This window comes from Pseudomonas sp. FeS53a, from assembly GCF_000931385.1.
Classification (GTDB): domain Bacteria; phylum Pseudomonadota; class Gammaproteobacteria; order Pseudomonadales; family Pseudomonadaceae; genus Metapseudomonas; species Metapseudomonas otitidis.
This window is the reverse complement of record NZ_JYFT01000050.1, coordinates 1-56981: the sequence shown is the minus strand read 5'-3', so window position 1 is coordinate 56981 and position 56981 is coordinate 1. Positions and strand designations below refer to the sequence as shown.

Annotated in this window: 50 protein-coding genes (1 of these 50 running past the window's edge); 22 read left to right on the top strand and 28 right to left on the bottom strand. The window is 66.2% G+C overall.

The window, feature by feature from the left end; genetic code table 11:
- From SZ55_RS14605 to SZ55_RS14560, 10 genes are all read right to left on the bottom strand, one after another.
- Window positions 1–9: the start of a 2OG-Fe(II) oxygenase gene (locus SZ55_RS14605; protein WP_044407302.1), read on the bottom strand. The gene continues 558 nt to the left of window position 1, outside the view; only the first 9 of its 567 coding nucleotides appear in the window; the start codon lies at window positions 7–9; the stop codon falls past the left edge of the window.
- Window positions 10–136: 127 nt separating this feature from the next.
- Window positions 137–2188: a TonB-dependent receptor gene (locus SZ55_RS14600; protein ID WP_044407299.1), complete on the bottom strand. Its 2052-nt coding sequence runs from the start codon at window positions 2186–2188 to the stop codon at window positions 137–139.
- Window positions 2189–2394: 206 nt separating this feature from the next.
- Complete coding sequence (locus SZ55_RS14595; RefSeq protein WP_052807601.1) at window positions 2395–3750, bottom strand: methyl-accepting chemotaxis protein; 1356 nt, start codon at window positions 3748–3750, stop codon at window positions 2395–2397.
- A gap of 25 nt (window positions 3751–3775) precedes the next feature.
- Window positions 3776–4681 carry a LysR family transcriptional regulator gene (locus SZ55_RS27440; protein WP_082078238.1) on the bottom strand — a complete coding sequence of 302 codons (906 nt, stop codon included), beginning with the start codon at window positions 4679–4681 and terminating at the stop codon, window positions 3776–3778.
- Window positions 4682–5938: 1257 nt separating this feature from the next.
- On the bottom strand, window positions 5939–7639 hold the full coding sequence (locus SZ55_RS14580) for a sulfate adenylyltransferase (RefSeq protein WP_044407290.1): 1701 nt from the start codon (window positions 7637–7639) through the stop codon (window positions 5939–5941).
- Between the two features lie 325 nt (window positions 7640–7964).
- The gene (locus SZ55_RS14575; RefSeq protein WP_236692425.1) at window positions 7965–8456 is read right to left on the bottom strand and encodes a BRO-N domain-containing protein; all 492 of its coding nucleotides are present in this window, start codon (window positions 8454–8456) and stop codon (window positions 7965–7967) included.
- 719 nt (window positions 8457–9175) lie between these two features.
- Window positions 9176–9709, bottom strand: coding sequence for an REP-associated tyrosine transposase (locus tag SZ55_RS14570; RefSeq protein ID WP_044407284.1), 534 nt, complete (start codon window positions 9707–9709; stop codon window positions 9176–9178).
- A 178-nt stretch (window positions 9710–9887) separates the two neighbouring features.
- Window positions 9888–10676: a hypothetical protein gene (locus SZ55_RS28040; RefSeq protein ID WP_152644488.1), complete on the bottom strand. Its 789-nt coding sequence runs from the start codon at window positions 10674–10676 to the stop codon at window positions 9888–9890.
- 117 nt (window positions 10677–10793) lie between these two features.
- A complete protein-coding gene (locus SZ55_RS14565) occupies window positions 10794–12038 on the bottom strand; it encodes a ribonucleotide-diphosphate reductase subunit beta (RefSeq protein ID WP_044407281.1) in 1245 nt (414 codons plus the stop codon).
- A 315-nt stretch (window positions 12039–12353) separates the two neighbouring features.
- Window positions 12354–15248, bottom strand: a complete 2895-nt coding sequence (locus SZ55_RS14560) for a ribonucleoside-diphosphate reductase subunit alpha (RefSeq protein WP_044407279.1) — start codon at window positions 15246–15248, stop codon at window positions 12354–12356.
- Window positions 15249–15957: 709 nt separating this feature from the next.
- Here SZ55_RS14560 and SZ55_RS14555 point away from each other — a divergent pair.
- Window positions 15958–16680, top strand: a complete 723-nt coding sequence (locus SZ55_RS14555) for a response regulator (RefSeq protein WP_044407386.1) — start codon at window positions 15958–15960, stop codon at window positions 16678–16680.
- A gap of 37 nt (window positions 16681–16717) precedes the next feature.
- Window positions 16718–18334 carry an ATP-binding protein gene (locus SZ55_RS14550; protein ID WP_044407277.1) on the top strand — a complete coding sequence of 539 codons (1617 nt, stop codon included), beginning with the start codon at window positions 16718–16720 and terminating at the stop codon, window positions 18332–18334.
- A gap of 1 nt (window position 18335) precedes the next feature.
- Here the strand turns inward: SZ55_RS14550 and SZ55_RS14545 are convergent, their stop codons facing one another.
- From SZ55_RS14545 to SZ55_RS14515, 7 genes are all read right to left on the bottom strand, one after another.
- Window positions 18336–19058, bottom strand: coding sequence for a 4'-phosphopantetheinyl transferase family protein (locus SZ55_RS14545; protein ID WP_044407274.1), 723 nt, complete (start codon window positions 19056–19058; stop codon window positions 18336–18338).
- A 245-nt stretch (window positions 19059–19303) separates the two neighbouring features.
- Window positions 19304–19627 carry a DUF6176 family protein gene (locus tag SZ55_RS14540; protein ID WP_044407271.1) on the bottom strand — a complete coding sequence of 108 codons (324 nt, stop codon included), beginning with the start codon at window positions 19625–19627 and terminating at the stop codon, window positions 19304–19306.
- A gap of 212 nt (window positions 19628–19839) precedes the next feature.
- Entirely contained in the window at window positions 19840–20892 is a 1053-nt protein-coding gene (locus SZ55_RS14535; protein WP_044407268.1) for an AbrB family transcriptional regulator, read from the bottom strand.
- A complete protein-coding gene (locus SZ55_RS14530; protein ID WP_044407265.1) occupies window positions 20885–22396 on the bottom strand; it encodes a tripartite tricarboxylate transporter permease in 1512 nt (503 codons plus the stop codon). Before SZ55_RS14530 ends, SZ55_RS14535 begins: the two co-directional genes overlap by 8 nt.
- 4 nt (window positions 22397–22400) lie before the next feature.
- Window positions 22401–22856: a tripartite tricarboxylate transporter TctB family protein gene (locus SZ55_RS14525; protein ID WP_044407262.1), complete on the bottom strand. Its 456-nt coding sequence runs from the start codon at window positions 22854–22856 to the stop codon at window positions 22401–22403.
- A gap of 99 nt (window positions 22857–22955) precedes the next feature.
- Window positions 22956–23933, bottom strand: a complete 978-nt coding sequence (locus SZ55_RS14520) for a Bug family tripartite tricarboxylate transporter substrate binding protein (protein WP_044407258.1) — start codon at window positions 23931–23933, stop codon at window positions 22956–22958.
- Window positions 23934–23963: 30 nt separating this feature from the next.
- Window positions 23964–25229, bottom strand: coding sequence for an OprD family porin (locus SZ55_RS14515; protein ID WP_044407255.1), 1266 nt, complete (start codon window positions 25227–25229; stop codon window positions 23964–23966).
- Between the two features lie 200 nt (window positions 25230–25429).
- Between SZ55_RS14515 and SZ55_RS14510 the strand changes: the two genes are divergently transcribed.
- Both SZ55_RS14510 and SZ55_RS14505 read left to right on the top strand, forming a co-directional pair.
- The gene (locus tag SZ55_RS14510) at window positions 25430–26101 is read left to right on the top strand and encodes a response regulator (RefSeq protein ID WP_044407382.1); all 672 of its coding nucleotides are present in this window, start codon (window positions 25430–25432) and stop codon (window positions 26099–26101) included.
- Window positions 26094–27479: a sensor histidine kinase gene (locus SZ55_RS14505; protein ID WP_044407252.1), complete on the top strand. Its 1386-nt coding sequence runs from the start codon at window positions 26094–26096 to the stop codon at window positions 27477–27479. Before SZ55_RS14510 ends, SZ55_RS14505 begins: the two co-directional genes overlap by 8 nt.
- Window positions 27480–27490: 11 nt before the next feature.
- Here the strand turns inward: SZ55_RS14505 and SZ55_RS14500 are convergent, their stop codons facing one another.
- The 3 genes from SZ55_RS14500 to ygfZ form a co-directional block, all read right to left on the bottom strand.
- Window positions 27491–28246 (bottom strand): substrate-binding periplasmic protein, encoded by a 756-nt coding sequence (locus SZ55_RS14500; RefSeq protein ID WP_044407249.1) that lies wholly within the window; start codon window positions 28244–28246, stop codon window positions 27491–27493.
- Between the two features lie 61 nt (window positions 28247–28307).
- Window positions 28308–29144, bottom strand: a complete 837-nt coding sequence (locus SZ55_RS14495; RefSeq protein WP_044407245.1) for an HDOD domain-containing protein — start codon at window positions 29142–29144, stop codon at window positions 28308–28310.
- Window positions 29145–29182: 38 nt separating this feature from the next.
- Window positions 29183–30124: a CAF17-like 4Fe-4S cluster assembly/insertion protein YgfZ gene (gene ygfZ / locus SZ55_RS14490; protein ID WP_044407242.1), complete on the bottom strand. Its 942-nt coding sequence runs from the start codon at window positions 30122–30124 to the stop codon at window positions 29183–29185.
- Between the two features lie 120 nt (window positions 30125–30244).
- On the opposite strand from ygfZ, the gene SZ55_RS14485 reads away from it, so the two are divergent.
- Window positions 30245–30499 (top strand): FAD assembly factor SdhE, encoded by a 255-nt coding sequence (locus SZ55_RS14485; protein WP_044407239.1) that lies wholly within the window; start codon window positions 30245–30247, stop codon window positions 30497–30499.
- Window positions 30483–30935, top strand: coding sequence for a protein YgfX (locus SZ55_RS14480; protein WP_044407237.1), 453 nt, complete (start codon window positions 30483–30485; stop codon window positions 30933–30935). Before SZ55_RS14485 ends, SZ55_RS14480 begins: the two co-directional genes overlap by 17 nt.
- On the opposite strand, the gene nadB is transcribed toward SZ55_RS14480, so the two are convergent.
- Window positions 30904–32520: an L-aspartate oxidase gene (gene nadB, locus SZ55_RS14475; protein WP_044407236.1), complete on the bottom strand. Its 1617-nt coding sequence runs from the start codon at window positions 32518–32520 to the stop codon at window positions 30904–30906. The genes SZ55_RS14480 and nadB overlap by 32 nt on opposite strands.
- A 374-nt stretch (window positions 32521–32894) precedes the next feature.
- On the opposite strand from nadB, the gene rpoE reads away from it, so the two are divergent.
- From rpoE to pdxJ, 11 genes are all read left to right on the top strand, one after another.
- Complete coding sequence (gene rpoE, locus SZ55_RS14470; protein WP_044407234.1) at window positions 32895–33476, top strand: RNA polymerase sigma factor RpoE; 582 nt, start codon at window positions 32895–32897, stop codon at window positions 33474–33476.
- Between the two features lie 32 nt (window positions 33477–33508).
- Window positions 33509–34090 (top strand): RseA family anti-sigma factor, encoded by a 582-nt coding sequence (locus SZ55_RS14465; protein ID WP_044407232.1) that lies wholly within the window; start codon window positions 33509–33511, stop codon window positions 34088–34090.
- Between the two features lie 9 nt (window positions 34091–34099).
- Window positions 34100–35056 carry a MucB/RseB C-terminal domain-containing protein gene (locus SZ55_RS14460; protein WP_044407229.1) on the top strand — a complete coding sequence of 319 codons (957 nt, stop codon included), beginning with the start codon at window positions 34100–34102 and terminating at the stop codon, window positions 35054–35056.
- 208 nt (window positions 35057–35264) lie between these two features.
- Window positions 35265–36683 (top strand): DegQ family serine endoprotease, encoded by a 1419-nt coding sequence (locus tag SZ55_RS14455; RefSeq protein ID WP_044407227.1) that lies wholly within the window; start codon window positions 35265–35267, stop codon window positions 36681–36683.
- Window positions 36684–36834: 151 nt separating this feature from the next.
- Complete coding sequence (lepA, locus tag SZ55_RS14450) at window positions 36835–38634, top strand: translation elongation factor 4 (RefSeq protein WP_044407226.1); 1800 nt, start codon at window positions 36835–36837, stop codon at window positions 38632–38634.
- A 5-nt stretch (window positions 38635–38639) separates the two neighbouring features.
- Window positions 38640–39494: a signal peptidase I gene (lepB, locus tag SZ55_RS14445; RefSeq protein ID WP_044407223.1), complete on the top strand. Its 855-nt coding sequence runs from the start codon at window positions 38640–38642 to the stop codon at window positions 39492–39494.
- A gap of 108 nt (window positions 39495–39602) precedes the next feature.
- Window positions 39603–39980: a DUF4845 domain-containing protein gene (locus SZ55_RS14440; protein WP_044407221.1), complete on the top strand. Its 378-nt coding sequence runs from the start codon at window positions 39603–39605 to the stop codon at window positions 39978–39980.
- Window positions 39977–40666, top strand: a complete 690-nt coding sequence (gene rnc, locus SZ55_RS14435; protein WP_044407219.1) for a ribonuclease III — start codon at window positions 39977–39979, stop codon at window positions 40664–40666. Before SZ55_RS14440 ends, rnc begins: the two co-directional genes overlap by 4 nt.
- Window positions 40659–41561 carry a GTPase Era gene (gene era, locus SZ55_RS14430; protein ID WP_044407217.1) on the top strand — a complete coding sequence of 301 codons (903 nt, stop codon included), beginning with the start codon at window positions 40659–40661 and terminating at the stop codon, window positions 41559–41561. Before rnc ends, era begins: the two co-directional genes overlap by 8 nt.
- 6 nt (window positions 41562–41567) lie before the next feature.
- The gene (gene recO, locus SZ55_RS14425; RefSeq protein ID WP_044407215.1) at window positions 41568–42272 is read left to right on the top strand and encodes a DNA repair protein RecO; all 705 of its coding nucleotides are present in this window, start codon (window positions 41568–41570) and stop codon (window positions 42270–42272) included.
- On the top strand, window positions 42265–43014 hold the full coding sequence (gene pdxJ, locus SZ55_RS14420) for a pyridoxine 5'-phosphate synthase (RefSeq protein ID WP_044407213.1): 750 nt from the start codon (window positions 42265–42267) through the stop codon (window positions 43012–43014). Before recO ends, pdxJ begins: the two co-directional genes overlap by 8 nt.
- A 115-nt stretch (window positions 43015–43129) precedes the next feature.
- Here the strand turns inward: pdxJ and cmoB are convergent, their stop codons facing one another.
- From cmoB to lon, 5 genes are all read right to left on the bottom strand, one after another.
- Window positions 43130–44098 carry a tRNA 5-methoxyuridine(34)/uridine 5-oxyacetic acid(34) synthase CmoB gene (gene cmoB / locus SZ55_RS14415; protein WP_044407211.1) on the bottom strand — a complete coding sequence of 323 codons (969 nt, stop codon included), beginning with the start codon at window positions 44096–44098 and terminating at the stop codon, window positions 43130–43132.
- Window positions 44095–44838 carry a carboxy-S-adenosyl-L-methionine synthase CmoA gene (gene cmoA / locus SZ55_RS14410; RefSeq protein WP_044407209.1) on the bottom strand — a complete coding sequence of 248 codons (744 nt, stop codon included), beginning with the start codon at window positions 44836–44838 and terminating at the stop codon, window positions 44095–44097. The genes cmoB and cmoA overlap by 4 nt, the downstream gene beginning before the upstream one ends.
- A 65-nt stretch (window positions 44839–44903) precedes the next feature.
- Window positions 44904–45557 (bottom strand): lysoplasmalogenase, encoded by a 654-nt coding sequence (locus SZ55_RS14405; RefSeq protein WP_044407208.1) that lies wholly within the window; start codon window positions 45555–45557, stop codon window positions 44904–44906.
- A gap of 94 nt (window positions 45558–45651) precedes the next feature.
- Complete coding sequence (locus SZ55_RS14400; protein WP_442963699.1) at window positions 45652–46044, bottom strand: protease inhibitor I42 family protein; 393 nt, start codon at window positions 46042–46044, stop codon at window positions 45652–45654.
- Window positions 46045–46120: 76 nt separating this feature from the next.
- On the bottom strand, window positions 46121–48517 hold the full coding sequence (gene lon, locus SZ55_RS14395) for an endopeptidase La (RefSeq protein WP_044407206.1): 2397 nt from the start codon (window positions 48515–48517) through the stop codon (window positions 46121–46123).
- A 163-nt stretch (window positions 48518–48680) separates the two neighbouring features.
- Here lon and SZ55_RS14390 point away from each other — a divergent pair, with 163 nt between their 5' ends.
- From SZ55_RS14390 to putP, 3 genes are all read left to right on the top strand, one after another.
- Window positions 48681–49433 carry an AraC family transcriptional regulator gene (locus tag SZ55_RS14390; protein ID WP_044407205.1) on the top strand — a complete coding sequence of 251 codons (753 nt, stop codon included), beginning with the start codon at window positions 48681–48683 and terminating at the stop codon, window positions 49431–49433.
- Window positions 49434–49614: 181 nt separating this feature from the next.
- Window positions 49615–51654 carry a TonB-dependent receptor gene (locus SZ55_RS14385; RefSeq protein ID WP_044407204.1) on the top strand — a complete coding sequence of 680 codons (2040 nt, stop codon included), beginning with the start codon at window positions 49615–49617 and terminating at the stop codon, window positions 51652–51654.
- Window positions 51655–52231: 577 nt separating this feature from the next.
- Complete coding sequence (gene putP / locus SZ55_RS14380; RefSeq protein WP_044407203.1) at window positions 52232–53725, top strand: sodium/proline symporter PutP; 1494 nt, start codon at window positions 52232–52234, stop codon at window positions 53723–53725.
- Between the two features lie 115 nt (window positions 53726–53840).
- Here putP and SZ55_RS14375 read toward each other — a convergent pair whose 3' ends face one another.
- The gene (locus tag SZ55_RS14375; protein WP_044407202.1) at window positions 53841–54740 is read right to left on the bottom strand and encodes a LysR substrate-binding domain-containing protein; all 900 of its coding nucleotides are present in this window, start codon (window positions 54738–54740) and stop codon (window positions 53841–53843) included.
- Window positions 54741–54877: 137 nt separating this feature from the next.
- On the opposite strand from SZ55_RS14375, the gene SZ55_RS14370 reads away from it, so the two are divergent.
- Window positions 54878–55516 carry an FMN-dependent NADH-azoreductase gene (locus SZ55_RS14370; protein WP_044407201.1) on the top strand — a complete coding sequence of 213 codons (639 nt, stop codon included), beginning with the start codon at window positions 54878–54880 and terminating at the stop codon, window positions 55514–55516.
- Between the two features lie 10 nt (window positions 55517–55526).
- Entirely contained in the window at window positions 55527–55844 is a 318-nt protein-coding gene (locus SZ55_RS14365; protein ID WP_044407199.1) for a DMT family transporter, read from the top strand.
- Between the two features lie 11 nt (window positions 55845–55855).
- On the opposite strand, the gene SZ55_RS14360 is transcribed toward SZ55_RS14365, so the two are convergent.
- Entirely contained in the window at window positions 55856–56767 is a 912-nt protein-coding gene (locus SZ55_RS14360; protein WP_044407196.1) for an alpha/beta fold hydrolase, read from the bottom strand.
- Window positions 56768–56981 lie beyond the last annotated feature (214 nt).

Genomic DNA, 56981 nt, shown 5'->3' with positions numbered 1-56981 from the left:
CTTTTCCATGATCCGGTCCGTGGTTTCGTGGGAAAAGCCGGATGCTACGGCCGCGCCGGGCGGGCTGTCGAGGACGGCTTGCGCCCGGTGGGACGGGGTTCGCGGGCGTGGCAGGGGCTGCCACGCCCGCCTGGGGCTACAGCTTCAGGTTCAGCGACAGGTAGGCGGTGCGCCCCGGTGCGGGGGAGAACATCGGCTGGTCAGCACCGCCCCAGAAGAAGTTGTCGTACCAGACGTATTCGTACTGACGGTCGGTGAGGTTCTTCACCTGCAGGTCCAGGCTGGTGGTGGGGCTCAGCCGGTAGTTCACGCTGGCGTCCAGCAGCGCGTAGCCGCCGTACTTGCCCTGCTGGTTCAGTTCTTCGATGTAATAGTCGCCCTGGGCGCGGGCCTGCAGGCCGAAGCGCCAGTCGTCGTTGAGCCGGTAGTCCGCCCCCAGGTTGGAGATGTGGCGCGGGGTGGAGAACACCTCCTTGCCGGCCAGGGACTGGCCGCTGGCAGTGAAGGCGCTGACCACCTTGGCCTCCTGGATCGAATGGGAGGCCCAGAGGCTCCAGTGCTCGTCAAGTTCGGCGGTCAGCTGCAGGTCGACGCCGCGCCGGCGGGTCTTGCCGAGGCCGACGGTGGTGCCGGTGCTGGGCATGTTGGCCACTTCGTCGGTGGCGTCCTGCTGCCACAGGGCGATGCGTGTTTCGGTGCCGTTGACCGGGTTGAATCGCACACCCACTTCCTTGCCGGTGTTGATGGAGGGCTTGAAGGCCTTCTGCCCGGCGGTGAGGTAGGCCGGCTCGCGGGAGCCGGTGAGGATCTGGAAGGTGCGGCCCCAGTTGGCGTAGACGTTCAGGTCCGGGGTGAGGCTGTAGACCACGCTCAGCTTGGGCTGGCGGATCCAGCCGTAGTCCTGCAGGTCGGCCTTGATGCCGCCGGGCAGCTCGGTCTCGCCGGAGAAGCGGTCCAGGCGGTAAGCCGGGATGATCTTCAACTGCTCGGTGGGCTGGATCACCGCCTGCACGTAGGTGCCGAAGTTGTCCAGGGTGTAGGCGTCGTCGTTCTGGATGCGCGCCGGCGGGGCGTCGAAGTTCGTCGGCACGCTGTAGCTGTAGCGGTAACGACGGTACTCGTTGTCCTGGTGTTCGAGGTTGATGCCGCCGTCCAGGGTCAGCCAGTCGGTGCTGGCCCAGGTGAGGTTGCTCAGCAGGCCGGTCTGGCGTTCGTCCCACTGGCGGCGCTGGCGCGGTGCGTTGCCCACGGCGTAGGAGGTGAAGGTGACCTTGCGGTCGTCCTCGTAGCGGTTGTGGTAGAGGGTGTTGCTCAGGCTCAGGTCGTCGCGCAGTTGCCAGTCCAGGTGCAGCGCCAGCTGCTTCATGTCGCGGTCGTCGCCGTCGTTGGCGTTCTTCGCGGCGGAGTCGGTGCGGCTGGCCTTGAGTTCCTGGCGGGTGAGGAAGCCCGGCTCGTCGGCCTCGTGGTGGTAGAGGCGGGTCACCAGGCCGACCTTGAGCAGGCCCTCGTCGTCGGTGAAGAACCACTTGGCGCCGAGGGAGTACTTGTCCGATCTGTCGTGGTCGCGGAAGCCGTCCGAGTCCTGCTTGGCGAAGAAGTAGTTCTGCGCGAAGTTGCCCGACTCGCGGCCCACGGCCACCTGCAGTTCGCGGGTGTTGAAGCTGCCGTAGGTCAGCCGGCCGTCGCTGTAGTTGCCGCCCTGGCGGGTGACGAAGTTGATGTTGCCGCCGATGTTGTGCAGGCCGTAGCGCGGGTCGTTGGTGCCGCGCACCACCTCGATGTAGTCGATGTCGAGGGGGAAAACCATGTCGATGAAGCGCTGGTTGCCGCTGTTGACGTTGCTCGGCACGCCGTCGATCAGGGTCTTGATGCCGTTGATGTAGCCCTCGCCGTTGAAGGCGCGGAAGGTGGCCTTGCCCGACTCGGCGCCCTGGCGGGTCTCGGTCAGCTGGATGCCGGGCATCTGCCCCAGCAGCTCCCAGCTGTTCATCACGTTCTTTTCCTCCACCTTGTCGGCGCCCAGCACGTCCACCGAGGTCAGCACGCTGCTGCCGGTCTGCAGGGGGCGCCCGGAGGAGGAGTCCACCCGGACTTCGCCGAGGGTCAGGGTGGATTCGCCAGCGGGCGCCGCTTCGGCGCCACCTGCCAGGGCGGCCAGCATGGCCAGGGGGGCAAGCTCGTTCTTCATCGTGTGTCCTTGCAACCGGGTCGGGAGGGCGCCCCGGCAGGTGAGCGGGACGGCAGCCAGCCCGACGCGGCCGCAAGGCCGGTCGACAGGGCGGGGAGGGGCTGCACGGAACCGCTCATGTCTCCGTGCCGGGGTCAGGGGTTGCAAATGTTATACCGTAACGTTTTGTCGCGTCATCCCCGGCGCGGATTCGAGCTTGCAGAGGTTCAGCGACCGGTGTGCCAGGTGCCGGTCTTCACCTCCGATTCATCCATCAAGCTGGCGAACATGCTGACGGCCCGTACCGCATCGTTGGTGCCTTGGCGGATCTGTTCGATCACGGTTCCCGCCTGGTCGGCCAGTGCCATGCCGGCTTCTGCCCGCAGGTGCGTGTTCTTCATGCTTTCCACCGCCTGCCGGGTCTCGGAGAGGATCATCCCGATCATCTCGGCGATCTCCGTCGTGGCACTGCTGGTGCGCCCGGCCAACTGCCGCACCTCATCGGCTACCACGGCAAAGCCCCGGCCCTGGTCGCCAGCCCTGGCGGCTTCGATGGCAGCGTTCAGCGCCAGCAGGTTGGTCTGGTCGGCAATGCTGCGGATGGTGTTGACGATGGCCGTGATGCGCTCCGAGCGGGAGCCCAGTTGCTCGACGATGGTGGTGGAGGCGTTCACATCCTCGGCGATGCCTCGCATCTCCCGCGCCGCGCTGTGGATGATCTCCGAGCCGTTCTCGGCCACCCGCTCGGTCTCCACCGAGATGTGATAAGCGGAGCTGGCGCTGCGCGAGTCCTGCTCGTACTTCTCCACCCGCTCGGTGATGTCGGCGGCGAACTTCACCACCTTCACCAACTCTCCCTGAGCGTTGAACACAGGGTTGTAGGTGGCCTCCAGCCACACGCTCGAACCGTTCTTGCGCAGGCGCTTGTACTGCCCTGACAGAAACTGCCCCTGGTTGAGTTGCGACCACAGGTCGCTGTACTCGGGACTGTGCACGTAGTTCGACTCGCAGAACATGCTGTGGCTTTTGCCGCGCACTTCCTGCAGCGAATAACCCATGGTGAGCAGGAACTTCTGATTGGCGTCGATCACCTGGCCCTGGGGCGTGAACTCCACAATGGCGGTGGAGCGGTTGAGCGCCTTCAGCCGTGAGTGCACATCAGCATCGTGTTCGATTCGCGTCGTGATGTCGTAGGCGAGCTTGAGGATGCGGGTCAATTTGCCGTTACTGAAAACCGGGCTGTAGCAAGCCTCCAGCCAGACACTTCGGCCTTGGCTGTCTTGGCGTTGGAAGACACCTTTGACCAACTGTCCGCTGCGCAGAGTCGTCCACAGTTGTTCGTACTCTGGAGAGCGGACCAGCGTGGGCGAACAGAACATGCGGTGGTGTTTGCCTACGACTTCATCGAGTGAATAGTGGAAAAGCTCGAGGAAGTTGGAGTTTGCCGTTATCACGGTGCCATCAGGTCGGAACTCGATCATCCCGGTTGCGCGATCAATCGCAGAGAGACTGTCCTCCGACTGCTCAAGCGTCTTGAGCAGTTCTGCGTAGATTTTCTTTGCTGATGTATTGAATCTGAACATGGCAAGACTCCCTGGGCTCCTAGCCTCAGTTATTGCAGGAGGACGATATATCCCGGTGGAGGGGCAGCGTGAGAGCGAGCATCTGGTCGAGTACGGCCCGCGCGCAGACTGACAATGAGCGGGAGCTTAGGTAGGAGATGTAGACCGACCGACCCGCCATCGACAGCTCAGGCAGTACTTGCACTAAGGCTCCGCTGTTCACATAGGGTCTGGCAAGTTTCACGGGGAGCAAACCAACGCCCATACCATTGCGTGTTGCTCGCATCAGCATCCCGCCAGAACGTGTCAACAATCGTTCCTGACGGGGCACATACACGGGAGTGCCATCCTGATCTTGCAGTACGCACTCCTTCAGGCTGCTATCGTGCAGAACTTCATGGTCAAGCAGGCTATCCGCATTAGCGGGGCGACCTTTCAGTTCTATGTAATCCGGTGTCGCAAACAGCTTGAGCTGTGTGTCGAAGAGTTTCCTGGTGACACAGTCGGTGGATTTGAGTTCACCTGCATGGATCAAAAGATCAATGCCTTCACCAAAAAGATCCGGCTCCTGGTCATTGACCAAGTACTCGATTCTGATACCTGGGTTGGTCTTGTGCATGTTGAGTAGCGGGTGACTTTCTTCGCACTCGACAAAACTGCTGGGTAGTTGAACGCGAACTTTTCCCTTGAGTTCGAATTTTTCCCTCTGCACGGAAGAAAGCGCGATATTCAATTGATCGACACTGTCTTTGCAGGCGGCGTACAGGGACTCCCCATCGCATGTGCACCGCAGTGCTTTTGTTGATCGGAAGAACAACGTGGTACCCAGCCGCCTTTCAAAAGCCTGAATACGCCTGCTCAGTGTACTTGCCGGCATGTTTAGAGCCTTTCCCGCTTTCGCGAGACTTCCTGCACGAACCAGTGTTACAAAAAGACCAACTTCACTTAGCATGACTATCTACACAAGGCTGTTTGCATTCCTTATTTCCGCGATGGCGGAAAATATGTTTTTGCTCCTCTTTGTTATTATGATTCTCCAGGGGTTTCGAATTATCGTGGGGCATTCTCCCTTTTTGACTTTTAAGTTTTTTTGGTTTTTGACTGTCTTCTCAGGTAGGCCTTCTCAGGCTACGGCTGCAATCTAGCAAAAGAGAAATATGTGCGGAACCGTAAAAAACGGTGGGCTCTCTTTCATTTTTGCAATAGCTGTTATGTGCGGGGGGCTGATAAAACGACGCCAATCTTCTGGCGTAAGTTTTGTAAAGGGCGGCCCATGAAGGGGCCTCCAAAGAATGCGTGCGAGGTCCTCCAGCGCAGGCCCATGTCATAGGCAAGAGTCCACTTCGCAGGGAGGGCTGGACGGCCGCTTTCGGATGAAGTGGATTGTCGTTTTGCTGCTCTGCCAAGTTGAGGCGAAACGGTGTGGTGTTGCAGTTTTCTTGTGGTGCTCCACAGCGTGGAAACCTATTGAATGAGGCCTTATTCCTAAACCGTAAACGCCGTATCTTCGATGCCGCTCTCAAACTGCAAGTTGTCCAAGTGATCAGGTAATAACCCTTGGAGTTGCCAAGCCCTGCCGAGATCTCGAACAGTGAGCAGTGGCTGTTTATCGTTTGCTTCGGCAGTACAAAGCACAACCGGGTATAAGCAATACCACTGACGCCGGAGCAGTAAATAGGCAGCACATTGGCAACTGCAACGAGGCAACGAGCGGCTGAAAGGCGACGGCCTTCTTTGCCTGAGAGCCGAAGTGATTGACCGGGCGCTTCACCGATCCACCGTTGCCATATTCGACGCCGGCCGGTGGATGGAAAGAGCGTCACCCACCCAACACCACGGGCGGGTCCGTAGGATGCGGTGAGCTGTGCGAACCGCATCGGCTCCGGTGCTCGGGGCAATGATGGGCTTCGCACAGCTCAGCCCATCCTACGTTTGCTGCCATGCCCCGATTCGAGGGTGGAGCGGGCTTCGCCGGTGACACCACGGGCAAGTCCGTAGGATGCGGTGAGCTGTGCGAACCGCATCGACTCCGGCGCTCGGGCAGTGATGGGCTTCGCACAGCTCAGCCCATCCTACGTTTGCCGCCATGTCCCGATTCGTAGGGGGGGATCGCGCTTCATCGATCCACCGCGTTGCCGCGTTCGATGTCGGTTGGTGGAGGGAAAGAAACACCCACGGCAGCCCGTGCAAGCGCTGCCGTGGGGTGGGGTCAGGCGTCGTCGGCGCCTCGGTAGCGGGGGTAGGGCAGGCTGTTCCAGGCGCGGTTGGCGAGGCGGGTGGCGTCCATTGCCGTGGGGATGTCGTCAAGCAGCGTGCGGGCGGCGCTCAGTTCCCGCTGCACTTCCGCCTGGTCCTGGTACATGAACTCGTCGGAGGCCTGCTCCGGGGCCTGCCTGAATTTCTCGTCCAGGTCATCCAGCAGGCGCCGCTGCTGCCGGTGCAGGGCGTCGCGCGCGTCGTCCACCCAGGCCGGTTGAAGGCTGCGGTTGTGGTCCAGCAAGACGGTGTATTCGCGGTAGACGCCGTCGTAGACATCGCCGGTGTGGGTGCGCGCCTCGTGGCAGGCCAGTTCCAGGTCGCGCACGGTGAGGGCCTCCGCGTCCAGGGGCTGCTGGCGCGGTGCGCCGCCCAGGCGGGTGAAGCGGGTGTAGAAGGGGAACAGGCTCTGGATCACCTTGGCCACCGGCAGGGTGCCTTCGCCGTCGTCCCCCAGCCCCTTGGGCTGGATGCCCTGCATGGCCGCCAGGGCCGACTCCGGGCGCACCACCTCCTTGGGTGGCACCAGGCCGTGGCGCAGCATCTCGCGGATGCCGGTGCCGGAGATGTTCAGCCGGTAGCGCTCGTCGTGGGGGCAGGTTTCGGTCGTGGCGTGGCTGGCGCAGCGCACGCAGTAGAACACCTCGTGGAACAGGCGCACCTCGATGCCCAGCTCGTCCGGGGTGAACTGGTCGAAGATGCTGTGGCTGGCGTACTTGTCGTAATAGCTGCCGATCCCCGCGTGGTCGCGGCCGATCAGGGCATGGGTGCAGCCGTAGTTCTTCATGATCAGGGCGTGCAGCACCGTCTCCCGGGGGCCGGCGAAGATGTAGGTGACCCGCAGCGGCGAGAGCATGGCGCGGTCCTTCGGGTAGTAGGTCTCCAGCACGTTGCGGTAGGCCTGCATGCGGTACTCGTGGCGCACGTACTCACGCTTGGCCATTTCCACCAGCGGCTGCAGCAGCAGGCCGTCGATGCCTTCCAGGGCGTTGCGGTGGATGTATTCGTGGCCCCGGTGCAGCGGGTTGGCGCCGGTGATGAAGCCGGCCACGGAGCGGAAGCCGCGTTCCTCGTAGAAGCGCTTCCAGGTGTCCCGGGGCTCCAGGCGCAACGATTCGAAGGGACCCCAGTCGACCCGTTGCAACAGCTGCAGCGTGCCGCCCAGGGCCACGTCGCCCATGCGCCGGTGGATGGCGTCCACCCCCGGGTGGTTGCGGTCGGTGGTGCCGAACAGCTGGCGGGCGCGCTCTTCCTTGTCGTAATCGAAGATGTCCTCGATGGCGAGGATGGCCACCGGCTCGTTGCGGTTGTCGATCAGGGCCACCTCATCGCCCACCGCCAGGGCGGCGATCACCTCGCGGTTGCGCTCGCCCACCGGTGCGAAGCTCAGCGGCACTGGCCACACCACGCCGTTGGCCAGCCGGCCGCTGCCCAGCACGGACAGATAGTCAGCCTGGTTCATGAAGCCCTTGTTGGGCGAGAGCACGCCGGTGGTGATCATCTCGATGGTGATCACCGCCTCCAGGTCGATGCGGATCGACGGCATGGCGCGTGCCCGCGCGATTTCTGCCTGGACCCGGTCGGCGGGCACCACCTGGTTGACCAGGGTTCCACCGTGGGGCTGCTGGGGGTAGCGATCGAAGGCGAGTTCCATGTTTCCTCCTGCTCGGCTCTGGCCCCGCTCGCTGGTCGCCTGACCGTCGAACGGGTCGCACTGTGCCGTTTTGTTATGGGTAGGACATGGCCGGTCACTGCGGCCGTCCGGCCTGCCTGTGGGCGCACCGGACTGGCTGAACGGTAGGGGGCGGGGGCCGGGGCGGACAAGGACGTTGCCCTGTGGGGAAAGTCTGGAAGTTACCGGCGGAGCGTCTGCCGGGCGGGCTGGGCGTGGTACGGGGGCGTGCAAGCGGGCGTTGGCCGTTTGCCGGGCGCACCCTGCGACGGCTCGGCTGCAGGGGCTTTGCGTGGGGCGCGGCGGCTTAGCCGATCACCCGTGCCGGTCGCTGCAGCAGGCGGTGGCATTCGCTGGCATCCAGCCAGGTGCGGCCCTGCCAGTGCAGCACCTCCAGTTGGCGTTCCTGCCAGTGGAGCACGTCGCGGTAGGGGCGCAGGGCGTTCGGGTAGCGCTCTTCGCGCAGGCGGGGGATCACCTCGCGGCTGATCCAGCGGCGGATGCCGCCGTTCTCCGGGTGGTAGTAGAAGATCAGCAGCGCGTAGACGCCGCAGTCGCTGACCAGCAGCTCGCGCTGGTACTCGCCCCTGCTGTCGCGCACCCAGGCGGGCTGCAGTTGGTCCGGGTCCAGGTTGCGGGGCGCGCGTTCGTCGAGCGGTACGCGGTTGATCAGCCGCGCCAGGTCGTTGAGGACGAACCAGGGCTCGTCGTCCAGCAGCAACGCGCGGAGCTGGCGGCGGTGGCGGGTGAAGAGGGTGGGGATGAGGATCTCGTCGTGGAGCTGGGGTGAATCGGGCATGTCCATTACCTCTGCTAGGTCTTACAGCTTTCTCAGGGCTGTTGGCGTCGGGAGTTAAGAAACCCCACCTAGAGGGCCGGACGTATTCCCCTTTCGGGTCTTGTATTAGCCCACTCCCGACATACAGAGGTTTTGAGCGTGCGCGAGTGTGCCGCATGCACAAAAAAGCCGCTGAACTTTCGGGAGCGGTCAGGCCGCTAGGTGAGTAAGCGTTTCTTAGGCGCCGGGGACGGAGGCTATGGGCGCACCCGGAAGGTGGCAATGCAGTTGCTGCGTGGGAAATGGCTGATCGGGCAGGCGGAAGCAGGAGGGCGGGGGCGGGTGGATCGCGCTTCATCGATCCACCGGTGTGCCGTGCTTGACGCCGGTTGGTGGATGGGAAGAGCGCCATCCACCCTACGCCCCGAATGGCTTCTGGCGCTTGGCCGGTTGGCCGGGCTTCACCGGTCCCTCATCACGCCTCGCCCGACTCCTGGCGCATGGCCCGTAGGGTGGATCGCGCTTCATCGATCCACCGTTGTGCCGCGCGCGACGGCGGTTGGTGGATGGGAAGAGCGCCATCCACCCTACGCCCCGAATGGCTTTTGGCGCTTGGCCGGTGGGCCGGGCTTCCGCGATCCCTCATCACGCCTCGCCCGACTTCTGGCGCTTGGCCCGTAGGGTGGATCGCGCTTTATCGATCCACCGCTGTGCCGCGCTCGGCTCGCCCGGCGCAGGTCTCACTCGCCCCACTGCGCTCCGTCGGTATCAACCCCGTTCCCGGCCCAATCTGGCGGGTAGATGCCGTCCCGCACCGCTCGGTGAAAGCTGGAATACGGCCAATCCCGAACCTGTTGGACGTGCCCGTGTTTCATCGGGTTGATGTGGATGTAATCGAAATGCCGCTGGTAATCGAGGTCGTCGCGAATCAGGTGTTCCCAATAGCGACGTTGCCAGATGCCGCGCTCCTTTCGCGTCCGTTGCCGTTCGGTACGGGGTTCGGTGTCGGGCAGGCGCTTGGAGAAGGCGAATTTGATGGCCTTCCAGCGTTCGGCAAAGGCGTGGTCGCCGGGTGGCAGCGTCCAGAGGCAATGCATGTGTTCGGGGAGCACCACCCAGGCATCGATGTGGAAGGGCAGGCGCGCCTTCACCAATCCCACCGTCTGGCGCAGCAGGTGAATCTCGCGCACCAGCAGGTCGCTGCTCCGGTCACGCAGGTTGACGGTAAAGAAGTAGGTGCCGCCCGGCATTCGTGCGCGGCGGTAATTGGACATGACCCCTCCTTGAGTCAGTGGCGGTGCAGGTGAACGGGAAGATCGTTTCCACCTTCCCCGGCACCCGACGTTCAGGCCCCGGTAGGGTGGATCGCGTTTCACCGATCCACCGTTGTGCCGCACGCAACGCCGACTGGTGGATGGAAAGAGCGCCATCCACCCTACGCACTAAATCGGATTAGTTCTTTTGAGTACCAAGTTTTTGCTGTTCAAGGCGCTTGGTCAGATTGCGCTTGATATTAATTAAATGCTGGCTTTTGCAACCGGATTCCTCTGCTTGGCTTAGATGCTTAAGTGCATCTTTGGTTTCTAGATTTTTTTCATAACGGGCAACAATGAAGTGCGCCTCCGCAGTGAACTGGGCGAGGCTTAGCTTTGGAGCGGCGAGTGCTGCCGTCATTTCTTCCAATGTGGGGTTTTCGCCGAGCGAAGGTAGATCTTCACATTCAGGTCGCTGGAAGGCCTGGATTGGGTAAAACCTGGAATAAGGGTCGCCGCTTGATAGGCTGGTGGCTATATCGTGTGTCGCTTTCTGTTGTGCCTCAATAATTTTCATAATGTTCCTTGATTCGGAACATGAAGCTCTTTTGGCTAGGCTGGAGGCGAGTAGGCCCTGATTAGATGCGAGTTCAAGTAGTTCGCAAATTCTTTTTTCGTTTTTTGGTTTTTCAAATATGAGGGTATAGGCAAGAAGGTGTTGCGCTGGTGCGAAGCCAAGTTTTGCAGAGGTCTCCAAGTTATCTTTATATGTTGCAGTGCTCTTGAGGACAGCTTCTCTCAGTTGTTCTTTCCTGGCTGGCTCTTCTTTTCCTATTGGTTGGCTTTTTTCCTCTAGCAAAATTGCCTGTAGTTGGGACGAGGCTAAAATTGCTTTGTCGTACTCTTCTTCGCCTTTCAGCAAGTCAGCATGACTGTAGTTATTGGCCAGGAAGGAAAGCAGTAACAGAAAAGTATGTGATTTGCGCATAACTGACCTTGGGAAAATAAAAACCCCGCACAAGGCGGGGTTTCGTCTTTCTTCGCTACCCCGAAAATCCATATCAGGTTGAAGCGTTTCAAGTAGTCCTAATGGTTTGACCCGGAATCAATCCCAGCTCAGTGCACCACCAGTCTGATACTCGATCACACGGGTCTCGAAGAAGTTCTTCTCTTTCTTCAGGTCCATGATTTCGCTCATCCAGGGGAACGGGTTGGTGGTGCCCGGGTATTCCTCTTTCAGGCCGATCTGGGTCAGGCGGCGGTTGGCGATGAACTTGAGGTAGTCCTCCATCATCGCGGCGTTCATGCCCAGTACGCCGCGCGGCATGGTGTCGCGTGCGTATTCGATCTCGAGCTGGGTGCCCTGGAGGATCATCTGGGTGGCTTCGTCCTTCATCTGGGCATCCCACAGGTGCGGGTTTTCGATCTTGATCTGGTTGATCACGTCGATGCCGAAGTTCAGGTGCATGGATTCGTCGCGCAGGATGTACTGGAACTGCTCGGCGGTGCCGGTCATCTTGTTGCGGCGGCCCATGGAGAGGATCTGGGTGAAGCCGCAGTAGAAGAAGATGCCTTCCAGTACGCAGTAGTAGGCGATCAGGTTGCGCAGGAACTGGCGGTCGGTTTCCGGGGTGCCGGTGTTGAACTGCGGGTCGGAGATGGAGCGGGTGTACTTGAGGCCCCAGGAGGCCTTTTTCGCGACGCTCGGAATCTCGTGGTACATGTTGAAGATCTCGCCTTCATCCATGCCCAGGGACTCGATGCAGTACTGGTAGGCGTGGGTGTGGATCGCCTCTTCGAAGGCCTGGCGCAGGATGTACTGGCGGCATTCGGGGTTGGTGATCAGGCGGTACACGGCCAGTACCAGGTTGTTGGCAACCAGGGAGTCGGCGGTGGAGAAGAAGCCGAGGTTGCGCATGACGATGCGGCGCTCGTCTTCGCTGAGGCCGTCCTTGCTCTTCCACAGGGCAATGTCGGCGTTCATGTTCACTTCCTGGGGCATCCAGTGGTTGGCGCAGCCATCCAGGTACTTCTGCCAGGCCCAGTCGTACTTGAAGGGTACGAGCTGGTTGAGGTCGGCACGGGCGTTGATCATCTGCTTGTCGCCGACCTGTACGCGCGCGGAAGCGCCTTCGAGGTCGTCCAGGCCTTCCTGGATGTCGAGGGCGTCGAGGGCCTTCTTGGCGCGGGCGACGGCGTCGGAGTCGTCAGCCGATACGGCGCGGGCGTCCTGTACGGAGCCGGCGGCTTCGTCGTCGAGCTTGTCGGCGTTCTGCGCGGCCTGGGCAACGGCGGGCGCGGCCTTGGCTTCGGTGGGGTCTTCTTTGTCGAATTCGTCCCAGCTGAGCATGTTTCCTCTCCTGGTGTCTGGATGCGTGAAAGTGGGTTGCACGCTAAAGCGATCATCTGGCCGGCGGTGCTTTGCCTGGCCTGCACGCCCGGTTTGTGGACGTGCTGTTCGGATTCGGTACTGCTTGAGGTTTCCCTCTTTACCCGTCCCCTTCTCCCGCTGGCGGGAGAGGGGAGGGCTGGCTGCGGGCGCGCCGCAGTTTCCGGCGTGAGTCAGCGCTAGGCGGACACTTGGCCGGAGCCCCTGAGCGTACGTCCGTACGTGATGGGGTCCGGCCGAGTGGCCAACAACGCGATGGCCGCGCCGGGGACTGCGTTACTGGCAGGCTTCGCAGTCGGGGTTGTCGATGGAGCAAGCCTTCGGCACCGGCGCCGGCTGCGGCGCGGCGGCCGGGGCAGCCTGCAGGCCTTCGTCGATCACCGAGCTGACGGCGTTGAGCTTGCCGGTGTTGATGGTGGACTTCTCGGTGCTGGTGGCGGCTAGGGCACGGAGGTAGTAGGTGGTCTTCAGGCCACGGTACCAAGCCATGCGGTAGGTCACGTCCAGCTTCTTGCCGGAGGCGCCGGCGATGTAGAGGTTCAGGGACTGGGCCTGATCGATCCACTTCTGGCGGCGGCTGGCGGCGTCGACGATCCACTTGGTCTCGACTTCGAAGGCGGTGGCGTACAGGTCTTTCAGGTCTTGCGGGATGCGCTCGATCTGCTGCACGGAGCCGTCGTAGTACTTCAGGTCGTTGACCATGACCGGGTCCCACAGGCCGCGGGCCTTGAGGTCGCGTACCAGGTAGGGGTTGATCACGGTGAACTCGCCGGAGAGGTTCGATTTCACGTACAGGTTCTGGTAGGTCGGCTCGATGGACTGCGATACGCCGGTGATGTTGGCGATGGTCGCGGTCGGGGCGATGGCCATGATGTTCGAGTTGCGGATGCCTTTCTTGACGCGCTCGCGCACCGGGGCCCAGTTGAGGGACTCGGTCAGGTCGACGTCGATGTACTTCTGGCCACGGGCTTCGATGAGGATCTGCTGGGAGTCCAGCGGCAGGATGCCCTTGGACCACAGGGAGCCGTCGAAGGTCTCGTAGGCGCCGCGCTCGTCGGCCAGGTCACAGGAGGCCTGGATGGCGAAGTAGCTCACCGCTTCCATGGACTTGTCGGCGAACTCGATGGCCGCGTCGGAGCCGTAGGCGATGTGCTGCAGGTACAGGGCGTCCTGGAAGCCCATGATGCCGAGGCCTACCGGGCGGTGCTTGAGGTTCGAGTTGCGAGCCTGCGGGACCGAGTAGTAGTTGATGTCGATGACGTTATCGAGCATGCGCACGGCGGTCTTCACGGTCTTCTGCAGCTTGGCGGTGTCCAGCTTGCCGTCGACGATGTGGTTGACCAGGTTGATCGAGCCCAGGTTGCAGACGGCGATTTCGTCGGCATTGGTGTTCAGGGTGATCTCGGTGCACAGGTTCGAGCTGTGGACGACGCCCACGTGCTGCTGCGGGCTGCGCAGGTTGCACGGGTCCTTGAAGGTCAGCCACGGGTGGCCGGTCTCGAACAGCATGGAGAGCATCTTGCGCCACAGGTCCTTGGCCTGGACGACCTTGAACACCTTGATCTTGTTGTACTCGGTCAGGGCTTCGTAATACTCGTAGCGCTCTTCGAAGGCCTTGCCGGTCAGGTCGTGCAGGTCCGGCACTTCGGACGGGGAGAACAGGGTCCACTTGCCGTCGTCGAAGACGCGCTTCATGAACAGGTCCGGAATCCAGTTCGCGGTGTTCATGTCGTGGGTGCGGCGACGGTCGTCACCGGTGTTCTTGCGCAGTTCGAGGAATTCCTCGATGTCCAGGTGCCAGGTTTCCAGGTAGGCGCAGACGGCGCCCTTGCGCTTGCCGCCCTGGTTCACGGCCACGGCGGTGTCGTTGACCACTTTCAGGAAGGGGACGACGCCCTGGGATTTGCCGTTGGTGCCCTTGATGTAGGAGCCCAGCGCGCGCACCGGGGTCCAGTCGTTGCCCAGGCCACCGGCGAATTTCGACAGCATGGCGTTGTCGTGGATCGCGTTGTAGATGCCCGACAGGTCGTCCGGCACGGTGGTCAGGTAGCAGGACGACAGCTGCGGACGCAGGGTGCCGGCGTTGAACAGGGTCGGGGTCGACGACATGTAGTCGAACGAGGAGAGCAGGTTGTAGAACTCGATGGCGCGGGCTTCACGGTCCTTCTCTTCGATGGCCAGGCCCATGGCCACGCGCATGAAGAAGACCTGCGGCAGTTCGAAGCGGATGCCGTCCTTGTGGATGAAGTAGCGGTCGTACAGGGTCTGCAGGCCGAGGTAGGTGAACTGCTGGTCACGCTCGTGGTTCAGCGCGGCGCCCAGCTTGGCCAGGTCGAATTCCTTGAGCTTGGGGTCGATCAGCTCGAACTCGGAGCCTTTCTCGACGTAGGCGGCCAGGGCCTTGGTGTAGAGGTTGGCCATTTCGTGGTGGGTGGCGCTTTCGGCAACGCCGAGGAAGCCCAGGGCTTCGGCGCGCAGGGTGTCCATCAGCAGGCGGGCGGTGACGTAGGAGTAGTTCGGCTCACGTTCCACCAGGGTCCGGGCGGTCATCACCAGGGCGGTGTTGACGTCCTTCTCGGCCACGCCGTCGTACAGGTTCTTCAGGGTTTCGCGCTCGATCAGGGCGCCGTCCACCTCGGCCAGGCCTTCGCAGGCTTCGCGGATGATGGTCTGCAGGCGGCCCATGTCCAGCGGCTGGACGCTGCCGTCGGCCTTGGTGATGCGGATGCTCGGGTGCGGCACGGCAACGTCGCTGGCGGCGGCGCCACGCTTGGCGCGCTCCTGGGCGCGGGCTTCGCGGTAGAGCACGTAGTCGCGGGCGACCTTCTGCTCGCCGGCGCGCATCAGGCTCAGCTCGACCTGGTCCTGGATTTCTTCGATGTGGATGGTGCCGCCGGAGGGCATGCGACGCTTGAAGGTCGCGGTGACCTGCTCGGTCAGGCGGGCAACGGTTTCATGGATGCGGGAAGAAGCAGCGGCAGTACCGCCTTCCACGGCGAGGAACGCCTTGGTGATGGCAACGGTGATCTTGTCATCGGTGTAGGGGACGACGGTGCCGTTGCGTTTGATCACGCGCAGCTGGCCGGGAGCGGTGGCGGCCAGGTCCTGGGCGGAGTCGGCTGCCAGCGGCGCGTTGGCCTGCGGGTTCTCGCGAGTGGTGTCGGTCTGCATGGGGGTCTCCATGTTCGTATAGGTCTGGTTGGGCGCCGGGGCACCCGTTATTCCGTTACAAAGCTCACCGCGCCGGCCAGGGCCAGGCGGTGGGTACTACAAGGCAGAGAGGTCGGACTCAGGTGCCTCCCTGGCCCTACAAAGTCTAGGGTCGCCGTGTTAAGGCACGACGACTGAAACACAATACCTAGTGGTGCGGCCTGCTCCGGCTGCGCACCGCTTCCGGTGGCGGTCACGTCTTGCGCGTCTCGCCCCGGCACCGTCTGCCGGGGCAGCGCGGTGGGTTGGACTCTCGATGGATCACCGGGTTCGAATGCACGGAAAAGGCTCTTCGGGACTTGATTCTGGTTGTGCCTGGTGATCTAGCAAAACCCCAATATGTAGGGGTGCTGCGCGATGGGGGTACAAGATAATGCGCTGTCTGGGCTATTGCAAGGCGAGGGGTACTGAACAAGCTGTGGATAAGTTGTGGGTGCGCTGTGCGCGGCGGCCGGCGGGCGCCGGGTAGGCCTTGGGCGGCGTGGGGTACGCCGTTCGTCGTCACTTCGCAGGCCTTTTCAGGCGCTATCAGAGGATGCCGACGGGTGCGCAAGCTAACACAATATGTAGTGTTTTTCCGCTGTTCTGGCATGCGCTGTGCAGAATGGCCGGCATTGCTACAATCCGCGCGTTTTTCCTGGCCCTCGCGGCGCTGGAGTGGGAGTAGGTGGTGGAACAAGAAGCCTGGCGCATCCTCATTGTCGAAGACGACCAGCGACTGGCCGAGCTGACCCGTGAATACCTGGAAGGCAACGGCCTGCGGGTGTCCATCGAGTCGGACGGCGGCCAGGCGGTGGCGCGCATCCTGGCGGAACGCCCGGACCTGGTGATCCTGGACCTGATGCTGCCGGGTGAGGATGGCCTGTCCATCTGCCGCAAGGTACGGGGGCGCTACGACGGCCCGATCCTGATGCTCACCGCGCGCACCGACGACATGGACCAGGTGCTGGGCCTGGAGATGGGCGCCGACGACTACGTGTGCAAGCCGGTGCGCCCGCGCGTGCTGCTGGCGCGCATCCGTGCCCTGCTGCGGCGCAGCGAGGGCGTGACCGACAGCGTGGAAGACACCCCGCGGCGCCTGGAATTCGGCAGCCTGGTGATCGACAACGCCATGCGCGAGGCCTGGCTCAGCGAGCGCAGCATCGAGCTGACCAGCGCCGAGTTCGACCTGCTCTGGCTGCTGGCGGTGAACGCCGGGCGCATCCTCTCCCGCGAGGAGATCTTCAATGCCCTGCGCGGCATCGAGTACGACGGCCAGGACCGCTCCATCGACGTGCGCATCTCGCGCATCCGCCCCAAGATCGGCGACGACCCGATGCACCCGCGCCTGATCAAGACGGTGCGCAGCAAGGGCTACCTGTTCGTCGGCGAGGCGGCCGACGGCCAGCCATGACCCGCGCCGCCCGCTCGGCCGTGGCCTGGGGGCGGCCATGAACTCCATTTTCCTGCGCATCTACGGCGGCCTGCTGGCCACCCTGGTGCTGGTGGCCCTGCTGGGGGTATTCACCCTGCACCAGGTCAACGAGGTGCGCGCCGACCGCTACCGGGAAAGCCTGGCGCGCGGCACCTTCCGCCTGATGTCCGACAACCTCGAACCCATGACCCAGGTGGAGCGCCGCCGCGCCCTGGTGCTGTGGAGCCGCCTGCTGGGCATTCCCCTGGCGCTGCAGGACCTGGATGAGGACCGCCTCGACAGCGGCGTGCGTTCCCGCGTGTTGCGCCGCCAGGTGATGGTGGAGCAGACCGGCCCCCACGCCGCCAAGGTCTACAGCCTGGTGAGCGAGAAGGACCACCTGGTGCTCACCGGCGAGGTGCAGCAGATCAGCGAGCAGTTGGCCCGGGCCACCGTCTACCTGCTGATCGACGAACTGGTGCGCTACCCGGTCAACGAGCAGCCGCAGCGCCTGGCCGCCCTGAAGGAGAGCAAGCAGTTCGGCTTCGACCTGCACCTGGTGACCCTGGAGAACGCCGACCTCGACGAAGACCAGCGGCGCCGGGTGGACGAGGGCGACACGGTGATGGCCCTGGGCAAGGGCGGCGACTCCATCCGCATCTTCGCCGGCATCGTCGACACGCCCTGGGTGCTGGAGATCGGCCCGCTGGTGTTGATGAACCCCTACCCGCCGGAGCTGCTGATCCTCATCGGCGTGCTCGGGCTGAGCCTGATCGGCCTCACCATCTACCTGTTGGTGCGCCAGCTGGAGCGGCGCCTGCTGGGGCTGGAAGCGGCGGCCACGCGCATCGCCCACGGCAAGCTGGACGCCCGCGTACCGGCCCGTGGCGCGGACTCGGTGGGGCGCCTGGCGGCCGCCTTCAACGGCATGGCCGAGCAGTTGCAGCAGTTGCTCTCGGTGCAGCGCGAGCTGGTGCGGGCGGTGTCCCACGAGCTGCGCACGCCGGTGGCGCGGCTGCGCTTCGGCCTGGAGATGATCGCCGACGCCGAGACCGACACCGCGCGGCGCAAGTACATGGAGGGCATGGACGGCGACATCCAGGAACTCGACAAGCTGGTGGACGAGATGCTGACCTACGCCCGCCTGGAGCAGGGCACGCCGGCGCTGAACTTCCAGCGGGTCGACCTGGATGCGCTGATGGAGCAGGTGATCGCCGAGCTGGCGCCGCTGCGCCCGGCCATCCGCGTCGAGCGCGGCCATGCCTTCGGCCGTGTCGAGGAGGGCGCCTGGGTGGAGGCCGAGCCGCGCTACCTGCACCGGGCCCTGCAGAACCTGGTGAGCAACGCCATGCGCCACGCCGAGTCGCGGGTGCGCCTGAGTTTCCAGATTGGCGAAGCGCTGTGCCGCATCGACGTGGAGGACGACGGCCCCGGCGTGCCGGAAAGCGCCTGGGAACGCATCTTCACCCCCTTCCTGCGGCTGGACGACAGCCGCACCCGCGCCTCCGGCGGGCATGGCCTGGGCCTGTCCATCGTCCGGCGCATCATCTATTGGCACAGCGGGCGGGCGCAGATCGGCCGCAGCGAGGCCCTGGGCGGCGCGCAGTTCAGCCTGGTCTGGCCGTGCCGGCAGGGCGAACGCCTGCCTTCCTGAGTCAGCGCACCGCCACCAGGGTCAGCAGGCGGTCCGGGTAGTGGCGCACCTGCCCCTGCAACTCGCGGCCCTGGTGCCATTCGGCGGACAGGTCGATCAACAGGCGCAGCTGCACGCGGTGGCCGTCCACCGCCAGCACTTCCGCGTCGTGGAAATAGAAGCGCACCCCCACCAGCGGGTAGAGCGCCTTGAACAGGCTCTCCTTGATGGAGAAGGTCAGGGTCACCCGCTCGGCCCTGGCCTCCAGCTGGAGGGCGTCGAGCCGTTGCAGCTCGGCCTCGGTGAGGATCTCCCCGGCCAGGCGCAGGGCGCGCTCGGGTTCCAGGCGCTGCTCCAGGTCCAGCCCCAGGCCGCGCCATGCCTTGGCACGGGCCACCACGCTGGCCGCCTGGCCGGTGCCGTGGGTGATGGAGCCGACGACGGCGGCCGGCCACACCGGCGCCCGGTCCTCGCCGGTGGCGGGCACCTCGGCCTGCCCGGTGAGCGCCTGCAAGGCCGCCCGCGCGCAGAGCCGCCCGGCCAGGTACTCCGCACGGCGCTTGGCCACCGAGCGCTGGATGCTCGGCGTGGTGGGGATGTTGCAGCGGGCGAAGTCGCCATCGTCGAGGGCCGCCGGGTCGAAGCGGCAGCTGTGGAAACCCACGCCCTCCAGCGCCTCGGCGAAGGGCCAGGCGGCATCGGGCTGGGTGCAGAAGAGGGGCAGGGTCAGGTTCATGGCGCGCATTCTGCCGCGCCGGTGGGGCGGCCGACCAGACGCTGGCTCGGTTACATATGTTTGCAATCGGGTTACCAAAGCTAAACGGATCGTCCAGTCGGCTTTTGCCAGACTAGCCGTGCGTTTCTTCTGGAACGCAGGTGAGGTTGTAGCCTGGGGCCGTTATCGGCCCCGGCGTTTTCTCTGAATCGAGAACGGGAGCCCTGTGGCTCCCGTTTTTTTTGCTTTGGATTCTGCACCTGGCGCAGCGCGCCTTATTCAGGGTTCTCCAGGTCCACCAGCAGCCGGGCGGGGTAGACCTTCTCCCAGTGGGCCTTGAAGCGCTTGTGCACGCGGTCGATATCGAAGGTGCTTTCCCGGCCCACCTTCTGCGCGTGGGCGATGTCATGAGCCCGCATGTAGGCGATCAGGAACGGTTCGCCGTTCAGCTCCAGGTGAAACCAGGATTCGACGGTCACGCCCTCCGCCTTGAGGGTTTCCACGGCTTCGGCCTTGCGGCGTTCTATTTCGCTCCTCCAGGCCTCGACCTGTTCCATCGAGTCGCTCTTCAGCTTGATCAGTACGGAACCGACATCCATTGCGGCACTCCAGCGTGTGGTGAAAGGGGATGCCGAGGTTAAACGCGGGCTGGTCGTGCGGTAGGGCGGCTGCCGATTGCTCAGCCAGCCGTTCACGCCGTTGGAGCTGCCACGGGCGGGCGTTGGCGGCTCAATGCGCCGTGTTCGTCAGCGAGGGGAGGTGGACGCGTTGGGCGGAGTCCGACGGGCTCAGTCGTCAATGCACCCTGGGATCAGCGCCCTGGTTCGCCAGGGCCTGATGCACCCAGGCGCTGCCAGCACCGGAACACCGGTTCGGCCAGGAACAGCACCAGCAGCAGCCGGGCCACCTGCAGGGCGGTGACCAGCGGGACGGAGAGCTGCAGGGTCTCGGCGGTGAGGCTCATCTCGGCGATGCCGCCGGGCATCATCCCCAGGGTCAGGGAGCGCAGGTCCAGGGCGCTGGCCCAGGCGATGCCGAGGGCGCAGAGGCTGGCGAAGCCGATCATCAGTGCGGTGCCCAGCAGGGTGCGGGCGAGGAAGGCCGGGGCGCGGCGGAAGAAGGGGCGGTCGAAGTGGCAGCCCAGGCCGCTGCCGATCAGCAACTGGCCCACCTGGCTGGCCCCTGGGGGCAGGCCGATGTGCAGGTCCCAGGCGACGCTGGCGCAGGCACTGACCAGCAGCGGGCCGAACAGCCAGGGGTTGGGTTGGCGCAGGCGTTGCCAGAGCAGCGCCACCAGTCCGCCGGCCGGTACCAGCACGGCCAGCCAGGCCCAGTCCACCGGGGCGCTGGTGTGCAGGGCGGGGCCGTCGCCCAGCAGCAGCTTGAACAGCGCCGGTATGCACAGCACCACGGCCACCACCCGCAGGCTCTGGGCCGCGGCCACGCGGCTGGTGCTGGCGCCGTTGCGCTGGCCGAGGTTGACCATCTCCCCCGAGCCGCCGGGCATGCAGGCGAAGAAGGCGGTGGCGCGGTCCTCGCCGCTGCGGCGCAACAGCCCGATGGCGAGGACGCTGGAAAGGCTGGTGAACAGGGCACCGAAGAGCACCAGCGCCCAGTGGGCGGTGACCTGCTCCAGCACCTGGGGGGTGAAGTGCAGGCCGATGCCGATGCCGATGATCCATTGCCCGGTCTTGCGCCCGCCCGGCAGGTCACGGATCTGCCAGGGCGTGGCGCAGCGGAACAGGATGACCGCCACCAGGGCGCCGATCATCCACGGCAGCGGCCAGTGGGCGAGGCTGGCGAGCAGGCCGCCCGCCGCGCCCACCAGGGGCGTCGCCCACCAGCTGCGCCAGCCATCACGCATCCGCCAGGGCCTCCCGGCGGGCGCGGCGGCGCCAGATGCGCACCAGCGGCAGGGCCAGCATCACCGCGACCAGCACCCAGGTGCCGATGGCGATGGGGCTGGACCAGAGGATGCCCAGCTCGCCGTTGGAGATGGACAGCGCGCGGCGCAGGTTCTGCTCCATCAGCCCACCGAGGATGAAGCCCAGCAGCAGCGGCGAGAGGGGGAAGTCCAGCTTGCGCAGGATGTAGCCGAAGATGCCGATGGCGACCATCAGGAACAGGTCGAAGGTGGTGGCGTGCACGGCATAGACGCCGATGGAGGTGATGATGGCGATCACCGGCACTAGGGCCCAGTTGGGCACGGCGAGGATGCGGGTGAATATCCGGATCATCGGGATGTTGAGGATCACCAGCATGACGTTGGCGATGAACAGCGAGGCGATCAGGCCCCAGACGATGTCCGGCTGCTGCTGGAACAGCATCGGGCCGGGGGTGATGTTGTACAGCGTGAGTGCGCCGATCATCACCGCCGTGGTGCCGGAGCCGGGAACGCCCAGGGTCAGCATCGGCACCATGGCGCCGCAGGCGGAGGCGCCGATGGCGGTTTCCGGGGCGGCCAGGCCGCGCATGTCGCCTTTGCCGAACCTGCCGGAGTCGCCGGCGAGCTTCTTCTCGGTCATGTAGGCCACAGCGCTGGCCAGGGTGGCGCCGGCGCCCGGCAGCACGCCGAGGATGAAGCCCATCACCCCGCAACGCAGGTTGACCACGGCGACCGAGGCGGCCTCCTTGAGGTTGAACAGCATGCGCCCGGTGGCCTTCACCGCGACGTGGCCGTGGTGGGTCTTCTCCAGCAGCAGGAGGATCTCGCTCACCGAGAACAGGCCCAGCACCAGCACCACGAACTGGATGCCGTCGGCGACATGGATGCTGTCGAAGGTGAAGCGGTAAACGCCGCTGTTGGCGTCGATGCCGATGGTGGAGAGGAACAGGCCGAGCAGGGCGGCGATGAAGGTCTTCAGCGGCCGGTCGCCAGCCATGCCGCCGAGGGCGACGATGGCGAACACCATCAGCACGAAGTACTCCGCCGGGCCGAAGGCGATGGCCCACTTGGCCAGCAGCGGGGCGAACAGCACCATGCCGCAGGTGGCGATGAAGGCGCCGATGAAGGAGCTCCAGGCCGACAGCGACAGGGCGACACCGGCCAGGCCCTGGCGGGCCATGGGGTAGCCGTCGAGGGTGGTCATCACGGTGGAGGCTTCGCCGGGGATGTTCAGCAGGATGGAGCTGATGCGCCCGCCGTATTCGCAGCCCAGGTACACGGCGGCCAGCAGGATCAGCGCCGACTCCGGCGGCAGGCCGAGGGCGAAGGCCACCGGGATCAGCAGGGCCACGCCGTTGATCGGGCCGAGGCCCGGCAGCAGACCCACCACGGTGCCGATCAGGGTGCCCACCAGGGCGGTGACCAGGTTGTAGGGGGAGAGGGCCACGCCGAAGCCCTGGCCGAGGTAGCTCAAGGTATCCATGTCGTCACTCCAGGAAGTCGAGGAGGCCCAGCGGCAGGGGCACGTCCAGGGTCTTGTCGAACAGCAGGTAGAGGCCAACGCTGATGGCCAGCGCGGCGATGGCGCTGGGCAGCCAGCGGCCGCCGTACAGGCGGGCCATCAGCAGGCCGGCGAGGGTGCTGGAGAGGATGAAGCCCAGCGGCTCGAAGAGCCCGGCGTAGACCAGCAGCAGGGCGATGCAGGCGATCACCTTGCGCAGGGTGGGGGCGTCCAGCGGGGTGTCGTCGTGCTTGTGCAGCAGGGCACCGGGGCGCAGCACCTGCCACAGCAGTGCAGCGGCCATCAGCCCGAGGGTGAGCAGGGGGAAGGCGCGGGGGCCGACCGGCTCATAGGAGAAGGCGGCGTGGTAGTTCCAGGCGAGCGCGGCAAAAAACAGGCATGCGACCAGCCAGCCCAGACTGAACAGGCGTTGAAAAAGCATGGGGGATTCCTCGCGGAATGGGGGCGCGGAGGGCCGGCTGGCGGGGGCGCTCAGCCGGCTGTTCGGGGCCTTAGCGTCTGTTCACGCTCTTGTGAGCGCTTACTGAGTGAGGCCGAACTCCTTGGCCATGTCCTTGTACTGGGCGACGCGCTGCTTCACGTAGGCGTCCAGTTCCGGGCCGGTCATGGCAAAGGGGAAGAGCTCGCGCTGGTCGCGCAGCTTGGCGAAGTCCTCGGAGGCCAGCAGCTGGTCGAAGGCGGCCTTCCACCAGGCGTAGTCCTCGTCGCTCACCTTCGGGCCCAGGTAGAAGCCGCGCACCACCGGCCAGGTGATGTCGTAGCCCTGTTCCTTGGCGGTGGGGATGTTGGCCTTGTCTTCACCCGGCAGGCGCTCGTCGGAGAGCACGGCGAGGATGCGCATGTTGCCGGCGAGGATGTGCGGCATGGAGTCGGAGATGTCGGTACTGCCCACCTGGATGTGCCCGCCGAGCAGGGCGGTGGCGATCTCGCCGCCGCCTTCCAGGGCCACGTAGCGCAGGTTGCGCGGGTCGATGCCGGCGGCCTTGGCCAGCAGGGCGGTCTGCATCCAGTCCTGGCTGCCGACGGTGCCGGAGGAACCGATCACCACCTTGCCCGGGTCGGCCTTGAGGGCTTTGACCAGGTCGTCGAGGGTCTTGTAGGGGGAGTCGTTGCGCACGGCGATGGCGCCGTAGCTGGTGCCGATGCCGGCCAGCCAGCGCACGGCGTTCTCGTCGAAGCGGCCGAACTTGCCCTGGGCCAGGTTGAGCAGGGAGCCGCTGGACCAGGCGGTGATGGTGCCGGCGTCACCGGGGCGCTGGGCGACCACGGCGTTGTAGGCCACGGCACCCACGCCACCGGGCATGTAGGTGACGCGCATGGGCTTGCTGAGCAGCTTGGCGTCCATCAGGGCGCTCTGGGCCAGCTTGCAGGTGAGGTCGAAGCCGCCGCCGGGGGCGGCCGGGGCGATGCACTCGGGGCGCTTGGGCTCGGCCATCAGCTGGGTGGAGAGCAGCAGGCCGGTGGCGAGCAGGGCAAGGCGGGAGAGGGCGGTCTTCATCGGTTGTCTCCTGTGGAGTCTTATTGTGGATCACCAGATGGCGAGGGCGTAGCTGACGATCAGGCGCAGTTCGTCGGCATCCCGGGCGAAGTTGGAGCGGAAGCCGGCGTGGCGGGCGCGGAAGGTGAGGTCCTTGAGGGCGCCGCTCTGGACGACGTACTTGAACTCCACGTCGCGTTCCCATTCACGGCCTTCCTGGTCGCTGCCGGTGACCTGGGCGTTGTCGCTGGTGATGTAGCGGGTCATGAAGCTCAGGCCGGGGACGCCGAGGCTGGCGAAGTCCAGGTCGTAGCGGGCCTGCCAGGAGCGCTGGTCGGCGTTGGCGAAGTCGTTGATCTGCACGAAGTTGACCAGGAACGGGTCGCTGCCGTCGATGTAGGCGTAGCCGGTGTCGCCGCTCATGCGCTGGTAGCCGAGGCCGACCTTGTGGGCGCCCTGGCCGTAGCTGACCATGCCGTTCAGCGCGCGGTTGTCCACCTTGCCTGCGGCGGCGCGGCCGGTGTCGGCGCTGATGGCGTAGCGCAGGTCGGCGCTGAGGGTGCCGCTGCCCAGGGGCTGGGTGGCGAGCAGGCCGAAGAAGTGCTGGCGGTAGACGTCGTCCAGCTCGGCGAAGTAGTAGCGCCCGGTGAGCTGCTTGCTGAACACGTAGTCGGCACCGGCCAGGTCGTAGTGGTCGCCGCTGGCGCCACTGGCGAAGCGCCGGTTCTTGTTGTTCAGGGCCAGGTCTTCGGAGTGGGTGGAGGCGCGGTCCTTCACTTCGCGCAGACGGCCGCCGGTGAAGGTGAGGCCTTCGATCTCCTTGGAGGTGAGCAGGCCGCCTTCGAATACCTGGGGCAGGATGCGGCTGTCGCTGGCCTTGACCACCGGCAGCTCGGGAATGTGGCTGCCGATGCGCAGTTCGCTCTTGGAGAAGCGCACCTTGCCGGTCAGGCCCAGCTTGCCGTAGGTGTCCGGGGTGCCGCCGTCGTCCTGCACCGGCAGCAGGTCGGTGCCGCTGCGGCCTTTGCCGGAGTCGAGCTTGACGCCGACCATGCCGAGGGCGTCCACGCCGAAGCCGACGGTGCCTTCGGTGAAGCCGGATTCGATGTTGAGGATGAAACCCTGGGCCCATTCGTCGCGCTTGGACTGGCCGGTGCCTTCGCGGAAGTCGCGGTTCAGGTAGATGTTGCGGGCTTCGAGGGTGGCCGAGCTGTCCTTGATGAAGTCAGCCTGGGCGAACGGGGCGAGGGTGCAGCCGGCGATGGCCAGGCTGACGATGCGAGCAGGCGGCAACGCCTGCCGGGAGGCAGTGTGCATCGGTGGTCTCCGTTGTTGTTCTTGTAAAGCCGGCTCAACCAGGGCCGGCTATTGATGGGTGGTTTTGTCCACCCTGTGGCGATCCTAGGGGGCGAAGCTTTCGCCAGGCTTTCAGCGTGAAAGAATTCGGCAGGCCGGTTTTTTGCCGGTGGTTGGCCGTTACACTGCGGGCCGTTTCCTACAGCCTGGAGGACTCCACCGTGCGAATCCTGCTCGTCGAAGACCATCTGCAATTGGCCGATAGCGTGGCCCAGGCGCTGCGCGCGGCGGGCTGGACGGTGGACGTGCTGCACGATGGCGTGGCGGCGGACCTGGCGCTGTCCAGCGAGGAGTACGCCCTGGCGGTGCTGGATGTGGGGCTGCCGCGCCTGGATGGCTTCGAGGTGCTGTCGCGCCTGCGCGGGCGGGGCAAGACGCTGCCGGTGCTGATGCTCACCGCGCGGGGCGAGGTGAAGGACCGGGTGCTGGGCCTGAACCTGGGGGCCGACGATTACCTGGCCAAGCCCTTCGAGCTGTCGGAGCTGGAGGCGCGGGTGAAGGCGCTGCTGCGGCGCACGGTGCTGGGTGGCGAGCAGCAGCAGCGCTGCGGGCCGCTGCTCTATGACCTGGGCACCCGGCGCTTCAGCCTGGACGGCCAGCCGCTGACCCTGACCTCGCGGGAGCAGGCGGTGCTGGAGGTGCTGATCGCGCGGCCTGGCCGGGTGATGAGCAAGGACCAGTTGGCCGCCCAGGTGTTCGGCCTGGACGAGGAGGCCAGCCCGGACGCCATCGAGATCTACATCCATCGCCTGCGCAAGAAGCTGGAGGGCAGCACGGCGCGCATCGTTACCTTCCGCGGCCTGGGCTACCTGTTGGAGCACCAGGATGCGTGAGTCGGGAAGCCTGCGCGGGCGGCTGCTGCGGCGGCTGGCGCTGCTGCTGGCGGTGCTGCTGGTGCTCGGCAGCCTGAGTGCCTACTTCAATGCCCGTCAGGCGGCGGACACTGCCTACGACCGCACCCTGCTGGCATCGGCCCGGGCTATTTCCGCCGGGCTCTACGAGGCCGACGGCCGGCTCAAGGCCGATGTGCCCTATGTGGCGCTGGACACCTTCGCCTACGACAGCGCGGGGCGGATCTTCTACCAGGTGACCGACATCGAGGGGAAGCTGGTCTCCGGCTACGAGAACCTGCCTGGCCCGCCGCCTGGCACGCCGCGCACCGATGACTACCCGGCCCTGGCGCGCTTCTACGATGCCAACTACGGCGGGGTGGACGTGCGGGTGGTGAGCCTGCTGCGCCCGGTGAGCGAGGCAAGCATCAACGGCATGGCGGAAATCCGCGTGGCGGAGACCGAGGAGGCCCGCGAGCGCCTGGCCCGGGGGCTGCTGGTGGATACGCTGTGGCGCCTGGCGCTGATGTCCCTGGCGGCGCTGGGGCTGGTGTGGCTGGCGGTGAGTGCGGCGATGCGTCCGCTCAACCAGCTGCGCTCGGCGGTGGAGGAGCGCCAGCCGGACGACATGCGCCCGTTGCCGGTGGTGGTGGTGCAGAGCGAGCTCAAGCCGCTGGTGGATGCGCTCAACCGGTTCACCGAGCGCCTGCGCGGGCTGTTCCAGCGCCAGGCGGACTTCATCGCCGACGCCTCCCACGAGTTGCGCACGCCCCTGGCGGCCCTGAAGGCGCGGATCGAGCTGGGCCTGCGCGAGCAGGACCCGGCCGCCTGGCGCCGGACCCTGGAGGAAAGCGCGGCGAACACCGATCGGCTGACCCACCTGGCCAACCAGTTGCTCTCCCTGGCCCGCATCGAGAGCGGGGCGCGGGCGATTGCCGAGGGCGGTGCCGAGCGCATCGAGCTGGGTGCCCTGGCCCGTGAGCTGGGGATGGCCCTGGCGCCCCTGGCCCACGCGCGGGGCATCGCCCTGGCGCTGGAGGCCGAGGACAGCGCCTGGGTGATGGGCGAGCCGACGCTGCTCAACGAGTTGCTCAGCAACCTGGTGGACAACGCCCTGGCCCATACGCCGAAGGGCGCTAGTGTGACCCTGCGGGTGATGGCGCCGGCGGTGCTGGAGGTGGAGGACGAGGGCAGCGGCATTCCGCCGGAAGAGCGCGAGCGGGTGTTCGAGCGTTTCTACCGGCGCACGGCCCAGGCCAGCGGGGCCGGGCTGGGCCTGGCCATCGTCGGCGAGATCTGCCGGGCGCACATGGCCGAGATCAGCCTGCACGACGGCGGCGCGGGTGGGTTGCGGGTGCGGGTGAGCTTTCCGCCGGCCTGAACGGCTTGCCGTCAGTGCAGGGCGCTCAGCGGCTGTTCGGCTTCGAGCAGGTAGCGGGCGACCTTGCCGCTTTCGCGCAGTTGCGCCAGGCCCTGGTTGAAGCGCGCCATGAGCTGTTCGTTGCCGGGCACCGAGCGGGACAGCAGCAGGTGCATGGTGTCGCTGCGCAGGGGCCGGGGGTGGAAGGTGAGGCGGCTGCGTTCCTCGCGGCTGAAGCCTTGCTGCAGGTTGGCGATGCCGACCACTTTGTCCATGGGGAACACGTCGATGCGGCCGGCCAGGAGCATGCGCAGGCCCTGTTCCTCGGCGGCCAGGCGCTGCACGCGCAGGCGGCCGTCCTGCTCGGCACGCTGGAAGGCCTCGCCGTAGTCGTAGCCGATGGTGGCGCCCAGGCGGTACTGCCGGAGGTCCTCCACGCTCTGCCAGTCGAGGGCGGTGTCCTTGCGGTGGAACAGCACGTAGCCGCTTTCGATCACCGGATCACTGACGTAGAAATCCCGCTCGCGGTCGGCCGTGCGCAGCCAGATGGCGGTGCCGTGGCGCTCGCCTTTCTCGGCCAGGCGCAGGGCGCGGGCCCAGGGGTAGAACTCCCAGTGGACGGTGACGCCCTCCAGGGCGAAGGCTTCGGCGACGATGCGCGAGGCGACGCCCTGGTGCGGCAGCGTGGCGCCGAGGTAGGGCGCCCATTCACCGTTGGTGAGGCGCACGTCTTCAGCGGCGGCGAGGCTGCCGAAGGCAAGGGCGAAGAGAAGGAAGAGGGCGCGCATCCGCTGAGTCCGGTACTCCATGTATGCAGGGAGTCTAGACAGGGATGGCGCGCCCGTTAGATCACTGCAGCATGCTCATGGCCGCTTCCATGGCGGCGGAGAGGTCTTCGTCGGCCTGCATGTCGACCTGCGGGTCGAGGCCGAGCTTGGCGAAGGCGGGGACCTGGCTCCAGTCGAGTTGGGTGTAGGGGTGCTCGCTGCCTAGGTAGCTCTGCAGGGTGGCGACCTGGACGATGTCCACGTAGTCGACCTTGGGGGAGTTGCGGGTGAAATCCAGGTACTGGCTGGGGATCTGCGCGATCGGGGCGGGGAATTCCCAGGCCTTGAGGATGCGGTCGCCGATGATCGGGTGGATGCGCTCGATCACGTGGTTGAGGCTGATGGAGTCGGCCAGCAGTTCGTAGTGCTCTTCGGCGTAGGTGAGGATCGGCAGCACGCCGATCTGGTGCACCAGGCCGGCGAGGGTGGCCTGGTCCGGCGCGAGGCGGGTGTAGTGGCGGCAGAGGACGTGGCAGATGCCGGCGATCTCGGTGCTCTTGTTCCAGACTTCGCGCATCTTGCGGTCGACCACGTCGGAGGTGGCCTGGAACATCTGCTCCATGGCCAGGCCCGTGGCGAGGTTGCAGGTGTAGTTGATGCCGAGGCGGCTGATGGCCATCTGCAGGTCGGTGATTTCCTTGTTGGTGCGCAGCAGCGGGCTGTTCACCACCTTGATGATGCGGGCGGTGAGGGCGGCGTCGTTGCCGATCACCTTGGACAGGGCGGGGATGCTCACGTCGGGGTCTTCCGCGGCTTCGCGCACCTTCAGCGCCACTTCGGGCAGGGTGGGCAGCACCAGCTCATCGTTGTCGATGGCGCGGATCAGGTCTTCCTGGACTTTCTCGGCAAGCTTGCTCATGGGGGCTCTCTAGGCGTTGTAGGCGGTTGGACCGGCCCTCAGCGCTGGATCTCGCGGTCGGCGTCCAGCGTGTAGGGGAGGTCGAGCAGGTTCAGCACGGGGCCGTCGATGGCGCCCAGGTGGATCCGTCCGTCGTTGACCGCGTCTTCCTGGAGCACGGCGAGGAGTTCGTAACCCTGTTCCGCCGGGGCGGCCAGCACCACTTCGCCGACGCTGCTCTGGTGAACGGGGGAAAAGAGTTCGAGGCCGGGGGCCGGGCGTTCGCCTTCGGGCAGGGCCAGGCGCTGCAGGCGGCGCTTGAGTTTGCCCAGGTACTGCATGCGGGCGACGATCTCCTGCCCGGTATAGCACCCTTTCTTGAAGCTGACGCCGCCGACCGCCTGGAGGTTGATCATCTGCGGGATGAACAGCTCGCGGGTGGCGGCGAAGACCTGGCCGACCCCGGCGCGTACCTGGGCCAGCAGCCAGGCATCCAGCGGGGCCTCGGGCAGGTGGGCGGCGAGCTGGGCGCGCAGGCTGTCGGCTTCGCCAGCCGCTGCCCAGAGTTCGGCGCGACCGTCGGAGAGGCGCAGGGCGATGCGGCCCTCGGCGCGTACGACGGCGCCGGGTTCGGTGGGCAGGTCAAGGCCCAGTGCGGCCAGCACGGCGTCGCCCTGGGCCAGTCCGAAGCGCACCCAGGTGGCGCTCTCGTCGGTCAGGGTGGCCTTGGAGAACACGGCGTATTTCTTCAGGTCGGCGAGTTGCACGTCCAGCAGCTGGGCGTCGAGGGCGAGCAGGTAGCCGTCGCCTTCGGGCAGGATGCGGAAGCTGGAGACCATGCGTCCCTTGGGGGTGCAGCGGGCGCCGAGGCTGGTGGTGGTGTCGTTGAGGTAGGCGAGGTTGCAGGTGACCTGGCCCTGGAGGAACTTGGCGGCGTCCACGCCACGGACGGCGATGATGCCTTCGTGGGTGAGCGGGCAGAAGAATGCGGTTTCAGCCATGGGATATCGCTGGAAAGGGTGTCCGGGGCGTCATCATAGAGCCCGGTCGGCGGCTTGTCAGCGGGTGCCGGCCGGCGTCCGTGCCGTTATACTGCGCGCCTGTTTACTGGAGGCACCCCGATGGCCGACGCAACTGAACTGAACCGACTCTTCTGGCACAGCCGCCGCGGCATGCTGGAGCTGGATGTGCTGCTGGTCCCCTTCGTGCAGGAGGCGTACCCGCACCTCGACGAGGCCGACCAGGCTCGTTACCGCAAGCTGCTGGAATGTGAGGACCAGGACATGTTCGGCTGGTTCATGCAGCGCGGCGAGCCGGAAGATGCGGACCTGCGGCGCATCGTGAAAATGATCCTGGACCGTGTCCAGCCCAAGTAGTCCCTTCGAATGCCACTGGCGCCCGTCGCGGCGCCTGCTGGCGATCTACCTCTTCCTTCTCATGCTATGCCTGGTGGCGCTGGCGACGGCCGAGTGCCCGGCCTGGGTGCGCCTGCTCGGCGTGCTGCTGTGCGCTGGCCACGCGGCCTGGGTGCTGCCCCGGCGCATCCTGCTGACGGCGCCGTCGGCGATCCTCGGGTTGCGCCTGTCGTCGGAGGGGCTGGCGTTGCTGCGCCGGGACGGCGACTGGCTGCCTGTGCAACTTTCGCCGGACAGCCTGGCGCTACCCCTGGCGGTGCTGCTGGTCTATCGCCAGCCGGGTCGCCCCTGGGCCCAGGGGCTCTGCGTGCCGGCCGATGCGATGGACGCCGATTGGCATCGGCGCCTGCGGGTGCAGTTGCGTTTCAGTCGCCAAAGGTGGGCGGCACCAGAATAGTGTCGTGGGCTTCGGGCAGGGTGTCGGGGTAGTCCAGGGTGTAGTGCAGGCCCCGGGATTCCTTGCGCTGCATGGCCGAGCGGATGATCAGGTCCGCCACCTGGGCCAGGTTGCGCAGCTCGATGAGGTCACGGCTGACCTTGTAGTTGGAGTAGAACTCGTCGATCTCGCTGAGCAGCAGGCGCACCCGGTGCTGGGCGCGCTGCAGGCGCTTGTTGGTGCGCACGATGCCGACGTAATCCCACATGAATCGCCGCAGTTCGTCCCAGTTGTGCGCGATGATCACGTCCTCGTCCGAGTCAGTGACCTGGCTGGCGTCCCAGGTGGGCAGGCTGTCGGGAACGGGGATCTGCTCCATCTGGCCGAGCATGTCCTCGGCGGCGGAGCGGGCGTAGACGAAGCACTCCAGCAGGGAGTTGCTGGCCATGCGGTTGGCGCCGTGCAGGCCGGTGAAGCTGGTCTCGCCGATGGCGTAGAGACCGGGGACGTCGGTGTGGCCGTGGCGGTCCACCACCACGCCGCCGCAGGTGTAGTGGGCGGCGGGCACCACGGGGATGGGCTGGCGGGTGATGTCGATGCCGAAGCCCAGGCAGCGCTCGTAGACCGTGGGGAAGTGGCTCTTCACGAACTCGGCGGGCTTGTGGCTGATGTCCAGGTAGACGCAGTCGATGCCCAGGCGCTTCATCTCGTGGTCGATGGCGCGGGCGACGATGTCGCGCGGGGCCAGTTCGGCACGCTGGTCGAAGCGCTGCATGAAGCGCTCGCCGCTGGGCAGGCGCAACAGGCCGCCTTCGCCGCGCACCGCCTCGGTGATCAGGAAGCTCTTGGCCTGCGGGTGGTAGAGGCAGGTGGGGTGGAACTGGTTGAACTCCAGGTTGCCCACGCGGCAACCGGCCCGCCAGGCCATGGCGATGCCATCACCGCAGGCGCCGTCGGGGTTGCTGGTGTAGAGGTAGACCTTGGCGGCGCCGCCGGAGGCGAGCACGGTGAAGCGCGCGCCGTAGGTGTCGACCTCGCCGCTGCTGCGGTTCAGCACGTAGGCACCAAGGCAGCGCTGGCCGGGCAGGCCGAGCTTGCGTTCGGTGATCAGGTCGACGGCGACGTGCTGCTCCAGCAGTTCGATGTTGGGGCATTGCCGTGCGCGGGCCAGCAGGGTGTTGAAGATGGCGGCACCGGTGGCGTCGGCGGCATGGATGATGCGCCGGTGGCTGTGCCCGCCCTCGCGGGTGAGGTGGAACTGGAAGCCACCGTCTTCACGGGCGCTCTCGTCCTCGCGGGTGAAGGGCACGCCCTGGTCGATCAGCCACTGGATGGCCTGGCGGCTGTGCTCGACGGTGAAGCGGACGGCATCCTCGCGACAGAGCCCGGCCCCGGCGATGAGGGTGTCTTCGACATGGGAATCGACGGTGTCGGTGTCGTCCAGGACGGCAGCGACGCCCCCCTGGGCCCAGAAGGTCGAGCCCTGGGACAGGTCGCCCTTGCTGAGGACGGCGATGCGCAGGTGGGAGGGCAGTGTCAGCGCAAGGGTGAGGCCGGCGGCGCCGCTGCCGATCACCAGTACATCGTGCTGGAAGTGTTGGCTCATGTCGGGGATCCCGCGGGAAGGCGGCCCCTAGTATATAGAGGGGGTGGTCGGCACAATAGCGCGTTCATGGTCGCCGAATAAATCGTGGGAACTTTCCATTGCCCCCCGCTTTCTTAGGTGTGTCGCACATGAAGTGACGTGCTTGGCGAGTTGTGCCGCGAGGGGCTTCCTGCTCCTCTGGCTGCGGCAAATCAGGCGAATAAATTATCCGCGCAGCAGCGGTTGAACCCTGCTGCGTGATTCCGTGCAAGAAGGAAACGGTCTTGCAGGAAGCTTGCTTGGAGGGGAGAACTTTTGCGTAACGCCCGAGTCTATCTTGGCAAGCCGATCCACTGGGCGGCGCGGTGCCCCTCGAGCTCCAACGAGGAGTATCCATGCTAACCCAGGAACAGGATCAGCAACTGGTCGAGCGGGTGCAGCGAGGCGATAAGAGGGCTTTCGATCTCTTGGTGTTGAAGTATCAGCACAAGATCCTCGGGTTGATCGTGCGGTTCGTGCACGACACCCAGGAAGCTCAGGATGTCGCTCAGGAAGCCTTCATCAAGGCGTATCGTGCGCTCGGTAATTTTCGCGGTGACAGTGCTTTCTATACCTGGCTGTACCGCATCGCCATCAACACGGCGAAGAACCATCTGGTGGCGCGTGGTCGACGTCCTCCGGATAGTGATGTGAGTGCGGAGGATGCGGAGTTCTACGATGGCGATCATGCCCTCAAGGACAACGAATCGCCCGAGCGCTCGCTGCTGCGGGACGAGATCGAAGGTACTGTCCATCGAACCATCCAGCAGTTGCCCGAGGATTTGCGTACGGCGCTGACGTTGCGTGAATTCGATGGTCTGAGTTACGAGGACATCGCCAGCGTCATGCAGTGTCCGGTTGGTACGGTTCGCTCGCGTATTTTCAGGGCGCGAGAAGCGATCGATAAAGCCCTGCAGCCCTTGCTGCAGGAATCCTGAGACAGCGGCGACAGCAATAGAGAGGAATCGCCATGAGTCGTGAAGCCCTGCATGAATCGCTGTCCGCGGTGATGGATAACGAAGCGGATGAACTGGAGTTGCGCCGAGTGCTCGCCTCCAGCGGTGATGAGGAGATCCGTGCCACGTGGTCGCGCTACCAGATAGCCCGTGCCGTGATGCACAAGGAGCTGCTCGAGCCCCGTCTCGACATTGCGGCGGCGGTATCCGCAGCGCTGGCGGAAGAGGCTGCGCCGGCTGCCGCTACCAAGGGTCCCTGGCGGACCCTGGGTCGCCTGGCAGTCGCTGCATCGGTGACTGTCGCTGTGCTGGCCGGTGTGCGCCTGTACAACCAGGACGAGGTGGGCGCCCGCCAACTGGCCCAGCAAGGTGGCGTGCAGCCCCTGATCACTGCGCCCCAGGCCAACAAGGATGCGGTACTGGCGGGTTACAGCGTCGAGTCCCCGCGTGTACTGCCGCAAGGTTCGGCTGCGCCGTCGGGCTGGCATGACCAGCGCCTGCCGGCCTACCTGCGCCAGCACGCCCAACAGGCCGCCATGAGCGGCTCCGAGAGCGCGCTGCCCTATGCACGCGCTGCCAGTCTGGAGAGCCGCTGAGCAGTATCCATGCGCGCACTACCACTCTTCTTGCTGCTCGGCGGCGGATGGCTGGCTCAGGCCGCCCACGCCGCCGAACCCCAGGATTGGCTGAAGCGTATTGCCCAGGCCGAGCAGCAGCAGAATTTCCAGGGAACATTCGTCTACGAACGCAGCGGCAGTTTTTCCACCCACCAGGTCTGGCATCGGGTTGATGCCGGCCAGGTACGTGAGCGCCTGCAGCAGCTCGATGGCCCGGCCCAGGAGGTCGTGCGGGTGGACGGCAGGACGCAGTGTGTCAGTGGCGCCCTTGCCGACCAGATGGGTGGCCAGCTGTGGCCCGCGCGCGACCTGGATGCGGCGCAGATCACCAAGTCCTACGAGATCAGCGTGGTGGGGGAATCCCGTGTTGCCGGGCGTCCTGCCGTGGTCTTGAGTCTGGTGCCGCGTGACCAGCACCGCTATGGCTTCGAGCTTCACCTGGATCGCGAGACCGGCCTGCCGCTCAAATCACTGATGCTCAATGACAAGGGGGGGCTGCTGGAGCGCTTCCAGTTCACCCAGCTCGAAACGGTCCGCCCGGACGATGCCGAGCTTCAGCCGGGGGCCGATTGCCAGTCGGTGAGCTTCTCCGAGGCACCGGCGGAGCAGGCCAGTGGCTGGCGCTCCGATTGGTTGCCCCCAGGCTTCAGTCTCTCCAGTTCGACCCAGCGCCGCAGCCCGGCGTCATCCGATACCGTGGCCTGCCTGCTGTATGGCGATGGCCTGGCGCGCTTCTCGGTCTTCCTTGAGCCGCTGCACGGCGCGCGGGTGGAGGACATCGTGCCCTACGAGCTAGGGCCCACGGTGGCGGTATCCCGCCGACTGAGCACGGCAGACGGGGATGTGATGGTCACCGTCGTGGGTGAAATTCCTGTGGGAACTGCGGAGCGCGTCGCGTTGTCTATGCGTTCGGCGGGTTCCGCTGGCGGTCCGGCGCCCCAGTAATTGAGGGGCGCACGGGCGGCAGCGCTGGGCCTCCTGCTCGAACGGAGGTCAGCAATCGGTGGCAATCTGCCATCGATTCGTGTCCCAAGTTGTGCAATGTTCTATCGGGCTGGAGGCCTCGCTTCCGGCCCGATTTGCGTTTGCCTGCCCCGCCCCAGGGCGCTCGGTGGGTTCAAATTCCTCGTGTAATGACGGGAGCTGTATGTCGATGCTAAGCATGAAATCCTGCATGTCCGCCGTGGCGGCGCTGCTGCTGCTCGGACAAACCCTCGTGGCGCGTGCCGAACTGCCTGACTTCACCCCGCTGGTGGAGCAGGCGTCCCCCGCCGTGGTCAACATCAGTACGCGACAGAAGCTGCCCGAGCGCGCTGTCGCCAACCAGATGCCGGACCTGGAGGGCCTGCCGCCGATGCTGCGGGAGTTCTTCGAGCGCAGCATGCCCCAGGCGCCCCGCGGCCAGGGCGGTCGCCAGCGCGAAGCGCAGTCCCTGGGTTCCGGCTTCATCATCTCCAAGGACGGCTACATCCTGACCAACAACCATGTGGTGGCGGACGCCGATGAGATCATCGTGCGCCTGTCCGACCGCAGCGAACTGGAAGCCAAGCTCATTGGCGCCGATGCCCGCACTGACGTGGCCCTGCTGAAGGTGGAAGGCAAGGACCTGCCCATCGTCAAGCTCGGCAAGTCCGACGCGCTGAAGGTGGGTAGCTGGGTGCTGGCCATCGGTTCGCCGTTCGGCTTCGATCACTCGGTGACCGCCGGCATCGTCAGCGCCAAGGGCCGCAGCCTGCCCAACGAGAGCTACGTGCCGTTCATCCAGACCGACGTGGCGATCAACCCGGGTAACTCCGGTGGCCCGCTGTTCAACCTGGATGGTGAAGTGGTCGGCATCAACTCGCAGATCTTCACCCGCTCCGGCGGCTTCATGGGCCTGTCCTTCGCCATCCCGATCGACGTGGCGATGAGCGTGGCCGACCAGCTCAAGGCCAACGGCAAGGTCAACCGCGGCTGGCTGGGCGTGGTGATCCAGGAGGTCAACAAGGACCTCGCCGAATCCTTCGGTCTCGACAAGCCGGCCGGTGCGCTGGTGGCCCAGGTGCTGGAGAACGGCCCCGCTGCCAAGGGCGGCCTGCAAGTGGGTGACGTCATCCTCAGCATGAACGGCCAGCCCATCGTCATGTCCGCTGACCTGCCGCATCTGGTGGGCGGGCTGAAGCCGGGTACCAAGATCGACCTGGGCATCGTCCGCGATGGCAATCGCAAGAGCCTGTCCCTGAGCATCGGTGCGCTGCCGGAGGACGGTGAGGAGCTGGCCGGTGCCGGCGAGTCCTCGGGTGCCGAGCGCAGCAGCAACCGTCTGGGCGTGCTGGTGGCCGGCCTCTCCGAGGAACAGCAGAAGGCGCTGGACATCAAGGGTGGCGTGGTCATCCGCGAGATCCAGGATGGACCGGCTGCGCTGATGGGCTTGCGCCCGGGCGACGTGATCACCCACCTGAACAACCAGGCCATCGATTCGGTGCAGACCTTCGCCAAGATCGCCAAGGAACTGCCGAAGAACCGTTCGGTGTCCATGCGTGTGCTGCGCCAGGGTCGCGCGAGCTTCATCACCTTCAAATTGTCGGAGTGATCCGATGCACTGAAAAAGGGCGGCCCAGGTCGCCCTTTTTCATGGGCGGGGCCCGTCGGTCGTGCGTGACGCCCATGATGGCGATCAGGTAAACTCCCCGGCTATTTTTCGGCAAGCAACCGGCTTGCGGCTTTTTTCGAGTGTCGATCCCGTGAGTGACCTGAGTCATATCCGCAACTTTTCCATCATCGCCCACATCGACCATGGCAAGTCGACCCTGGCGGATCGCTTCATCCAGCTCTGTGGTGGCCTTTCCGATCGCGAAATGGAGGCCCAGGTGCTCGACTCCATGGACCTGGAGCGTGAGCGCGGCATCACCATCAAGGCCCACAGCGTCACCCTGCACTACAAGGCGCAGGACGGCCGGACCTACCAGCTGAACTTCATCGACACCCCCGGCCACGTGGACTTCACCTACGAGGTGAGCCGCTCACTGGCTGCCTGCGAAGGCGCGCTGCTGGTGGTGGATGCGGGGCAGGGCGTCGAGGCCCAGTCCGTGGCCAACTGCTACACCGCCATCGAGCAGGGCCTGGAAGTGATGCCCGTGCTGAACAAGATGGACCTGCCCCAGGCCGAGCCGGAGCGGGTCAAGGACGAGATCGAGCACATCATCGGCATCGACGCCACGGACGCCGTGCCCTGCAGCGCCAAGAGCGGCATGGGCGTGATCGAGGTGCTGGAGCAGCTGGTCAAGGTGATCCCGCCGCCCGAAGGCGAGATCGAGGCGCCGCTGCAGGCGCTGATCATCGACTCCTGGTTCGACAACTACCTGGGCGTGGTCTCGCTGGTGCGGGTCAAGCATGGCCGGGTGAAGAAGGGCGACAAGATCCTGGTGAAGTCCACCGGCAAGGTCCACCAGGTGGACAGCGTCGGCGTCTTCACCCCCAAGCATACCGAGACCGCAGACCTCAAGGCCGGCGAAGTGGGCTTCATCATCGCCGGCATCAAGGACATCCACGGCGCGCCGGTGGGCGACACCCTGACCCTGTCCAATACCCCGGACGTGGACGTGCTGCCCGGCTTCCAGCGCATCAAGCCGCAGGTCTATGCCGGCCTGTTCCCGGTCAGCTCCGATGACTTCGAGGACTTCCGCGAGGCCCTGCAGAAGCTGACCCTGAACGACGCCGCGCTGCAGTACGAGCCGGAAAGCTCCGAGGCCCTGGGCTTCGGCTTCCGCATCGGCTTCCTCGGCATGCTGCACATGGAGATCATCCAGGAGCGCCTGGAGCGCGAATACGACCTGGACCTGATCACCACCGCCCCGACCGTGGTCTTCGAGATCGTCCTGAAGAGCGGCGAGACCGTCTACGTCGACAACCCGTCCAAGCTGCCGGACCTGGCGTCCATCCAGGAGATGCGCGAGCCCATCGTGCGCGCCAACATCCTGGTGCCCCAGGAGCACCTGGGCAACGTCATCACCCTGTGCATCGAGAAGCGTGGCGTGCAGCGCGACATGCAGTTCCTCAGTTCCCAGGTTCAGGTCTGCTACGACCTGCCGATGAACGAGGTGGTGCTGGACTTCTTCGACCGCCTGAAGTCGGTGAGCCGTGGCTACGCCTCGCTGGACTACAGCTTCGACCGCTTCGAGCCCGCCAACCTCGTCCGCCTGGACGTACTGATCAACGGCGAGAAGGTCGATGCGCTGGCACTGATCGTTCACCGCGAGCAGGCCCACTACAAGGGCCGTGCGTTGACCGAGAAGATGAAGGACCTGATTCCTCGACAGATGTTCGACGTCGCCATTCAGGCCGCCATCGGCGGCCAGATCGTCGCACGGACGACCGTCAAGGCACTCAGGAAGAACGTTCTGGCCAAGTGCTACGGCGGCGACGTCAGCCGTAAGAAGAAGCTGCTGGAGAAGCAGAAGGCCGGTAAGAAACGGATGAAGCAGGTAGGCAGCGTGGAAATCCCGCAGGAAGCCTTCCTCGCTGTTCTCAAAGTGGATAGCTAGGGTCTATGTCGATCAATTTCCCGCTCTTGTTGGTTATCGCCGTGGCGGTCTGCGGCGTGCTCGCGCTCCTCGATCTGGTCCTGCTGGCGCCTCGCCGGCGCACTGCGATCGCCACCTACCAGGGGCAGGTCGGCGAGCCCGATCCGGCAGTGCTGGAAAAGCTCGGCAAGGAGCCCCTGCTGGTCGAGTACGGCAAGTCGTTCTTCCCAGTGCTGGCCATCGTGCTGGTGCTGCGTTCGTTCCTGGTGGAGCCGTTCCAGATCCCGTCCGGCTCGATGAAGCCGACGCTGGAAGTGGGCGATTTCATCCTGGTGAACAAGTTCGCCTACGGCATCCGCCTGCCGGTGCTGGACACCAAGGTGATCGAAGTGGGTGACCCGCAGCGCGGCGATGTGATGGTGTTCCGCTACCCCAGCGACCCGAACGTCAACTACATCAAGCGCGTCATCGGCCTGCCGGGTGATCGCATCGCCTACAGCAATGACAAGCGCCTCACCGTCAACGGCCAACTGGTGGCCGAGACGCTGGTGGGCGACGAGCCCGGCACCCTGGGCAGCGCGCGTCTTTACCAGGAGAAGCTGGGCGAGGTCGAGCACATGATCCGCAAGGAAATGCGCCGCAACCTCATGGAGCCCGGCAAGGAGTGGGTAGTCCCGGAGGGGCACTACTTCATGATGGGCGACAACCGCGACAACTCGAACGACAGCCGCTACTGGAACGACCCGAACATCCCCCGCGACCTGCTGGGCATGGTTCCGGACCGCAACATCGTCGGCAAGGCCTTTGCCGTTTGGATGAGCTGGCCGGACCCGAAGCTGCGCAGCCTGCCGAACTTCTCCCGCGTCGGCCTGATCCACTGACCGACCCGGGTTTTCGCTTTTGCGGCGCTGTTCACGACGGCGCCGCCCGCTATATATAGTCTTGCGACGGGCCGGCCGGCCCGAACAACAACCGACATTGAGGTCAACATGACGTTCGCACGCTCGCAGCGCGGCCTTTCGCTCCTGGGTTGGATGGTGGTCCTGGCCATCGTCGCCTTCCTCGCCAGCACCGCCTTCAAGATCATTCCCCACTACATGGACTACTACGCGCTGGAAAAGCTGATCACGTCCGTGGAGAACGAAAAGGGGCAGGGCATCAGCACTCCGGCTGACTTCAGGGACTATGTGCGCAAGGGTATGCAGGTCAACAGCATCCGTGACATCGATCTGGACAAGGCGCTGGACGTGAAGCTGGAAAACAACGACTTCTACGCCACCCTGAAGTACGAGAAGCGAGAGCCGCTGATCGAGAACCTCGACCTGGTGGTCCATTTCGACAAAGAATTCCGTGTAAGAGTCCCGTGAGCGCATCCCTCAGCCGTCTCGAGCGCCAGCTCGGCCATACCTTCAACGACCAGGGTCTGATGACCCTGGCCCTCACCCACCGCAGCTACGCCGGGCGCAACAATGAGCGCCTGGAGTTCCTGGGTGACGCCGTGCTCAACTTCGTCGCGGGCGAGGCCCTCTACGAGCGCTTTCCCCAAGCCCGTGAGGGGCAGCTCTCACGGCTGCGCGCGCGGCTGGTGAAGGGCGAGACCCTGGCCCTGCTGGCACGGGGTTTCGAACTGGGCGAATACCTGCGCCTGGGTTCCGGGGAGCTGAAGAGTGGTGGCTTCCGCCGCGAATCGATCCTGGCGGATGCCCTGGAGGCGCTGATCGGTGCCATCTACCTCGATGCAGGCATGGACAGGGCCCGTGAACGGGTCCTGGCGTGGCTGGAGAACGAGCTGGAAAGCCTGACCCTGGTGGACACCAACAAGGACCCCAAGACCCGCCTGCAGGAATTCCTGCAGTCCCGGGCCTGCGAACTGCCCCGCTACGAAGTGGTGGATATCCAGGGTGAACCGCACTGCCGCACCTTTTTCGTCGAGTGCGACATCACCCTGCTGAACGACAAGACCCGTGGCCAAGGGGCCAGCCGGCGCATCGCCGAGCAGGTGGCTGCGGCCGCCGCCCTGGTCGCCCTGGGCGTGGAGAATGGCCATGACTGATCTCGAAACCTCCCGCTGCGGCTACGTGGCCATCGTCGGACGCCCCAACGTGGGCAAGTCCACCCTGCTCAACCACATCCTCGGGCAGAAGCTGGCGATCACCTCCCGCAAGCCCCAGACCACCCGCCACACCATGCTCGGCATCAAGACCGAAGGCGCGGTGCAGGCGGTCTACGTCGACACCCCCGGCCTGCACAAGAACAACGAGAAAGCGCTCAACCGCTACATGAACAAATCCGCCGCCGCTGCCCTCAAGGACGTCGACGTGGTGGTGTTCGTGGTGGACCGCACCCGTTGGACCGACGAGGACCAGATGGTGCTCGAGCGCGTCCAGTACGTGCAGGGCCCGGTGATCATCGCCGTGAACAAGACCGACCGCCTGGAAGAGAAGTCCGAGCTGCTGCCGCACCTGACCTGGCTGCAGGAGCAACTGCCCAAGGCCGAGATCGTGCCGATCTCCGCCCAGCACGGCCACAACCTCGATGCCCTGGAGCGCCTGGTGGCGGACAACCTCCCGGAAAACGAGCACTTCTTCCCGGAAGACCAGATCACCGACCGCAGCAGCCGCTTCCTCGCCGCCGAACTGGTGCGGGAGAAGATCATGCGCCAGCTGGGTGCCGAGCTGCCCTACCAGATCACCGTCGAGATCGAGGAGTTCAAGCACGATGGGCGCACGTTGCACATCCATGCGCTGATCCTCGTCGAACGCGACGGGCAGAAGAAAATCATCATTGGCGACGGTGGCGAGCGCATCAAGCGCATTGGCCAGGACGCGCGCAAGGACATGGAGGTCATGTTCGACTCCAAGGTCATGCTCAACCTCTGGGTCAAGGTGAAGGGCGGCTGGTCCGACGACGAGCGGGCTCTGCGCTCCCTGGGCTACAACGACCTCTGACCCGCCATGCAGACACCCGCGCAGGCGGTACCGGCCTTTGTCCTGCACAGCCGGGCCTACCGCGAAAGCAGTGCGCTGGTGGACCTGTTCACCCCCGATGGGCGCCTGCGCGCAGTGTTGCGCGGCGCCCGTGGCAAGGCCGGCACTCTGGCCCGGCCTTTCGTCCCCCTCGAAGTGGAACTGCGCGGCCGCAGCGAGCTGAAGAACATCGGCCGGCTCGAAGGCGCGGGCATCCCGCATTTCCTCACCGGCGAAGCCCTGTTCAGCGGGCTCTACCTCAATGAGCTGCTGGTGCGCCTGCTGCCGGCGGAAGCGCCTCACCCCGACCTGTTCCAGCATTACGCCGTGACCCTCCAGGCCCTTGCCGCCAACCGCCCGCTGGAGCCGCTGCTGCGCGCCTTCGAGTGGCGGCTGCTGGACGAGCTGGGCTACGGTTTCGCCCTGGACATCGACCTGCACGGCGCGCCCATCGCCGTCGACGGCATCTACCGCCTGCTGCCCGACGCCGGCCTGGAGCCGGTGGGTCACCTGCAACCCGGCCTCTTCCAGGGCGCCGAGCTGCTGGCCCTGGCCGAGGCCGACTGGTCGGCGCCGGGGGCCCTGGCCGCGGCCAAGCGGCTGATGCGCCAGGCCCTGGCCCCTCACCTCGGTGGCCGGCCACTGGCCAGCCGCGAACTCTTCATGACGATCAAGGAACCTGCCCGTGACTGAAGCCAACCGTGTACTGCTCGGCGTGAACATCGACCACGTCGCCACCCTGCGCCAGGCCCGGGGGACCCGTTACCCCGACCCGGTCAAGGCCGCCCTGGACGCCGAGGAAGCTGGCGCCGACGGCATCACCGTGCACCTGCGCGAAGACCGTCGGCACATCCAGGAGCGCGACGTGCGCGTGCTCAAGGAGGTTCTGCAGACCCGCATGAACTTCGAGATGGGCGTCACCGAGCCGATGATGGCCTTCGCCGAGGAAATCCGCCCCGAGCACATCTGCCTGGTGCCGGAAACCCGCCAGGAGCTGACCACCGAAGGCGGCCTCGACGTGGCCGGCCAGGAGGCGCGCATCCAGGCCGCCGTCGAGCGCCTGGCCAAGCTCGGCAGTGAGGTTTCGCTGTTCATCGACGCCGACCCGTTGCAGATCCAGGCCGCCCACCGCGTCGGTGCGCCGGCTATCGAGCTGCACACCGGCCGTTACGCCGATGCCCACACCCCGGAGGAAGCCGAGCAGGAGCTGCAGCGCATCCGTGAGGGCGTTGCCCTGGGCCTCAAGCTCGGCCTGGTGGTCAATGCCGGTCATGGTCTGCACTACCACAACGTCGAGCCGGTGGCGGCGATCCCCGGCATCAACGAGCTGAACATCGGCCACGCCCTGGTGGCCCACGCGCTGTTCGTCGGCTTCAAGCAGGCGGTGGTGGAGATGAAGCAGCTGATCCAGGGGGCGCAGGCGTCGCGCGTCTGACGCAGGCCAGGGTCACCACTCGCTGAGCCCCTGATGAAACGCCGGCCTACCCGTGGTGCACGGGTAGGCCGGTTCGTTTGTGGCGGGCGTTCCCGGGCTGAAGCCGGGTTGCGGTTCAGGGCTTGCGGGCGACGATCACCGCGCGAGCGGGGGCGGGGAGGCCTTCGACGGTGCGGCTGTGGTCGGCCGGGTCGAGGAACTCGGGCAACGACTGGAAGCGCATCCACTCCGTGCTGCGCTGTTCCTCCACGCTGGTGACGCTCACGTCCACGCAACGCACATCCACGTAGCCGGCGCGGCGCAGCCACAGCTCCAGCGCCGGCACCGACGGCAGGAACCACACGTTGCGCATCTGCGCGTAGCGGTCCTCGGGCACCAGCACCTGCTGGGCATCGCCTTCCACCACCAGGGTTTCCAGCACCAGTTCGCCGCCGCGCGCCAGGCAGTCCTTCAGGTCGTACAGGTGATCGATGGGCGAGCGCCGGTGGTACAGCACGCCCATGGAGAACACCGTGTCGAAGCCTTCCAGCTTCGCCGGCAGCTCCTCCAGGGCCAGGGGCAGGTGCCAGGCGGGGAGGTCGGGCAGGAAACGCTTCATGGCGAGGAACTGGCAGAAGAACAGCCAGTTCGGGTCCACGCCCACCACGCAGTCGGCGCCAGCGCCGAGCATGCGCCACTGGTAGTAGCCGTTGCCGCAGCCCACATCCAGCACCCGCTTGCCGACGAGGTCCAGGTGGGGCGAGACGCGCGCCCATTTCCAGTCCGAGCGCCACTCGGTGTCGACATGCACGCCGAACAGCTCGAACGGCCCCTTGCGCCAGGGAATCAGCCCTTGCAAGGCCGCTTTCAGTTGGGCCCGGGTGGCCTCGTCGCAGGGGCCGTCCAGCAGGAAGCGCTGGGCCAGCTCCACCTGCTGCGGTTGCAGCGCGGGGAGGGCGTTGACGGCCGCTCCCCAGCGCTCCAGGTCGCCGTGGCCGACGGCCAGCTTGGCGTCTAGTTGCGCCGGCAGGTCGGCGGCCCAGTCCTGCAGGCGGGTGCCGGCCAGTTGCTGTTGCAGGCTGTCGAGGTCGAGGGTGCGGATCATGGCAGGGCGATCAGCGAGGCGAAGTTGAGGCACTGGAACCAGGGCACCACCTTGGAGAAGCCGGCGGCGAGCAGACGCTCGCGGTGTTCCTCCAGGCTGTCCGGGTGCATGACGTTCTCCAGGGCGCTGCGCTTCTGGGCGATTTCCAGCTCGCTGTAGCCATTGGCGCGCTTGAAGGCGATGTGCAGGTCGGTGAGCAGCGCGTGGGCCCCGGCGTCCTCGAAGCGCAGCTTCTCCGAGAGGATCAGCGCCCCACCCGGCAACAGGGCCTGGCGGATGCGCCCCAGCAGTTCCTGGCGGCGCTCGCGGGGGACGAATTGCAGGGTGAAGTTCAGCGCCACCAGGCTGGTGGGCTGGAATTCCAGGGCGAGGATGTCCGCCTCCAGCACCTCCACCGGCAGCAGCTCCTGAAACATCGCGTCCTGGGCGTGCAGGTACTCCCGGCAGCGCGCCACCATGGCGCTGGAGTTGTCCACCGCGATCACCCGGCAGCCTTCGGTCTTCACGTGGCGGCGCAGGGCCTGGGTCACGGCGCCGAGGGAGCTGCCCAGGTCGTAGAGCGGGGTGTTGGGCTGGGCGAACTGCGCGGCCAGCACGCCGATGTTCTCGACGATGGTGGGGTAGCCCGGCACCGAGCGCTTGATCATGTCCGGGAAGACCCGGACCACGTCCTCGTTGAAGGCGAAGTCGGCCACCTGGGCCTGGGGCGTGGCGTAGATGCGGTCGGGTTGTTGCTTCACGGGCCGGTACCAGCAGTTGGAAAGGGCGGCATTCTAGCCAAGACTGCCCGCCGCCCCAAATGCCGCTACGTCGGGTTGGCGGCCGTGCCCGCCTTGAACCGCGCCGAGGCGGTGATGCCCCATTGGCCGAGCCAGTAGCTGAGGATGATGGCGTAGCCGTCACCGGGGAAACTGCCGACGAAGCGCGCGATGCCCAGCAGGCTGTCCGAGACCACGAAGCACAACGCCCCGGCCACGGCGGCCAGCACCGACCCGCGCGCTATCCCGGTCTCGCCGGTGCGGGCCAGGGCGCGCCAGAGCATGGTGCTGATGGTCAGGGCGTAGAGCGCCACGGGCAGCGCCAGGGGCCCCAGGCCGCCGCTGCCGAGCAGGGCGAACATGGCGCCGCCATAGACCAGGCAGGCCACCAGGGCGAGTGGCGCCAGGCGGCGGCTGTCGCTCAGGTAGGCGGCGATGTAGCACAGGTGGCCCAGCAGGAACGCCGCCAGGCCGGGGACGAACAGGTCGCCGGGCCATTGCAGCAGCACATCCCCCAGCAGGCACAACGCCAGGCCGAGGGCGACGCGGTTGCGGTAGGCGCCGGCCGGTGCATCCCGCAGCCAGAGCATCAGGGCGATGACCGGCAGCGGCTTGCTGGCGAAGCACAGCCAGGGCAGGTCGAGTGCACGGCCGATGAGGAAGGCGCAGGCGCCGGTCAGGCCGATCAGCAGGGCAGGCATGGGGCCGCTCCATCGAAGGGGAGGGCGCACTTTGCTTCAGCATCCGGTCGGGCCGCCAGGCGTCGTGCGCCAGGGCGGCTCGCCGATTGCGCCGTCACTCCACGTGGACGGGGCAGTCGAAGGTCTGCTCCGGGGCGACGTCGGTTTCCCAGGGGCGCTGGTAGACCAGCAGCAGGCGGCCGTCGCCCGGCTGGGCGGCGCTGAAGCGCCAGGTGGATTCCCCGGCGCCGCCGACCAGGCCGGCGTCCTCGGGGGCGTTGTAGACCTCCGGGCCGAGGCTGTGCAGCACGCCGGGCGCGGCGTCCTTCACCACCCAGCGGAAGCCGGTGGTGGGGTTGCTCGGCAGGGTCAGTACCAGGGTCTGGCCCTTGTCCAGCTCCAGGGGGCAGCGGTCCTGTTCCTGCACCAGCAGGGTGGTCGACTCGTGGGCGCAGCCGGCCAGCAGGGCGAGGGCGCCGGGCAGCAGCAGGCGGGGGAGGGGATTCAGGCGCATGGACGGCTCCATCGTTCAAGGGCCGGTGCAGCATATCCGCTGCTCCGGCCCCTGGGTAGGCACCGCGGGTTCAGCCGAAGAGCACCTTGGCGACATCCGAGAAGCGCTTGGCGAAGTGCACCGTCATGCCCTCGCGCAGGTAGTCCGGCAGTTCCTCGTAGGCACCCCGGTTGGCTTCGGGGAGGATCAGCTCGTGGAGTTTCTGCCGCCGCGCGGCGATGACCTTCTCACGCACACCGCCGATCGGCAGCACCTGGCCAGTTAGGGTCAGCTCGCCGGTCATGGCCACGCCCTTCTTCGGCGCCTGGTCGCGGGCCAGGGACAGCAGGGCGCTGGCCATGGTGATGCCGGCGCTGGGGCCGTCCTTGGGCGTGGCGCCTTCCGGTACGTGAAGGTGCACGAAGGCCTGGTCGAAGAAGGTCGGGTCGCCGCCGAACTGCTTGAGGTGCGAACTCACGTAGCTGTAGGCGATCTCGGCCGACTCCTTCATCACGTCACCCAGCTGGCCGGTGAGCTTGAAGCCCCGGTTGAGGGTGTGGATGCGGGTGGCTTCGATGGGCAGGGTGGCGCCACCCATGCTGGTCCAGGCCAGCCCGGTGATCACGCCCTTGCCCGCCAGCACCTGCTCCTTGCGGAAGGGCGGCGTGCCCAGCAGCGGCTCCAGGTCCTTGTTGCCGATGCGGATCTTCGCCTCGGGCTCCTCCAGCAGGCGCACCACCGACTTGCGGATGATCTTGCCCAGCTGCTTCTCCAGCTGGCGGACGCCGGACTCCCGCGCATACCCTTCGATCACCGCGGTGAGCGCAGCGTCGGTGATGGCCAGGCGCTGCTTCGGCACCCCGGTGCGCTCCAGCAGGCGCGGCCACAGGTGGCGCTTGGCGATGGCGTGCTTTTCCTCGGTGATGTAGCCGGACAGGCGGATCACCTCCATGCGGTCCAGCAGCGGGCCCGGGATCGAATCCAGGGTGTTGGCGGTGCACACGAACAGCACCTTGGACAGGTCCAGGCGCAGGTCCAGGTAGTGGTCGAGGAACTCGACGTTCTGCTCCGGGTCGAGGGTCTCCAGCAGGGCCGAAGCGGGGTCGCCCTGGTAGCTGGCACCGAGCTTGTCGATCTCGTCGAGCATGATCACCGGGTTCATCACCTCCACTTCCTTCAGCGCCTGCACCAGCTTGCCGGGCAGGGCGCCGATGTAGGTGCGACGGTGGCCCTTGATCTCGGCCTCGTCACGCATGCCGCCGACGCTGAAGCGGTAGAAGGGGCGGCCCAGGGACTCGGCGATGGACTTGCCGATGCTGGTCTTGCCGACGCCGGGCGGGCCCACCAGCAGCACGATGGAGCCGGCGATCTCGCCCTTGAAGGCGCCGACGGCGAGGAATTCGAGGATGCGGTTCTTGATGTCGTCGAGGCCCGCGTGGTGGCGGTCCAGCACCTGGCGCGCGTGCTTGAGGTCCAGCCGGTCCTTGCCGTACACGCCCCAGGGCAGGGCCGTGGCCCAGTCCAGGTAGTTGCGGGTCACCGCGTACTCGGGGGAGCCGGTCTCCAGGATCGACAGCTTGTTCAGCTCCTCGTCGATGCGCTTCTTCGCCTGCTCCGGCAGGGTCTTGCCCTCCAGGCGCTGGTGGAACTGCTCGGCGTCGGCGCTGCGGTCGTCCTTGGTGATGCCCAGCTCCTGCTGGATCAGCTTCAGCTGCTCCTTGAGGAAGAACTCCCGCTGGTGCTTGCCGATCTTGCGGTTCACCTCCGCCGACAGCTCGCTCTGCAGGCGGGCCACCTCGACTTCCTTGCGCAGCATCGGCAGCACCTTCTCCATGCGCTTGAGCACGGGGATGGTGTCCAGCACCTCCTGCAGGTCGGTGGCCGGTGCGGTGGTGAGGGCGGCGGCGAAGTCGGTGAGCGGCGACGGGTCGTTGGGGCTGAAGCGGTTCAGGTAGTTCTTCAGCTCCTCGCTGTACAGCGGGTTGAGCGGCAGCAGCTCCTTGATGGCATTGATCAGCGCCATGCCGTAGGCCTTCACCTCGTCGCGCGGGTCGGATTGCGGGCGCGGGTAGTCCACCTCCACCAGGTAGGGCGGGCGGTGGCGCTTGAGCCAGCCACGGATGCGCACCCGCGACAGGCCCTGGGCCACGAACTGCAGCTTGCCGCCCTCGCGGGTGGCGTGGTGCACCCGCACCAGGGTGCCGTGCTCGGGCAGGGTGCTGGGGTCGAAATGGCGCGGGTCACCCGGCGGGCTGTCGACGAAGAACAGCGCCAGGCTGTGGTGGTTGGTCTTGGCCACCAGCTCCAGGGTTTCTGCCCAGGGCTCCTCCTCGACGATCACCGGCAGCACCTGCGCCGGGAAGAACGGGCGGTTGTGGATGGGGATGACGTACACGGTGTCCGGCAGCGTCTGGCCGGGCAGCGCCAGGCCCGTACTGGTGGCACTGGTGTCATCGACGAGAGTGGCGTGGATCTCCTGATCGCTCATTGGGCACCTGATGGAAACGAATGGGCTTGGGGTGGGGCATGCAGGCTAGATGGGGCGGCTCCGAAGGCTTTTCAACCGGCACGTCGAAGCGGGGCCTGCCCGGTGGTGCTGGGCAGGCGAGCGCCGCTTGTTTAAAATGCGCAAATTTTGAGCAACCCCTGCCATGCTCGTCGCCCGCCTGCAACGCCTGGATGAACAGGCCCACGCCCATGCCCATGACCACCATCAACTGGTGATGTCCCTGGCTGGCCGCGCCGCTTTTGAAGTGGGTGGCCGCGGTGGCGAGGTGTGCCGCATGCGCGCCTGCGTGGTGCCGGGCACCACCGAGCATGTCTTCGCCGGCTGCGGCGACAACCGCATGCTGATCCTCGACCTCAACGCGCCGGAGGCCGCCAGCGAGGACCGCGAGCTGCTCCAGCGCCTGTTCGACATCCCCCGCTTCCCCGACCTCGACGCCGACTTCCAGCACCTGCTGAGCTACGCCGGTGCCGAGCTGCAGCGCTACGGCGACGACCCGCTGCTGGCCCGTGCCCTGGGCGGTGTCCTGCTGCGCGCGCTGTACCTGCGGCTGTTCGGCGAGCGTGGGCGGCGCAGCAACCAGGGCCTCGACCTGGAGCCGCTGGATGCCTACATCGCCGACAACCTGGCCCGGCGCATCAGCGTGGCCGAGCTGGCCCAGGTGGCCTGCCTCAGCCCCAGCCATTTCCACGCCCTGTTCAAGGACAGCGTCGGCCTGACGCCCCACCAGTACCTGCTGCGCGCTCGCCTCGACCGCGCCTCCCGCCTGCTGCGCGAAAGCGACCTCGCCCTGGTGCGCATCGCCGAGGAATGCGGCTTCTCCAGCCAGAGCGCACTGACCACCGCCATGCGCCGCCACCTGGGTCTGACGCCGAAGCGACTGCGCGACCACGCCTGACAGGGCCGTAAGGCCCGTTCCAAAGCCTTTGTCAGTGAATTGCCGGCCAATGCGATTCGCTCTTATTTGTTACGTTATAACGCTTTATAGTGGCGGCCCGACGCAGCCTGCCTGCGTCGCACGTCCATCCGCCTGACAGGCGCGCAAGGTGGCGCGCCGACGACTATTCGAGGACCCCATGATGAAACCGATCCGCTCTCCACTCGCCCTGGCCATAGCCCTGTTCTCCGGGCCGGCGGCCCTGGCAGCCGAAGCCGAATCGCCCCTGGCGCTGGAGCCCAGCGTGGTGCGCGCCAGCGCCCTGTCCACCGCAACCCGCGACATGACGACCCCCGCCGAGGTGCTGGAAGGCGACGCCCTGCGCCTGCGCCGCGAGGCGACCCTCGGCGAGACGCTCGACGGCCTGCCCGGGGTGCATGCCAGCAGCTTCGGCCCCGGCGCCAGCCGCCCGGTGATCCGTGGGCTGGACGGCGCGCGGGTGCGGGTCCTGAGCGACGGCGTGGACACGCTGGATGCGTCCACCGTCAGCCCGGACCACGCCGTGGCGATCGAGCCGTTGCTGGTGGAACGCGTTGAAGTGCTGAAGGGCCCCGCCACCCTGTTGTATGGCGGCGGCGCCATCGGCGGGGTGGTGAACGTGATCGACAAGAAGATTCCCGTCGCGCTCCCCGAGAAGGGCTACGAAGGCGAGCTGGAGCTGCGCGGCAACACCGTGGCCGACGAGGGCCTCGGGGCCGGTGGCCTGACGATCGGCACCGGCCCGTTCGCCTGGCGCATCGAGGGGCTCAAGCGCCAGGCCAACGCCTACGACATCCCCGGTGCGGCCGGCGACCCGCGCTCCTCGAAGCAGACCGGGGCCTACAACGACACCGACAGCGCCACCCTGGGCGGCAGCTGGATAGGGGATCGCGGCTACCTGGGCCTGGCCTACACCGAGCAGAACAATCGCTACGGCCTGCTCGCCCACGAACATGCCCACTGCCACACCCATGGCCCGCGCGACTGGCATTGCGGCGCCCACGGGCACGGCCATGCCCACGACGACCACGAGGAGGGCGGGCTGCCCTACATCGACATGAAGCAGAAGCGCTGGGACGTGCGCGGTGAGTACAGCGACCCGCTACCGGGCTTCGAGCTGGCCCGTGTACGAGGGGGCTACAGCGACTACCAGCACGAGGAGATGGAAGGCGGGGTGGCCGCGACCACCTTCAAGAACAAGGCCTACGACTCCCGCCTGGAGCTGACCCACGCACCGCTGTTCGGCTGGCGTGGCGTGCTGGGCGGGCAGAGCTCGCGCCGGGATTTCCAGGCCCTGGGCGAAGAGGCCTATGTGCCGCCGAGCCTGACCCGCAACCACGGCCTGTTCCTGCTGGAGGAGTACACCTGGGATGACTGGCGCTACGAGCTGGGCCTGCGCCACGAGTGGCAGGATATCTCCGCGCGCGGGGAGCGCAGCCGCCAGCACCGCGGCACCTCCGTGTCCGCCGGGGCGGTCTGGACCTTTGCGCCGGAATACTCCCTCGGCTTCTCCCTGTCCCGCTCCCAGCGCCTGCCCACCGCCGAAGAGCTGTACGCCAACGGCCCCCACGCCGCGACCCGTACCGTCGAGCTGGGGGACCCGAACCTGAGCGAGGAAACCTCGCGGAACGTCGAACTGACCCTGCGCAAGTTCGCCGGCCGCACCCACTTCAGCCTCAGCGTCTACCGCAACCAGATCGATGACTTCATCTACGCGGCGGACACCGGGCGCGACATCGGCGGCGAGATGCGCGAGATCCAGTACCGCCAGCAGGATGCCGTGCTGACCGGCGCCGAGGGCGAGCTGGGCTATCGCTTCAGCGATGACACCGACGTCACGCTCTTCGGCGACCGCGTGCGTGGCCGCCTGCGCAGCGGCGGCGGGGACCTGCCGCGCATCCCGGCCGATCGCCTGGGTATCCGCCTCGATCAGCGCCTGGCACCGGCCCTCGCCGGGCAGCTGGAGTTCTACCGCGTGCAGCGCCAGGACCAGCTCGCCGACTACGAGACCCGTACCGGCGGCTACAACATGCTCGGTGCCGCGCTGACCTACACCGGCAAGCTGGAGATGGCCGACTACGAGCTCTACCTCAAGGGGAGCAACCTGCTGGATGCCGAAGGGCGCAACCACAGCTCCTTCATCAAGGACGAGGTGCTACTCCCTGGGCGCAACCTGACCATGGGCGTGCGCCTGGCTTTCTGAGCCAAAGTGCCGGCTGCTCTGACGAGTAGCCGGTTGCACCTTTTGGCAGAAAGTTCCCTTTATCGGACTATCCGGAAATGAAATCAGAGGATTGTGTAAGAAAGTCGAGGTGCCACCTCTCTACATTCCACGCTTCCTGATTTTCAGCCCGCCTTCATCGACGGTTTGGGCTGTACTGAATCCAACGCGATGGTCATGAAGACCAACGGGTAGCGCACCCGGGAATCACGCCTTTCCACGTGCAGGCGCTGTACCCGAACGGGCCCCATGTCCTGATGAGGTGGCTGCCCGGCACCCCGCAGCGGTTAATCCACGCACCGTCCTGGGCGGACGTTGCGTCAGCCAAGAGGCCAGGTATTTCTGTACATGTTCGCGAGGGCCGCTCCCCATGAGCAGGGCCTTCGATGACGGGTGGGGCCGGATCGCCTCGCTTGAAGTTCGATCGGACGTGAATCGGCTATTGGCCGACAGGGTCGAGAAGCCAAGCGGTCATCGCCACGCGCGGTCGCCAAACAATCACCACGGGAGCAGACCACCCTCAGCTCCCGAATAACAACAAACGAGCAGGGGAGACCCCATGACACTCAGCAACCCGATGCTGATCACGTTCGTGATCTATATCGCCGCCATGGTACTGATCGGCCTGGCCGCCTACCGTTCCACCAACAACCTGTCCGACTACATCCTCGGGGGCCGCAGCCTCGGCAGCTTCGTCACCGCGCTGTCCGCTGGTGCTTCCGACATGAGCGGCTGGCTGCTGATGGGCCTGCCCGGCGCCATCTACCTCTCCGGCCTGTCCGAGGCCTGGATCGCCATCGGCCTGATCGTCGGCGCCTACCTCAACTGGCTGCTGGTGGCCGGCCGCCTGCGCGTGCAGACCGAGCACAACGGCAACGCCCTGACCCTGCCGGACTTCTTCACCAACCGCTTCGAAGACCACAGCCGCATCCTGCGCATCTTCTCCGCCGTGGTGATCCTGGTGTTCTTCACCATCTACTGCGCTTCCGGCATCGTCGCCGGTGCCCGCCTGTTCGAAAGCACCTTCGGCCTGTCCTACGGGACCGCGCTGTGGGCCGGCGCCGCTGCCACCATCGCCTACACCTTCATCGGTGGCTTCCTGGCGGTGAGCTGGACCGACACCGTGCAGGCGACCCTGATGATCTTCGCCCTGATCCTCACCCCGGTCGTGGTGATGATGATCAACGGCGGCATCGATCCGACCTTCGCCGCCATCGAACTGCAGGACGCCGCCCACTTCGACATGCTCAAGGGCGCCACCTTCATCGGTGTGATCTCGCTGATGGCCTGGGGCCTGGGCTACTTCGGCCAGCCGCACATCCTGGCGCGCTTCATGGCCGCTGACTCGGTCAAGTCCATCCCCAACGCCCGCCGCATCTCCATGACCTGGATGATCGCCTGCCTGGGCGGCGCGGTTGCCGTCGGTTTCTTCGGCATCGCCTACTTCTCCGCTCACCCGGACGTGGCCGGCCCGGTCACCGCCAACCCCGAACGCGTGTTCATCGAGCTGGCCAAGCTGCTGTTCAACCCCTGGGTGGCCGGCGTGCTGCTGTCCGCTATCCTGGCGGCCGTGATGTCCACCCTGAGCTGCCAGCTGCTGGTGTGCTCCAGCGCCCTGACCGAAGACTTCTACAAGGCCTTCTTCCGCAAGAACGCCAGCCAGAACGAACTGGTCTGGGTCGGCCGCGCCATGGTGCTGCTGGTGGCCGTGATCGCCATCGCCATCGCCTCCAACCCCGAGAGCAAGGTGCTGGGCCTGGTGTCCTACGCCTGGGCCGGCTTCGGCGCTGCCTTCGGCCCGGTGGTGATCCTCTCCCTGGTGTGGAAGGGCATGACCCGCAACGGTGCCCTGGCGGGCATGGTGCTGGGCGCTGTCACCGTGATCCTGTGGAAGAACTTCTTCGGCTGGACCGGCCTGTACGAAATCATCCCGGGCTTCATCCTCGCCACCCTCGGCATCCTGATCTTCAGCCGCATCGGCGCCGCGCCGTCGGATTCGATGATCAAGCGCTTCGACGCCGCCGAGAAGGAATACCAGGACGCCAGCGCCTGACCGGCGTCCTCCAGCGGGGCACAGACCCCGCCTGACGATTGCGATAGCGCCTCAACGGCCCACGTCCTCCCCGACCTGGGCCGTTTTTTTTATGCCTGCGCCACGGGCATCGGCTTCAGGCCGGAGGCGGTACGGCCCCCGCTTCCCGGCCCAACCAGTCGGAAAACGCCTTGACCGGAGGGTGACGCTCGCGGCCCGGCACGCACAGGGTGGAGTAACCGGCGCCCTCGACGCTGACCTCGGGGCGGTAGGGCACCAGCAGCCCGCTGGCGATGCTTTCGGACACCAGGATCGAACTCGCCAGCACCAACCCCTGGCCGGCGATGGCGGCTTGCAGGGCGTAGTGCTCCTCGTCGTACTCGCGCTGTGGCGCGCTTTCCAGCAGGTGCTGTGCGCCGGCAGCCTGGCACCAGGCCTTCCAGCCCAGCTCGTAGAGCTGTGGGCTGCGCCAGCGGATGGTGATCAGCGTGGGCACCTGGCTGCCCAGGTTGTCCACCAGCGCGGGCGCGCCGTAGACGCCGAAGCGTTCATCCAGCAGGCACTGGCTGTGCAGGCTGGGGTAATGCGTGGTGCCGTAGCGGATCACCAGGTCGATGCTCGCGTCCTGGTGCAGGTCCACCAGGGTGTTGCTGGTATCCAGGCGCAGGCGGATCGCCGGGTACTCGGCGTAGAAACGCCCCAGGCGAGGGATCAGCCACAGCGCGGCAAAGGCCGGGGTGGTGGAGATCGTCAGCTGGCCGCTGCTGGGCTGGGGCCGCAGGTGATCGAGGGTCTGGCTCACATCCAGCAGGGCGCCGTGCAGGCTGCCGAACAGCTGCTGGCCGCAAGCGGTCAGCCGCACGCAGCGGGGCCGGCGCTCGAACAGCGGCACGCCGAGCCAGCCCTCCAGGCTGCGGATCTGGTGGGAGACCGCCGTCGGCGTCACCGCCAGCTCCTCGGCGGCCGCCTTGAAGCTCAGCTGGCGCGCGGCGGATTCGAAGGTGCGCAGTGCGGTGAGGGGCAGGTTGGCGAACATGCAATCTCCATGAGTGAAATGGATTCATCTCGATGAACTAACGCTCATTTGTCCGCGAATGCGGCGAAACCTAGCTTAGTGCCTGTTCCAGGGCCGGTCACCGGCCTCGATGAGCCCACTGCACCCAGGAGTCAGAGATGAGCCGAATTCTTTCCATCCAAGGCAGCCCCCGTGGCGAGCGCTCCCACTCGCGCCGCCTGCAGGAGACCTTCCTTGCCGCCTGGCAGGCACAGCGCAGCGAGCGCCAGGTGGTGCGACGGGAGGTGGGACGAGCCCCCATCGCCCCGCTGACCGAAGGCTGGATCGCCGCCGCCTTCCACCCCGAGCCGGAGAGTCGCAGCGAGGTGATGAAAGCCGACCTGGCCTTGAGCGACCAGTTGGTGGATGAGTTGCTGGCCGCTGATCGCCTGGTGATCTCCGCCCCGATGTACAACTTCGGCGTGCCCAGCGGGGTCAAGGCCTGGATCGACCAGATCGTGCGCATCCGCCGCACCTTCGACTTCGATCCGGGGCGGCCGGGCAACCCCTATACGCCGCTGGTGCTGGGGCGCAAGGCGCTGGTCATCACCACCCGGGGTGACCATGGCTACGGGCCGGGCGGTGCCAACGCCCACATGAACCATGCCGATACCTACCTGCGCACGGTATTGGGCTACATCGGCATCAGCGACGTGACGGTGGTGGCGGTGGAGAACGACGAGTTCGGCGGCGCGGCCTTCGAGCAATCCTACCAGCGCGCCGAGCGTGCCCTGGTCGAACTGGCCGAGGTGTTCTGAGGTGCCCGCCATGGCCTGGACATACCTGCTGGTCGCCGCCGTCTTCGAGGTGCTCTTCGCCATGGGCATGAAGTACGCGGAGGGCTTCACCCGGCCGCTGCCCAGCGCCTTGGTGATCGTGGCCGCTGTCGCCGGCATCTACTTCCTGACCCTGTCGATGCGCGTGCTGCCGGTGAGCGTCGCCTACCCGGTGTGGACGGCCATCGGCAGCCTCGGCACCGTCATCCTCGGCGTGGTGCTGCTGGGGGAGTCCTTCACGCCGGTGAAGGGGCTGTCGGTGGTGCTGATCGTGGCGGGCGTGGCCGGCCTGAAGGGCGGCGCGGCTTGAGAGCCGGGCGCTCAGCGCCCGGCGTCGTGTTCCTTCGCCTCGACGAAGGCCCGCAACCAGGCCGCCAGGCGACCCGGACGGGCCAGCAACTGCCAGTGGCCGGCGTCCACCTCGCGCCGCAGCAGGTCCGGGACCCAGCGTTCCAGGCCGTCGAACAACTGGGGTCGCATGTAGCGGTCACGGGTCTGCACCACCAGTTGCACCGGCACCCGGGTGGGGCGTTGGCGAGCGGCGAACAGGCGCGGCATGAAGTTGGCGCGATAGAGCTTCACCCCGTGCTGGCCGTCGGCCAACTGGTGCGGGTTGCGCTCCGGCCCGCGGATGCGCTCCATCTGCCGCATCACGGCCGGCCAGGCGCGCGCCAGGCCCAGCCGCCAGCACAGTTCCGGCAGCCAGGGCGTCTGGAAGAAGGCGATGTACCAGGAGCTGGCCAGTTGCCCGAGCGCCTGCAGCCAGCCGCGTGGGGCGAGGCGCCCGAAGCGGGCGCGCATCCAGTGGCCGACATGGTCCAGGCAGGGCCCGGAGAGGCTGGTGTAGGAGGCCAGCAGCGGCTCGAAGCGCGGATCGGTCACCGCCTCCCAGCTCTGGATCGAGCCCCAGTCATGGGCCACCAGGTGCACCGGGCGGTCCGGGCTGTGGGCGCGGATCACCGCTTCGAGGTCGTTGGCCAGGTGCACCAGGCGGTAGTCCCGCACCCGCCGGGGCGCTTCGGAGTCACCGGCGCCGCGCACGTCGTAGGCGATGATCCGGTAGTCGGCGGCCAGTTCGCGCACCAGCGGCAGCCAGACCCGGTGGTTGTCGGGGTAGCCGTGCACCAGCAGCAGCACCGGGCCCTGGGCGTTGCCCCATTGGTAGGTGGCCAGGCGCACGCCATCGCCCTGGACGAGGGTGCGCTGGGGTTCAAGGTTGAGCGGTGCGTTCATGGGCGTGCTCCCGGGCGTGAGGTGGGCCTGGGGCACGGATCGTGACATCAGGCGATGTCACGGATTGTCAGTGAGACGCCGGCGCCTGGCCAGTTGCCGCGCCCGCAGCGTTACCCCGTTACCGCCCGCCTGAAGGCCTTGCCGTACCTGGCTTTGCGCGCTTCTGCGAGGTGCCGGGCGGGAAGGGGCGGCAGCAAGTCCAGCCATAGGATGG

Coding starts and splice junctions, on each gene's coding strand:
- SZ55_RS14600 (WP_044407299.1), bottom strand. CDS start 2,188: ATGAAGAACGAGCTTGCCCCCCTGGCCATGCTGGCCGCCCTGGCAGGT.
- SZ55_RS14595 (WP_052807601.1), bottom strand. CDS start 3,750: ATGTTCAGATTCAATACATCAGCAAAGAAAATCTACGCAGAACTGCTC.
- SZ55_RS27440 (WP_082078238.1), bottom strand. CDS start 4,681: ATGCTAAGTGAAGTTGGTCTTTTTGTAACACTGGTTCGTGCAGGAAGT.
- SZ55_RS14580 (WP_044407290.1), bottom strand. CDS start 7,639: ATGGAACTCGCCTTCGATCGCTACCCCCAGCAGCCCCACGGTGGAACC.
- SZ55_RS14575 (WP_236692425.1), bottom strand. CDS start 8,456: ATGCCCGATTCACCCCAGCTCCACGACGAGATCCTCATCCCCACCCTC.
- SZ55_RS14570 (WP_044407284.1), bottom strand. CDS start 9,709: ATGTCCAATTACCGCCGCGCACGAATGCCGGGCGGCACCTACTTCTTT.
- SZ55_RS28040 (WP_152644488.1), bottom strand. CDS start 10,676: ATGCGCAAATCACATACTTTTCTGTTACTGCTTTCCTTCCTGGCCAAT.
- SZ55_RS14565 (WP_044407281.1), bottom strand. CDS start 12,038: ATGCTCAGCTGGGACGAATTCGACAAAGAAGACCCCACCGAAGCCAAG.
- SZ55_RS14560 (WP_044407279.1), bottom strand. CDS start 15,248: ATGCAGACCGACACCACTCGCGAGAACCCGCAGGCCAACGCGCCGCTG.
- SZ55_RS14550 (WP_044407277.1), top strand. CDS start 16,718: ATGAACTCCATTTTCCTGCGCATCTACGGCGGCCTGCTGGCCACCCTG.
- SZ55_RS14545 (WP_044407274.1), bottom strand. CDS start 19,058: ATGCGCGCCATGAACCTGACCCTGCCCCTCTTCTGCACCCAGCCCGAT.
- SZ55_RS14540 (WP_044407271.1), bottom strand. CDS start 19,627: ATGGATGTCGGTTCCGTACTGATCAAGCTGAAGAGCGACTCGATGGAA.
- SZ55_RS14535 (WP_044407268.1), bottom strand. CDS start 20,892: ATGCGTGATGGCTGGCGCAGCTGGTGGGCGACGCCCCTGGTGGGCGCG.
- SZ55_RS14530 (WP_044407265.1), bottom strand. CDS start 22,396: ATGGATACCTTGAGCTACCTCGGCCAGGGCTTCGGCGTGGCCCTCTCC.
- SZ55_RS14525 (WP_044407262.1), bottom strand. CDS start 22,856: ATGCTTTTTCAACGCCTGTTCAGTCTGGGCTGGCTGGTCGCATGCCTG.
- SZ55_RS14520 (WP_044407258.1), bottom strand. CDS start 23,933: ATGAAGACCGCCCTCTCCCGCCTTGCCCTGCTCGCCACCGGCCTGCTG.
- SZ55_RS14515 (WP_044407255.1), bottom strand. CDS start 25,229: ATGCACACTGCCTCCCGGCAGGCGTTGCCGCCTGCTCGCATCGTCAGC.
- SZ55_RS14505 (WP_044407252.1), top strand. CDS start 26,094: ATGCGTGAGTCGGGAAGCCTGCGCGGGCGGCTGCTGCGGCGGCTGGCG.
- SZ55_RS14500 (WP_044407249.1), bottom strand. CDS start 28,246: ATGCGCGCCCTCTTCCTTCTCTTCGCCCTTGCCTTCGGCAGCCTCGCC.
- SZ55_RS14495 (WP_044407245.1), bottom strand. CDS start 29,144: ATGAGCAAGCTTGCCGAGAAAGTCCAGGAAGACCTGATCCGCGCCATC.
- ygfZ (WP_044407242.1), bottom strand. CDS start 30,124: ATGGCTGAAACCGCATTCTTCTGCCCGCTCACCCACGAAGGCATCATC.
- SZ55_RS14485 (WP_044407239.1), top strand. CDS start 30,245: ATGGCCGACGCAACTGAACTGAACCGACTCTTCTGGCACAGCCGCCGC.
- nadB (WP_044407236.1), bottom strand. CDS start 32,520: ATGAGCCAACACTTCCAGCACGATGTACTGGTGATCGGCAGCGGCGCC.
- rpoE (WP_044407234.1), top strand. CDS start 32,895: ATGCTAACCCAGGAACAGGATCAGCAACTGGTCGAGCGGGTGCAGCGA.
- SZ55_RS14465 (WP_044407232.1), top strand. CDS start 33,509: ATGAGTCGTGAAGCCCTGCATGAATCGCTGTCCGCGGTGATGGATAAC.
- SZ55_RS14460 (WP_044407229.1), top strand. CDS start 34,100: ATGCGCGCACTACCACTCTTCTTGCTGCTCGGCGGCGGATGGCTGGCT.
- SZ55_RS14455 (WP_044407227.1), top strand. CDS start 35,265: ATGCTAAGCATGAAATCCTGCATGTCCGCCGTGGCGGCGCTGCTGCTG.
- lepB (WP_044407223.1), top strand. CDS start 38,640: ATGTCGATCAATTTCCCGCTCTTGTTGGTTATCGCCGTGGCGGTCTGC.
- SZ55_RS14440 (WP_044407221.1), top strand. CDS start 39,603: ATGACGTTCGCACGCTCGCAGCGCGGCCTTTCGCTCCTGGGTTGGATG.
- era (WP_044407217.1), top strand. CDS start 40,659: ATGACTGATCTCGAAACCTCCCGCTGCGGCTACGTGGCCATCGTCGGA.
- recO (WP_044407215.1), top strand. CDS start 41,568: ATGCAGACACCCGCGCAGGCGGTACCGGCCTTTGTCCTGCACAGCCGG.
- cmoB (WP_044407211.1), bottom strand. CDS start 44,098: ATGATCCGCACCCTCGACCTCGACAGCCTGCAACAGCAACTGGCCGGC.
- SZ55_RS14405 (WP_044407208.1), bottom strand. CDS start 45,557: ATGCCTGCCCTGCTGATCGGCCTGACCGGCGCCTGCGCCTTCCTCATC.
- lon (WP_044407206.1), bottom strand. CDS start 48,517: ATGAGCGATCAGGAGATCCACGCCACTCTCGTCGATGACACCAGTGCC.
- SZ55_RS14390 (WP_044407205.1), top strand. CDS start 48,681: ATGCTCGTCGCCCGCCTGCAACGCCTGGATGAACAGGCCCACGCCCAT.
- SZ55_RS14385 (WP_044407204.1), top strand. CDS start 49,615: ATGAAACCGATCCGCTCTCCACTCGCCCTGGCCATAGCCCTGTTCTCC.
- putP (WP_044407203.1), top strand. CDS start 52,232: ATGACACTCAGCAACCCGATGCTGATCACGTTCGTGATCTATATCGCC.
- SZ55_RS14375 (WP_044407202.1), bottom strand. CDS start 54,740: ATGTTCGCCAACCTGCCCCTCACCGCACTGCGCACCTTCGAATCCGCC.
- SZ55_RS14370 (WP_044407201.1), top strand. CDS start 54,878: ATGAGCCGAATTCTTTCCATCCAAGGCAGCCCCCGTGGCGAGCGCTCC.
- SZ55_RS14365 (WP_044407199.1), top strand. CDS start 55,527: ATGGCCTGGACATACCTGCTGGTCGCCGCCGTCTTCGAGGTGCTCTTC.
- SZ55_RS14360 (WP_044407196.1), bottom strand. CDS start 56,767: ATGAACGCACCGCTCAACCTTGAACCCCAGCGCACCCTCGTCCAGGGC.